This is a genomic window from Natronolimnohabitans sp. A-GB9 (genome assembly GCF_030848565.1).
Taxonomy (GTDB): Archaea; Halobacteriota; Halobacteria; order Halobacteriales; family Natrialbaceae; genus Natronolimnohabitans.
In genome coordinates this window covers 1-57,671 of sequence record NZ_JAVDDV010000013.1, presented here as the reverse complement: position 1 = coordinate 57,671, position 57,671 = coordinate 1, and the positions used below count along the sequence as shown (strand labels likewise).

The window sequence follows — 57,671 nt, the reverse complement described above, 5'->3', positions numbered from 1 at the left end:
GCCACGTGGCTGTGTGAGCAGGAACGCGAGACTGACGAGGATCGCGATCGCACCGAGGTCCGAGACCGCCGCGGTCGCCGCGCCGGTGATCGAGTAGGCTTCGGCGGCAGTGCCGGCACCCGCAGCCGCCTGAAGCGCCTCGAGGACGCCCCCGCCGGTGACTGCGTAGGACGTCGCCTGGGCGAGATACAGCACGCCGATCGTACCGAGCAGCGGCACGCGCGTGCGTTCGTTGTAGGCGGCGACGACGGCCAGCAAGGCGATCATGGCGACGATCGTGTACCAGCCGGCGCGGTTGATCGAGAACCGGGCGATCACGAGGAAGTACAGCAACAGACCGATCGGGAGCAGGTAGAACCAGCCGGATCGAAGCGCGGCGATCGGATCCGGAAGCTGGGATCGCGGAAGCCCGCCGATACCGCCGCGAACCGCCTCGAAGTGGACCATCACCCACATTCCGAAGAAGAACGCGAGTGCAGGCAGCGTGGCGGCGATGATGACGTCCGCGTACGCCGTCCCGGTAAACTCGACGATGAGGAACGCGGCAGCGCCCATCACCGGTGGGAGCATCTGTCCGCCCGACGAGGACGACGACTCGACGGCGCCGGAGAACTCGGGGGAGTAGCCCGCCCGCTTCATCAGCGGGATGGTGAACGCGCCCGTCGTCACCGTGTTGGCGATCGACGAGCCGCTGAGCATCCCCATAAAGCCACTCGAGGCGACGCCCGCTTTGGCCGGACCGCCGCGTTTCGTGCCGGTCAGCGAGTAGGCCAGGTCGATGAACCACTTGCCGGCGCCGCTCATCTCGAGGAACGCCCCGAAGAGGATGAAGATGAAAATAAAGCGAACGCTGACAGTGACGGGCGTGCTCATGATCCCGGCTTCGGTGATATACCAGAGGTTGTAGACGATGTTCCCCCAGCTTTCGGCTGGAATCGAGAGGGCGCCGATCGCGGAGTCACTGGGAACCAGATATCCCCAGCGCGCGTAGGCGATAAACAGCGACACCAGAGACATGAGCAACAGACCGAGCGTCCGTCGGGTCGCCTCGAGCACCAGCAGGATGCCGAGGATGCCAAGCAGGAAGCCGTAGGAGACGTCGTCGATCGGGATCCCGACGGCTGCGATGGCCATGACGATCGGCTCGAGGACCGGGTAGACCTCGTGGATCGGACGGACGCCCTGAATGCCAAACAGCGACATCTGCTGGACCTCGCTGTACTCGGTCAGCGTATAGTAGGCGGGAAGCAGCGAGAGGACGATCAACACGACGTCGAGTGGCGTCACGCGACGCAGGTCGGGATCGATCGCCGCCCAGCGGACGCCGTCGCCGACTCGTTCGACGAGCCGAGTCAGACCGCTATCGGGGCCGAACCGCTCGCGGACCGCGGGCTCGATCGCTCCGAGCCGCCTGGCGACGAACCCGTCGCCCCGGCTCGCGGGGAACAGCAGAAACGCAAGGACCAGCGCGAACGTGACGTGGATCGTGTTGACCTGGAGTTGCTGGAGCGAGCCGAGATCGAGTTCGCCGAGCATCGGGAGCGTCACGGCGAAGGTGTAGCTGCGGGCGGCGATCCACAACTGGAACGCCGAGAACGTGATCGCGATCAACGCGACGAGCGCGGCGATCGCGCCACGGTGGCTCCGGCTTCGCTCGACCTCCTGTAAGATCTCGTCCTGTTCCTCGTCCGAGAGTGTGTCAGTGTCGCGGTTGTCTACGCTCATAACTAGGAATCATTGAATGGGTTGTGAAGAACTGCTGTCGAGTTGCAACTGGACGGGGAGACGATCCGTCAGTCGCCGTTCGGTGACCGAGATGACGACCGATCCGTCGGCCATCGCGACCAGATCGTGGCGTTCGCCGTCGACGACGAGTTCGTGTCCGGCGATCGAACCCGGTGCGACGATTACCTCCTCGTAGGTGTCGTTTACCGGATAGACGAACCCCTCGTCGGTCCGCTCGATGCGGTCGTCGGTGGGTAACCCGGCACCGTGGGAGTGAAACACCATCCGTTCCATCCGAAGTGTCGTCCCGTCGACGACGTAGACGTCCTCGACCGGCGTCCGTTCGACGCTGTGTGTATACGAGAGGGTGACGTCCGTGCCGTCGTCGACCGGCTCCTCGAGTAGCCGCTCACCGGTGTCGGCGTCGGCGACGACGAGCGTCCGCTCTCCCTGCACGACGGGGATCGCGACTGCCGTCGCTACCAGTGCGACGAGAACGATAACGACGACGTACCGGTGAAGCGGTCGATGCACGATCGGAGTCAGTCGGCTGTCCCGAGCCGAAGGTTAGTCGAGATACGCCTCGGCACCGGGGTGGAGGTCGATCGGCATCCCGTCCTGTGCGGAGTCGACGTCGATGAACTCCTCTTTCTGGGAGACGTCGTCGAGGTTCTCGAAGATCGCCTCGGTCACTGCCTCGACGACGGCTTCGTCGACGCCCTCGTGGGTGGCGATCATTGCCTGAACCGACACCGTTTCCACGTCGCTCTCGACGCCGTCGTAGGTGTCGGCGGGAACCGTGTCCTCGGCGAACCACTCGGCGTCGTCCATGACGTCCTCACGCGTGTCGCCAGCGATCTCGACCAGCGAGATGTCGGTGTTCGTCGCGAGGTTCTCGACCGAGCCGGCTGGCCAACCAGCGACGACGAACGCGGCGTCGGCGTCGCCGTCCTGGATCTGGTCGGCTGCCGTATCGAAGTCCGCGTTCTGTTCGTCGAAGTCGTCTTCTTCGATACCCGCCGTCTCGAGGATCTGGAGGGCGTTGAGTTGCGTTCCGCTGCCGGGAGCACCGGTGACGACCGTCTGTCCCTCGAGGTCTTCGACGGTCTCGATCCCCGAACCGGCCTGGGTGATGACGTGGATCGTCTCCGGGTACAGCGACGCGACCCCACGGAGGTTCGTCATTTCTTCGTCTCCGAGTTCGTCGATCCCGACACCGGTGTACGCGAAGTGAGCGACGTCGTTTTGGATCAGCGCGAAGTCGGCTTCCTCCCGGAAGAGATTGCCGACGTTCTCGAGGCTCGCTCCAGTCGACTGCACCTGCAGCGTGTACTCCGTCTCCCCGTCGACGATCGTCTTGAAGTCACTGGACAGGGGGTAGTAGGTTCCGCCCTGGCCGCCGGCGTGCCACGAGAGGTTGCTTTCATCACCGTCTCCACCGAGGCAGCCGGCCAGGCCGGCGACCCCAGCGGCGCCGCTCAGTGCGATGAAATTCCGCCTATTGATATGTCCAACCATACCCGCCTTTTACCCACAGTATGTTAATAGCTGCTTCGATATCCGTTACGCTTGTCAACAAGTCACTGATTTCAAGTAATGTACTATTATTCGAATTAAAATCGATGGACGACGTGCCGGTCGAAGCAAAACCCTTTCGGGTGTTGACACGGCTCACATCACATGAACGAAATCAGCGCGGCCGATTACGACGAGCTCCGGTTCGTTTCGGAGCCGCGACTCTCGCCGGACGACGAGCGCGTCGCGTTCGTAGTGCGGACTGCTGACGACGAGGAATCGGACACGGCGTCGGTGTTCGTCGTTCCCGTCGGTGGCGACGAGCCCGTACAGTTCACCACAAGCGACGGCGTCGACGAACAGCCCCGGTGGAGCCCCGATGGCGACTGGCTCGCGTTCGTCAGCACCCGCGGGGAAGGCGAGCGCAAACAGCTCTGGCTCGTCCCCACCGACGGTGGCGAGGCGCGACGACTCACGTCGGTCGTCGGTGGTGTCGACGACCTCGAGTGGAGCCCCGACGGCTCGAAACTGTGTGTTACCCAGCAGGTACGTGCGGCCGACCGCGAGGAAAGCCGTGATTACGCAGTCGATCCCGACACGGAACGCGACGATCCGGATCCTCGCGTGATCGATCGCCTGCTCTACCGGAGCGATGGGGCGTACTTCGACGGCGATCGACGGCACGTCTACGTTCTTTCGGTCGCGGACGCACTCGAGGCCGACGTGACCGACCCCGACGACGTCGATCATCTGCGCCGACTGACCGATGGCGACGCGGACTACGTCGCACCCACGTGGGGCGACAGCGGGACGGTCTACTACGCCACGAAGACCGGCGACGTCCCCGACGACTCGCTGACGTACGAGCTGTACGAACACGACCTCGAGTCGGATACCGCTACGGTGGTTACGGAGACGGCGGGCTGGCTCGAGTCGGGATCGATCGATGCGACGACGGACGGCCGCATCGCCTTCGAGTACACGCCCGAGGACCGAGCGTCGATGCGTGGGACTCAGATTCGCGTCCACGACCGCGAGAGCGGCGACGAGTGGACGCCGACCGAGTCACTCGATCGCACGATCGGCCACCGCTGTGGGTTCGAGTGGGCACCCGACGACGAGACGATCTACTTCACGACACCCGACGAGGGCGCACGCGTCTGCTGGTCGGTGCCGGGCGACGGAAGCGCCGAGCCGACGATGGTCTACGGTGATGGCGTCGACATCACCGACTTCTCGGTCGGCGAGAACGCCGTCGCCTACGCCTACAGCGAGTGGGACCACCCTGGCGACGTCTTCGTCACGACCCGCGGCGGCAACGAGCCCCATCGACTGACGCGAGTCAACGACGCGTATCTGGCCGATCGACCGGTTCGCCAGCCCGAGGAAGTGTGGTTCGAAAGCGACGGTGAGTCGATCCAGGGCTGGCTCCTCACGCCACCCGCGTTCGACGCCGACGCCTCGCCGGGCGAAACGTATCCGCTCGTCGTCGAGATCCACGGTGGGCCACACGCCCACTGGACGACCGCGGGGACGATGTGGCACGAGTTCCAGACGCTCGCCGCGCGAGGGTACGTCGTCTTCTGGTGCAATCCGCGGGGGTCGACGGGCTACGGCGAGGACCACGCGATGGCCATCGAACGCGACTGGGGGCCGGCCACGTTGACCGACGTTCTCGCCGGCGTCGAAACCGCCTGCGAACGCGAGTTCGTCGATTCCGAGGAGGTCTTCGTCACCGGTGGCAGCTTCGGCGGCTACATGGCGGCGTGGGCGGTCACACAGACGGATCGGTTCGAGGCGGCCGTCGCACAACGGGGGCTCTACGACTTCACCGGCTTCTACGGCTCGACGGACGCGTTCAAACTTCTCGAGGGTGACTACGGGACGACACCCTGGGAGGAGCCCGACCGCCTCCAGGAGCACTCGCCTGTAGCTCACGTCGAGAACGTCGACACGCCGACGCTCGTACTGCACGCCGACCGGGATTACCGAACGCCTGCCAACACCGCCGAACTGTTCTACCGCGGCCTGCAGAAACACCGTGTCGACAGTCGCCTCGTCCGCTACCCGCGGGAAGGACACGAACTCTCCAGATCGGGTGAGCCGGCCCACGTCGTCGACCGTATCGAGCGCATCGTCCGCTGGTTCGACGGCTACTCCGACCACCACGAGGTGCCGCCAGCACTCGAGCGCGCTCCCGATGCGGGGCTCTCGAGTGGGGACGGCGACTCGGACGATCACGGCGGTCCTTCGGGCGACGGCCAGACGGAGTGATGCTGCCGGACAGTATGGGCAGGGAAACGCCTACGGAAACGACGCCCGTCCAACCACATATGGACAGAAACGTCGGCGGATTCGACCGGATACTGCGTGTCGTCCTCGGGATCGCCCTGCTGCTGTTTGGCTACCGCAACCGGGACCGAACTGTCGGCACGCTCGCGTTCGTCGCCGGCAGCGATATTTTCGCGACGGCGATCATCCAGCGCTGTCCACTCAATGCGGTGTTCGGAATCGACACCTGCAGTGAGTAGGACGATCCGCCTCGACTCCGGACAGATCCACTCCGAAAGCGGGACCATCGAGCGAGAACGGTCATCTCGAGGGAGCTATTCGATGGGATCGACGATTCGACAGTCCGTGCTACCGAGACGCATGGCCGAGCGCCAGAAAAGCGACGGCGACTCCTATCAGGTCGTCCGGAACGCCCGGTCGCCGGCGTCGCCGAGTCCCGGGACGATGAAGCCATCGTCGTCGAGGCGGTCGTCGATCGAGACCGTCAGCAGGTCGGCCTGTGGACAGGACTCGTCGACGCGGAGCAGCCCTTCGGGTGCAGAGACCGCCGAGAGAACGATCAGGTTCTCCGGCTCCGGTGAGTTCTCGACGACGTGATCGAGGACAGTACACATCGTACTCCCGGTCGCGAGCATCGGATCGGCGATGATTACGGTGTCTTCCTCGTGGATCTCGGGGAGTTTGACGTAGTCGACCGTGATCGGGAACGAACCGTCCTCCTCGCGGCCGGCCTCCTCGTCACGGCTCGCGCTGATGACGCCCTGTCGGGCCCGCGGGAAGGCCTTCAGCAGTCCCTCGACGAACGGCGTCGCCGCGCGCAGGACGTTGATGATGACGACGTCGTCGAGCCCGCGGACGCGTTCGCCCATCGTCTGCTCGAGGGGTGTCTCGATCTCGACGTACTCCGTCTCCATCCGACCGTCGATGATCTCGTAGCCACAGATGCGGCCGAGTTTCACGAGCCCTTTCCGGAAGCTGACCTGCTCGGTTTCGACGTCCCGCAGGCGGCTCAGCGTGTCTTTTGCCAGTGCGTGGGTGATGAGATAGGCATCGTCCCGGTCTTCGATCGGCATACTCGTAGTGGCCGTCGCCGGATAGTTCACAGTATCGATCAGCCGCCACCGTGGGTGACGTCGCCACCCCCGTTTCGCCTCGAGCCCGGAACCCGGGTACGGCGCTCGATTCGAGCGTCTTCCAGTCGACCGTTGCAATCGATAGCGGAGAGGTTTATACCGATCGGTCGCATACCACCCGGCCAACCGAATGGAAGAGAGTATCTCGGGATTCAAGGTTCGCGGTGACTGGGGCGACATCGTCGAACACGGCGAGCGCATCACCCGTGCGCTCCGGGACGCCGGCGTCCACGACCCCGACCAGGATTACGGGGCCCGCTTTGCCCGCGCGTTCGAGGAGTGGGAGGAGTGGCGGCCGAAGGCCCACGAGACCCTCGACACCGACGTCAGCGAGAAGACTGCCGACCAGGCAAGCGTCGAGGAGGGCAAAGGCGAGAAGGCGGGCAAAGAGCCCGACGAGGACATCAAGACCGCCGGCGAGAAGCTCTCGGAGTCGTACGAGCGCCTCGAGGAGGACGACCCCGAGGCCGCGGTCGGCAACTGGCGCGAATCGATCGATTACGTCGCTCGAGCCGCCGACTCCGCCGGACGGAAGGCGCTGCGCCGGGTCGAGGACACGGTCTACCAGAACGTGATGACCCAGCTCGCGCCGTACTACTTCGACAACGAGCTCGTCAGCGCCAACATCCAGCAGTCGACCCGCGGCAACGGCGAGGAGTTCGTCTTCGAAGTCAACGTCAACGACGACGTCTTGAAAGAGGACGTCTCCGACCTGCTCGCGGAGTACGAAGACGAGATCGACCGCTGGCACGTCGAGGTCGAGAAAGACACCGACGCGGCCGAAGCGATCGAGGGCGTCGAGCCGCCGCCGGAGCCCGAGGACAACTCGAGGTCGACGACGAACTGACGAGCGCCTATTCGATCGGCCATCGGCCGCTGTTAGCGCTCGAGCCGCGTCGCAGGTCGGCACACACTTGTAGGGGTAGCCGGTAAGGCGGACTAGACAGGAATGGTCGAGATCGCGACGATTGGGACGTTTCTGGTCGCTGCAGTCGCCAGCCTCTTTATGGCCTGGGCGATCGGCGCCGGCTCGAGCGGATCGACACCGTTCGCTCCGGCAGTTGGCGCGAACGCGATTTCGGTGATGCGAGCCGGGTTTCTCGTCGGTATTCTCGGGTTCACTGGAGCCGTCTTGCAGGGGGCAAACGTCTCCGAGGCGGTCGGTGCCGACCTGATCGACGGCGTGACGCTGTCGCCGATGGCGGCGACGATCGCGCTGGTCATCGCGGCCGGCCTGGTCGCGACCGGCGTCTTCGCCGGCTATCCGATCGCGACGGCGTTTACCGTCACCGGCGCGGTCATCGGCGTCGGATTCGCGATGGGCGGCGATCCAGCCTGGGCGAAGTACACCGAGATCGCTACGCTGTGGCTCCTGACACCGTTTGTCGGCGGCGGGCTCGCCTACGGGATCGCCCGGTTACTCCGGGCCGAACCGATCGCCGAGAAGTATCTAATCATCATTCTGGCGGCGTTCGTCGGCGTTCTCGTGGCGAACATCGAGTTTGCGGTTCTGGGTTCTGGCGACGCTGGTGGCGCGTCGATCGCCGAGGCCTCGAGTGGCTGGCTCCCTGGCCCCGAGATCGTCGGTGTCGTCGTGATGACCGCGCTCATCGGCGCACTCTGGGCGGCGGCGATCGCACTCGACTTGCGACACGGCATCGAGCGCGGCGAGCGACACTTCCTGCTCGTACTCGGTGGCTTAGTCGCGTTCTCCGCGGGTGGCAGCCAGGTCGGGCTGGCGGTCGGACCGTTGATCCCGCTGTCGGGTGACGTCGGCCTCCCACTGATCGCCCTGCTCGTCGGTGGTGGGTTCGGGCTTTTGCTCGGGTCGTGGACTGGCGCGCCACGGATGATCAAGGCGATCTCGCAGGATTACTCGTCGCTTGGACCACGCCGATCGATCGCCGCGCTCATCCCCTCCTTTATCATCGCACAGACGGCCGTCCTCTATGGCATTCCCGTCTCGTTCAACGAGATCATCGTCAGTGCGATCATCGGTAGCGGTTATGCCGCGGCCGGCTCCGGCGGCGGCGTCAGCGCCCGCAAGATGGGGTATACCGTCCTCGCGTGGGTGCTGTCGCTTGCGGGCTCGATCGTCGTCTCCTACGTCGGCTTCGTCGCGTTCGATACGCTTCTGTTCTGATACGGACTGCTGCCCGACAGTATCAGCAGACATCGAACAGGCTTTACACGACGGGTGGCCAGTTCCTGTATGGACGAGGACGCGCCCGTGGATCCGACCGACTCCGAGACGATCCAGTGGCGACGCGACGCGTCGACGTCACGCACCGTTCGCCTCCTGTGGTCGCTCGGCGTGGGGACGTTCTTCGCGGCGATCACGATCATCGTCTTCTGGCGACTGTACGACATGGCCACCCAGGCCGACGCCGGCGGCGTCGTTATCGCGGCCTTTGCCGCAATCGCCGTGACACTGTTTGCGCTTGCCGTCTCCGGAAACACCGAACGGCAGCTCGAGGCCGTCACCCGTCGACTGCCGATCGACACCCCGTCGGGTCGGGCCCTCGAGCGGGCGATGGACGCTGTGTTGGGAACGCTCGCGATGATCGCGGTGATGGGTGGACTGATGGTCGCTGGCCGGATCGTCTCCCAGCGGGAACTGCTCGCAGTCGGTGCCGGACCGTTTACGGGGCTGGCGGCGCTGTTGATCCCGCTTGCACTCGTCGCGCTCGCTCTCTCGTCGTTCCTGCGATCCATCGGGGCCTTCGATCGAGACGAACGGACCATCTATCTCTACGATCCCGATCAGGCGATCGATCTCGAGGACATTCGGGACGTTTCAGCGCGTCAGCTCGGCGACGCGACGATCCTGAAACTCGAGTACGCCCAGCCCGACGGCCAGTACGTCGCTGGCCCGCGACGGATCGTCGTCCCGCCGGAGGTCGCAAGCGAGTTGCAGTCGCTCGTCGAGCGACAGCCGGCACAGTAGTCGTCGGTCGCGCAAGCGCCAATGACCGTCTATTGGTCCTCGAGAACCAGTACGTACCGCGTCAGCGACCGATGAACCCGGCGCTCGAAGGCGGCCTCGAGGCTCCAGCCTGCGTCCCGTGCTTTGCCGGCCCACGACCGGTCGGCGACCACGACGGCCCGCGGGGCGACTCGTCGGGCTTCCGCGAGCGCACCCGAGACCAGGTCCTCGAGGCGGTGGGTCTCGATTTTCGACTGGCGGCCGTAGGGTGCGTCGAAGACAACGCCGTCGACGGCGTCGTCTTCGAGTGCCAGGCGAGTTGCGTCGCCGCGGACGAGGTGATACTCACCACGAGCGACGCCGGTCGGCGACGGTTCGTCGCGCTCGAGAAAGCCGTCGAGATTTTTCCGGGCCCCGCGAACCATCTTTTCTTGCGCGTCGGCACCGATCACGTCGGCGCCGACGAGGCCGGCCTCGACGAGCACGCCGCCGGTGCCACACATCGGATCGAGGATCGTCGCGCCGGGCCGAGCGCCCGCGACGTTTGCGACCGCGCGGGCCAACAATGGGTCCATGCTGCCGGGCTGGAAGAAGGGTTTGTCCGTCGGCGCCCGGTCGCCGAAATCTCGGACGCTCTCGGCTGTGAGCCAGCCAAGCGCACAGACTGAGACGCGTTCCGCGAGCCCCGCCTCGCCGTCGGCGGCCGTCACGAGATCACCCGTCTCCGCGTCGGCCTCGAGTTCGCCGCCGGTCTCGAGTCGCCCTTCCGAGAACACCGCCCGGAGGACGTGGTCGGGCTCCTCGAGGTCGACCGAGAAGCCACGATCGACTAACACCGAGCCGAGTTCGCGTTCCGCACGCTCGGTGCTGACGCCCGTCGAGCCGTGGACGTCGGTCGCGCGCACGGCGACGGACCCCTCGCGGTCGATCGCGGCGGCCTCGAGCAACGCCGTCGCGCTCGTGACGTCGGCGTCGGTGCGTCCGAGAAGCGTACTCGCGCGGTGGGTGTACGCGAGTCCGTGGACGCGTTCAGGGGCGATGGCGTCTGCGACGGCGACTCCGGGCGCGATCCGGCGGACGCCGGTCGCGGCGCTCGTCGCCTCGCGGGCCGCGAACGCGTCGTCCTCGCCGCCGAGTTCGAGCAGGTACACACCTCCAGGTTCACCGCGGGGCGGCCATGAGCCTACCGCTTTTCGTCACGTCCCGCCGATCGCCGACCCCGTGTGGCGATTGGCGATACAGTACTCCGGAAGGACAGCAGACCGGACGAACGCCCTGATATCACCCCTTTACCGACGACACGGTGGGGTCGTATATACCGGATATATCAGGTGGCGGCACTAACCTTTATAAACCTTAAATACGTCTTTTTAAGCGACTTATGACGGATCCCAAGGACACCATCAACATCGAAAACGTGGTGGCGTCGACCGGCATCGGGCAGGAACTCGATCTCCAAAGCGTCGCGATGGACCTCGAGGGGGCCGACTACGACCCCGAGCAGTTCCCCGGCCTCGTCTACCGCACCCAGAACCCCAAGTCCGCGGCCCTGATCTTCCGATCTGGCAAGATCGTCTGTACCGGCGCCAAATCGACCGACGACGTCCACGAAAGCCTCCGCATCGTCTTCGACAAACTTCGCGAACTCCAGATTCAGGTCAACGAGGACCCCGAGATCGTCGTCCAGAACATCGTCACCTCCGCCGACCTCGGCCGGAACCTCAACCTGAACGCGATCGCGATCGGTCTCGGTCTGGAGAACATCGAGTACGAACCCGAGCAGTTCCCCGGTCTCGTCTACCGCCTCGACGAGCCCGAGGTCGTCGCCTTGCTCTTTGGTTCCGGGAAACTCGTCATCACTGGCGGGAAAAAGCCCAAGGACGCCGAACACGCCGTCGACAAGATCGTCTCCCGTCTCGAGGATCTCGGCCTGCTCGAGTAACGCCACCCGTTTTCGCCGTTCGCGACGCTCGGACAGCCGACGGCACTCCCGGCGACCGCGCCACCGACTCGCGTTCGCTCGATTCGAATCAGTTATCCGGAGTTTCAGGTCTTCGAGCCAGTAGTATCCGGTTTCGACCGCCGTTCCGTTCGTTTTCGACGCCGATGTGTCCGTGTCGCTCGAGTCCCTCAGCACTTCGCTTCCGGTCGATTACACCGAATTTCGACCGTTCAGACCCGAATGAACGGTCTTGAATCGGCTGAATCCCACTCGAGGATCGGAACGACTGACCCCGTTTATCCCACTGCTGACCTGAGAGTCAGGTATCCATGACGATCCATACCGATCGGCTGCCGCCCGGGCTGGAGGATGACGTCCCCGGCAGCATCGAGTCGCTTTCGGAGACCGTTTCCATCGATGGCTCCATCCCGCGTGTCGTCGTGCGTCGCGTACTGGACAACGACCGTCGTCGTGCGATCGTGCGCTGTCTCCTCGGCCTCGAGGACGCGGAGCCGATTCCGGTCCGTCAACTGGTCGCGCGGATCGCCGACGTCGAACACGACGCGACGGCCGTCACCTCGCTGCACGACCGCCGCCAGCGGATCCACGTCTCGTTGTGTCAGACACACCTGCCGCTGCTCGAGAACTATCGACTCCTTTCCTACGACCGGGACGACGGACTGGTCGCGCCCGGGGCGCGGCTCTCGGCGTTCGAATCGGTTCTCGGCGACACACGCGAGTGATCGGCCCTGGATCGGTGTGGTCGGCTACTCGACCAGCCGTTCGATCTCGGTCACCAGAATGTCGCTCGCGCCGGCGTTTTTGACGTCGGTGATCGTCTCGAAGACGTCTCGCTCGTCGACGACGGCGTGGACGGCGACCTTGCCGTCGTCGTCGCCAGCGATGTCCATCACCGTCGGGCCGCCCATCCCGGGGATAACGTCGCGGACGGCCTCGAGTCGCTCCTCGGGGACGTTCATCATCAGATAGCGCTTGCCCTCGGCCTGTTTGACCGAGGCGAGCGCGGTCCGGACCTCGTCGACTTTGGGCTCGTCGAGGACGTCCTCCCGGCCGAACAGGCGGACCGAACTCGAGAGCACTTCTTCGACGACGGCCAAGCGGTTCATCTTCAGCGTCGTGCCGGTGCTCGTGATGTCGACGATGGCGTCGGCCATCTCGACGTGGGGTGTCAGCTCCGTCGCGCCCGAGACCTCGACGATGTCGGGGTCGACGTCCGTTTCGGCGAAGAAATTACGCGTGATGTTCGGGAACTCCGTGGCGACGGTGCCGCCGGCCAGGTCGTCGACGCCGTCGATGTCGCCGTCCTCGGGCGCCGCGAGGACGAGACGACAGCGCCCGAACTCGAGGTCCAGCAGGTCGGTAACGTCGTCGACGCCGGCTTCACACACCTGGTCGTAGCCGGTGATTCCCAGGTCGGCCGCGCCGTCGGCGACGTACTCCGGGATGTCCGCCGCACGGGCGAAAAGCACGGAGACGTCCGGATCGACGGTGTCGGCGTAGAGCTTCCGGTCGGCACCGTTCTCGAGATGGAGTCCCGCCCGCTCTAGGAGGTCGATCGTCGGCTCGTGCAGGCGGCCCTTGTTAGGAACGGCGATTCGCATTACCGGCCGATTGGTGATCAGTGGGGAACTGTCTTTTCATCGCGGCAGACTTCCATGCGTTAGTATGTGAAGTGGTCACTATAGGCACAATACTCACGTAGGCCGACATCGTAGGCTTCGATCTATGGCCGAAGATAGGTCGGAACGCGTCTCCTGGAGCGAGAAGCGAGAAACACGCTCTCCGCCGTCGACGTTCGATCGAGACACGACGCGTACGGGTGTGGATCCCCGCGAGCGCTTCGACCGGGAGTGGCCCGACTGCTGGGCCGATGCCGCCGCGTTGCTGGAGTGGACCGAGCCGTACGACGAACTCCTCGACGACGACGACGCCCCTTTCTACCGGTGGTTCGTCGGTGGTCGACTGAACGCGGCCGAAAACTGCATCGATCGTCACCTCGAGGCCGGACGGAAGACCCAGGTCGCGCTTCGCTGGGAGGGAAAACGCGACGAACAGCGAACGTACACCTATCACGACCTCCACCGAGAGGTGACGGCCGTAGCCGCCGGCCTGCGGGAGCTAGGTGTCGAGGAGAACGACGTCGTTACGCTCTACCTACCGACGCTCCCGGAGTTGCCGATCACGATGCTGGCCTGTGCTCGGATCGGCGCGTTGCACAACGTCGTCTTCGCGGGCTTTGCTCCCGACGCGCTCCTCGAGCGGATGTCCGGAACCGACTCGAGTGCACTCGTCACCTGCGACGGTGCCTTTCGGGACGGCGTCGCGATCGATCAAAAGCGCAAGGCCGATGCGGCGATGGCCGAACTCGAGTCGACGATTCCAACGATCGTGGTCGACCGGCTCGGACCGGCAAACGAGACGCAACTCGGTCCGGACCAGTACGCCTACGACGAACTCGTCGACCGATTCGATGGAGCCGACGTCCCGCCGGTCCCGCGGAACGCGACCGATCCGCTCTTTCACATCCACACGTCGGGGACGACCGGCGAGCCCCAGCGGATGACCCACGCGACCGGTGGCTATCTCGCCGGCACCGCGTGGACGTCTCGGACGGTCTTCGATCTCTCGCCGGGAGACACCTACTGGTGTACGGCCGACCTGGGCTGGGTTACCGGCCACTCGTATGTCGTCTACGGGCCGTTGGCGCGTGGCGCGACGGTCGTCCTCGCAGAGGGAAGCCTGCGCTATCCCGACCGCCACCGCCCCTGGGAGATCATCGAGCGCAACGGCGTCGAGGTCTTCTACACCACGCCCGGCGTAATTCGGACGTTCATGAAGTGGGGCGAATCGTTCCCGGCGGCCCACGATCGGTCGTCGCTGCGGCTGCTTGGCACCGTCGGCGAACCGATCGGCCCCGACACCTGGGAGTGGTACTACACCCACGTCGGCGACGAACGCTGCCCGATCGTCGACACCTGGTGGCAGACCGAGACCGGGGCCGTCATGCTGTCGACGCTGCCCGGCGTCGACGAGATGAAGCCCGGCGCCGTCGGACCGCCCCTCCCCGGGATCGACGCTCGCGTCGTCGACGAGGACGGCCGGGAACTGCCGCCGGGCGAACCGGGCTATCTGACGATCACGAAGCCGTGGCCGTCGATGCTCTCGCCGCTCGAGAGCGACCGGTACTGGGTGCTTGCCGAGTACTGGCAGCAGTTCTCCGACCGGCGGGCCGACACCTGGCGCTATTTCACCGGCGATCGGGCCGTCGTCGACGAGGACGGCTACGTCACGATCATCGGCCGCGCAGACGACGTCGTCACGGTCGGGAACCGTCGGCTCGGTACGGCCGAACTCGAGGCCGCGATCACCGCCGTCGACGGCGTCACCGAAGCCGCCGCAGTCGCCGGCAGCACCGGCGGTGACACCGATCTCTACGTCTTCGCGACGATCGAACAGGATCGGACGGACCGTGATGGGCTCCGCGGGGCGATCACGGACGCGATCGTTTCGCGGATCGGTCGCTTCGCCGAGCCAGCGGCGGTCGTCTTCACGCCGGAACTGCCCGAAACTCACTCCGGGAAGACGATGTACCGTGTCCTCGAGACGATCGTCGACGACGAGCGACTCGAGGACAGCGAGCCGCTTCGCAACCCCGAGATCGTCGGCGAACTCGAGTCGCTGTGGACGACGGAGTGAGACGGATCGCTTTGTCAGCGCCGACACAGCCACGAGCCGGCCGTTCGTGGTCCTACGGTCAGATCGATAGCGCCGCGCGTCGGAGCAACTGTGCGTTGACCGCGACGATCACCGTACTCGCGGACATCAACACGGCACCGACGGCCGGCGAGAGCAGGATTCCGATCGGTGCGAGGATGCCTGCGGCCAGCGGCAGGGCGAACACGTTGTACCCCGCAGCCCAGACGATGTTCTCCTGCATCTTCCGGTAACTCTTCTTGCTGAGTTTGACGAGGCTGGCGACGTCACGAGGATCGTTCTCGACGAGGACCACGTCGGCCGACTCGACGGCGACGTCGGTGCCCGAGCCGATGGCAACCCCGACGTCCGACCGCGTCAGTGCGGGCGCGTCGTTGACGCCGTCGCCGACCATCGCGACGAGGTTGCCCCGGTCCTGTAGCTCCACGATCTTCTCGTCTTTGTCCTCGGGGAGCACCTCCGCGAAGACGGTATCGATGCCGAGTTCGTCGGCGACGCTGTGGGCGACGTCCGCGTCGTCGCCGGTCAGCATCGCCACCTCGACGCCCATCTCGTGGAGTGCGTCGATCGCCTCGAAACTCTCCTCGCGGATCACGTCCGCGAGCGCAATCGCGCCGACGATCTCCTCGTCGTGGAGCACGTAGACGACGCCCTCACCGCGCTCACCGGCCGCCTCGGCGAAGGCCTCGAAGTCGGCTCCGGGATCGATCTCGAGGTGGCGAAGCAGGTTCGGGCCACCGACGGAGACGCTGTGGTCGTCACGGTCGGCCGCGTGACTCGAGTCGACGGCGTCGTCTTCGACCCCGACCACGGCCGGCACGGCGTCGCGTTCGATCGTCGCGCGGACGCCCCGTCCCTCGAGAGCCTCGAAGCCGCGGACCTCGGGCACCGAAAGGTCGCGGTCGGCGGCTGTCTCGCGGATGGCCTGTGCGATCATGTGCTCGGAGTCGCCTTCGGCGGCGGCTGCAAGCGCCAGGACGTCGTCTTCGTCCCAGTCGCCGACGGCACTGACCTCGACGACGCCTTGTTCGCCTTCGGTGAGCGTCCCCGTCTTGTCGAAGACGACCGTATCGAGTTCGCGGGCCTGCTCCATGGCGATCCGGTCGCGTACGAGCATTCCGTTCCGGGCGGCCATCGAGGTGTTGATCGCGACGACCAGGGGGACGGCGAGTCCGAGGGCGTGCGGACAGGCGATGACGAGGACGGTAACGACGCGCTCGACCACTGGCAGGCCAAAGCCGACGGCGACGGTCCAGGCGACGGCAGTCACTGCCGCGACAGAAATCGCCGCGTAGAACAGCCAGCCCGCGGCTCGATCGGCAAGCACCTGCGTCCGCGAGCGACTCTCCTGGGCCGCTTCGACCAGTCGCATGATTCCCGACAGCGTCGTCTCCTCGCCGGTCGCCGAAATCCGAACCCGAAGGCTGCCGTCGCGGTTCGTCGTCCCGCCGATGACCTCGTCTCCCGGCTCCTTTGTGACCGGTTTCGACTCGCCGGTGACCATCGACTCGTTGACGTTCGATTCGCCGTCCTCGACGACGCCGTCGGCTGGGATGTTCGAACCCGGCCGAACCAACACGAGGTCACCGTCCTCGAGGTCGTCGACGGGAACCTCCTCGGTCTCACCGTCGGCGTGGTGCTCCGACGCGGATCCTGACCCATCGTCCTCGATCACGCGCTCGGCGGTGTCGGGCATCAGTTCGGCGAGTTCGTCGAGCGCACCCGAAGCGCGGCGAACCGATCGCATTTCGATCCAGTGGCCAAGCAGGAAGATGACGATCAGCGTCACGAGCTCCCAGAAGAACGGCTCGCCGATACCCAAACCCACCGCCGCCAGACTGTAGACGAACGCGACGGTGATCGCCAGCGAGATCAGCAACATCATTCCCGGTTCGCGGTTGCGCGCCTCGACGACGCCCATCCGGAGGAAGGGGACCCCACCGTAGGCGAAGACGACGACGCCGAGGACGGGACCGACGAACTCGCTTCCTGGGAACGTCACGGCGGTGTAGCCGAACCACTCCTGGAGCATCGGACTGTAGTACAACACCGGAACGGAGAGGAACAGACAGACGAAAAACCGCTTCCGGAACAGCTTCTCGTGGCCCGAGTGGTCGACGTGTGCACCGTCGCCCTCCCCGTCGTGGGCGGCGCCCGCCTCGTGTGGCTCGTCGGGTTTCTCGCCGGGGCCGGGCTCGTCCCGGTAACAGTCACAGACGCGACAACACGAACAGTAGCTGTCGGTCGGCTTCTCGCCGCGGTCGGAGTCCCTGTGGGCGTCGTGGTCGTGTGTCGATTCGCTCATCAGCCACCTCCTCCCTCGAGTAGCGCTGCTCCCACGATCGATAGCGTCGTGTCCTCCAGCGTGTCGTCCGGTGCCATAGACGATTACTCCCTGCCGAAGCGACATAGTACTCACAGTCCGTGACCTTCCAGCAGACACGTTCGGCGTCAAAGAGACGGCCTCGATCGTTTCGCCGCGTACGCCCTGGCCGTAGAGCCGTCGCTCGAGCGCCGCGGTCCGACGGTGAGGGCCGGATCGTCATTCCGACAGCCGCCAGAGGCCACCGGAGAGAACGGCGACGGCACCGAGAACCAGACCGACCGTGGCGATCCAGTAGTACATCCACGGGAACGCCGCGTCCGGGAGTCCGATCTCGACGTAGTCGCCGCCGGTGATCGGCATGCCGAAAGCCACCACGAGTGCCGGAAGGAGTATCGAGACGCTTCCGAGTACGAGGCCGACGAGCAGCGTCGCACTCCAGGGAGAGGTGTGCTCGGCCATCACGATAGCTAACATGGACCGAGGGTAAGTAACCCATGCCGGCAGCCACGAGTCCGTAGTCGATCCCCCGTTTGACGCTGGAAAACACATGCTATTCACTACCACAGTTTATTTTCCAAACTGTGCGCTACAGATATTCTACGTTTCGAAGGCACAATCCGCTTCAATGGGTATCCCCTAGACACCCATATGAGCACGAGACGAGCGCACCTCGAGATCACGGGCATGTCGTGTTCGACGTGCTCGGGGTCCGTCGAGGATGCGGCCGCTTCACTCGAGGGTGTCGAGTCGGCGAGTGCAAACTACGCGACCGACGAGGGGACAGTCGAGTACGATCCCGAAACGGTCTCGCTGGCCGACATCTACGACGCCATCGACGACGCCGGCTACGAGGCAGTCTCGGAGACGGAGACGATCACGGTACTGGGAATGTCGTGTTCGACGTGTTCCGAGGCCGTCGCCGACGCCGTCTGTGACCTGCCGGGCGTCGTGCGGGCGGACGTCAACTTCGCGTCCGACGAAGCACGCGTCGAGTACAACCCCAGTGACGTCTCGCTGGCCGAGGTCCACGCGGCAATCGAGGACGCCGGCTACGACCCCGTCCGCGAAGAGGTCGAGCAAACCCAGGGCGCGAGCCAGCGCGAGCGCGCCGTCGAGAAAGAACTGCGGCGCCAGCGCCGGCTGGTGATCGGCGGCGGCCTCCTGACGCTGCCGTTCGTGCCGATGATGTTCGAGATGCTGTTCGGCCTCGCCGGCGTCGCGTCGCCGATTCCGGCGGCGATCGCACACCCGCCGGGCTGGCTCGAGTTCGTCCTCGCGACGGTGTTGATGGCCACGCTGGGCAAGGAGTTTATCGTCGGTGCCTATCGGGCGTTCTCACACAACCGCACCGCGAACATGGACACGCTCGTGGCCGTCGGGACCGCCGCGGGCTACGTCTACAGTACGGCCGTCCTCGTCGACGTCATCACCGGCGGCTTCTACTTCGAGGCCGTCGCCTTCATCCTCTGGTTTATCACGCTGGGCAACTGGCTCGAGGTGCGGTCGAAGGCCCGAGCGGGCGACGCCCTGCGGGAACTCCTGCAGATGGAAGCCGACGAGGCCACGATCGTCGTCGACGGCGAGGAAAAACAGGTCCCCCTCGAGGCGGTCGAACCCGGCGACGTGATGAAGGTTCGACCGGGTGAGAAGATCCCGACCGACGGCGTGGTCCGCGACGGGCAGAGTGCGGTCGACGAATCGATGCTGACCGGCGAATCGGTCCCCGTCGAGAAAGGCGAGGGCGACGAGGTCGTCGGCTCGACGATCAACGAGAACGGGGTGTTGCTGGTGGAGGCGACGAAGGTCGGCTCCGAGACGGCCATTCAACAGATCGTCGACCGGGTCAAAGAGGCCCAGTCACGCCAGCCCGAGATCCAGCGGCTGGTCGACAAAGTCAGCGCGTACTTCGTCCCCGCGGTGATCGTAAACGCCGTCTTCTGGTCGATCCTCTGGTTCCTGTTCCCCGATCAACTCTACGCCGTCTCGTCGACGGTCGGCTCCTGGATCCCAGTACTCGAGCCCGTCGGTGGCGGTCCGGTCGTCGGTGGTGTTCCCATCCTCGAGTTCGCCGTCGTCGTGTTGGCCTCGGCGCTGCTGATCGCCTGTCCCTGTGCGCTGGGACTGGCGACGCCCGCGGCGACGATGGTCGGCTCGACGCTGTCGGCGACCAACGGCGTTCTCTTCAAGGGCGGCGACGTCTTAGAGCAGGTCCGCGGAATCGATACGATCGTCTTCGACAAGACGGGGACGCTGACCCACGGCGAGATGGTCCTGACGGACGTCGAACTCGTCGGCGAGCGGACGATGCCGGACGGTGGATTGGTCGTCGACCGGAGCGAAGACCTCGAGTCGTTCGTCCTCGGTGCGGCCGCGACCGCCGAATCGGGTTCGGAACACCCGATCGCACAGGCGATCGTCGACGGCGCCGACGAACGCGGCGTCGACCTCGGCGAGGTCAGCGAGTTCGAGAACGTCCCCGGTCACGGCATCCGCGCCGAGACCGACCGTGGAACCGTCCTGATCGGACGTCGGAAACTGCTCGAGGACGAGGGAATCGACACCCAGCCGGCCGAGGAGACGCTGACCCGCCTCGAGCGCGAGGGGAAAACGGCGATGCCGGTCGCCGTCGACGGCGATCTCTGCGGCGTACTCGCGGTAGCCGACGAGGTCCGCGAGAGCGCGAAAGAGACCGTCGCTGCGCTCCGCGAACGCGGGACGGAGGTCGTGATGCTCACCGGCGACAACGAGCGTACGGCGACGGCCGTCGCCGAGGCCGTCGGGATCGATCCCGACAACGTCCGCGCGGAAGTCCTCCCGGAGGACAAGGCAGACCACGTCCAGGCCCTACAGACGGACGGATCGAAGGTGATGATGGTCGGTGACGGCGTCAACGACGCGCCCGCTCTCACCACGGCACAGGTCGGCGTCGCTATCGGCTCGGGTACCGACGTCGCAATCGAGAGCGCCGACGTGACGCTAATGCGTGACGATCCTGCCGACGTCCTGAAAGCGGTTCGGATCTCGGAGGCGACCATCTCGAAGGTGCGCCAGAACCTCTTCTGGGCCTTCGTCTACAACACGACGCTGATCCCGATCGCATCGCTTGGCCTGCTCAACCCCGCGCTCGCGGGGCTGGCGATGGCCGCCTCGAGCGTGAGCGTGATGGCAAACAGCCTCTCGTTCGCGAAGTACGACCCCCACGAGGACTACCGGCTGGCCGTGACGAAACCCCTCGAGTGGCTCCGGGGCTAATGCTGTCGGACCGGCGTCGTATTCCGGACAGCAGTCAGTAAGACGTCGGTCGACGTCCCGACTCTCGTTTTCGCGCGAATTCGATCGTCGGCGCGTTCATCGCAGGGAGCGGTTCGAAGGGGTGCACTCGAGTTCACACGGCAAAGAGCGTCTCGGCGATGAGGAAGGTGACGTAGGCTTCGACGAACGCGGCCAGTACGAGGAGCAGCCAGCCGAAGACGACGAACGCCGTCGTTCGCAGGAGATATGCCGTGGTGAACAACGCGTTTCGCGTCCCAGCGAGGCGTTGACCAACCCGGTGGAGGAACCGGAACCCGACCCCGGCGGCGATAAACAGCGCGGGCAGTTCGAAGATCCCGTGTGGGGCAAGCAGCGCGATGACGACGCCGTAGCCGGCCTCCGCGCCGGTAACCGCCGCGACGTTCCCCACGATCACACCGTTGAACAGCATAATGACGACCGTCACGAGCCCCAGTGTCAACGCCCCGGCGATCGCGGCCAGAAACGGCGGTGTGTTGTTGAGAATGAAAAACGATGCCGTGACCTCGAACTGCGCCTCGTCGGCGAGCTCGCCGCCGTTACCGGGCAGTTCGTCCTCACCGAACTCCTCCTGGATGAGCTCGAGGAACAGTTCGCTCAGGTCGATACCGGCGGCATAGAGCAGTGCGCCGAACGCGATCCCGACGCCGAACAATCCGGCCGAGAACCAGACGTAGAGTCGGTGCTCGGCCCACGCGTCGTCGAGATAACCGAACACGGCCGGCGCTCCCGTCCGTCCGGCGATGGCGATCGCACCGAAGCCAAACGCGAGCACGACCGCACCGGCACTCGCCATCGGGACGTCGTGGGCGACGACGATCGTGCCGGCCGATCCGAGCGAGATTACTGCGAGCGCGGCCATAAGCGCGGTCCAGATACGGGTCGTTCCCTGATCCGGCGTCGGCGACCCCGTCGGATCGCCGTCGCCACCGGGCCCTGGATCCCGATGTGGATCCGTCGCCGTCCTCCCGCGATCGTCCTGCAGATCGACCGTCGGACGATCGGCGGACTGCGAGTCGTCGTCGCGGTCGCGGGCGACGCCGTACCCTTCGGAACGGTCGGCGTCGGACCCATCGTCGCGTTCGGTGTCCGCGTCGGACGGCCAGTCGCGATCGCCGCTGTCGCCGGTCATGCCTGACTATTCGGTCAGCTCCCGGATAAACCCGCCGTCTATCGTCGACCACCGCCCATCCGTACATCCGTTTCGCGCGTGATTACTCGAGGACGCGACACAGCTGCCGGCGGAGCTGTCGGCGCCCGCGTGCCCGACGGACGATCTGCAGGTAGTTCGCCGTCGACTGGCCAGCCCACAGCAGCTTGTACACCGGCGCTCGCCGGTCGTACCCGGACCCGAGGGACGTGTAACTCGCGTAGGCACGTCGAAACGTGTGTCGAAGCCGCCGGCACTCAGCTCGCGGAAGCCGGCCCGCGTAGACGTCGACGAACCGAACTTCGGCTCGAGCGAGCGCGTATTCGGCGTGGGTGACGTGAGCGTTGCCCCAATCGAGGACGGCGGTAATTGCGCCGCTTTCGTCCACCAGTAGGTTACCGGGTTGGTAGTCGCCGTGAGTCAGTACCGGCCGACAGCCGTCGTCGCCGGCCAGTGGGACCGAGAGTCGCTCGAGGACGGGGCCAGGATCGACGGCGTGCCAGCCGTCCGGGTCACAGAGGACGAGCCCAGAGCCATCGGTCCGACGAGCTAGGCCGCCGACGCGGTCGAACGCGAGTTTCGCGGTGTCGTGCAACCGCCCGAGCAGCGTGCCGGCGTCAGCGACCAGCCGTCGCCGAACCGGAGACTCGAGGTCGACGTATCGACGCCGGGGATTCGTTCCCGGTCGGTGCTCGTAGACGGCCCACCGCTCGAGTTCGGCCCCGTCCTCGAGCGTGCCCGTCGCGAGCACGCGCGGGACGGGCACGTCGGTCGTCCGGCCGACCAGGTCACAGACGAGCGGCTCGACGACGTCGCCGGTCCAGACGCTCGCACCGCCGCGTTTGCAGACGACGCGGTCGCCGACCGCTGCGTTCCCATCGCCGTTCCCGTCGGTCGCTGTGAGCCGACAGACGACCGTCTCGGCGACCGACCCCGATCGCGGTCGGTGACACGACCGGACCCCGACCTCGAGTGCGCGCTCGACGATTCGCTCGGCCGTCTCGGTTGGCATCCGTCGCCCGAGTATTCCGGCCGCGACCGTAGCCTTTGGGCCGGACGTTGGATTCTGGCCCGCGTAGGGACCGCATATACAACCCGGGCGCGACCATCAGTACCGACGGTTCGAATGGCCGACGGATCGCTCGCGACGCAACTGGTCCGTGTCGCGCGCAGCGTCGGCTACCGAACGTACTACCGACTGGCGAACGCGAACTACGAGCGTGAACTCCTCGCGCGTCGAAACCGAACGCCCGCGGGGACGATCCGCTGTTACGAACCGCTCAACCGCCACGGACGCGACGCCATGCTCGCGGCGCTCGAGGAACAGTGTGGTCCCGACGACGTGATCTACGACGTCGGCGCGAACGTTGGACTCTACGCGCTCGCGCTCGCAAGCGGCGCGCCCGAGCGGCGGATCGTCGCCGTCGAGCCGTCGCCGGCGGCCCGTAAGCGCCTCCGGACGAACGTCCGGCTGAACGACCTCGAGGATCGAATCGCGATCGAACCGTGTGGTCTCGGCACCGAGACCGACGAACGCCCCTTCTACGTCTCGACGTACCCCGAGTGCTCGGCGTTCGACCGCGAGAGTGCGACCCGCTGGGAGGCGACGGTCGCCGCCGTCCGATCGGTACCGGTTCGGCGACTCGACGATCTCGTCGAGGACGGGGCCCCGGTACCGGACGTCGTCAAACTCGACGTCGAGGGAGCCGCGCCCGCCGTCCTCCGGGGCGCCCGCGAGACGCTCGAACGCCACCGGCCGACGGTCTTCCTCGAGGTTCACGACGAGGGACTTCCGGGCGACGTTCCTGGCGAAACGAGGGCCGTCCTCGAGGCAGTCAGCTACGGGATTCGCAAGCGAGAAGGGTACTGGTGGTGTCGACCGGTGTGAACGGCCACCGCAGGCCGACGGTACACCGCCCAGGCATCGACACGCTAAGGCCCTCCCGCGAGAAACGACGACCCATGACGACACTGGCGATCACCGGCGGGCAGGTGCTGTTGCCCGACATCACGGTGACGCGTGCGGACGTACTGATCGATCAAGACGATGGCGAGATCGTAGCGATCGGCGCTGACCTCGCGGGCGCGGCCGACGAGACCATCGACGCCGAGGACTCGCTTGTGACTCCCGGGTTCGTCAACGGCCACTGTCACGTCGCGATGACCTTACTGCGGGGGTACGCCGACGACAAACCACTCGACGCCTGGCTCCAGGAAGACATCTGGCCCGTCGAGGCCGAACTGACCGCCGACTCCGTCCGCGCCGGGACCGAACTCGGCGTCCTCGAGATGATAAAGTCGGGAACGACGGCGTTTGCGGACATGTACTTCTTCGTTCCGACGATCGCCGACGCGGTCGCCGACGCGGGACTGCGTGCCCGACTCGGCCACGGCGTGATCTCCGTCGCCAAGGACGACGAGGCGGCGCGCGAGGACGCCCGCGAGGGACTGGCGGTCGCCGAGGAGATCGACGGGATGGCCGACGGCCGGATCCGGTCGGCGTTTATGCCCCACTCGCTGACGACCGTCGACGGCCAATATCTCGAGGAGTTCGTCCCACAGGCCCGCGAACTCGGCGTGCCGATCCACTACCACGCAAACGAGACCAAAGACGAGGTGACACCGATCGTCGAGGAAGAGGGCGTGCGCCCGCTCGCCTACGCCGCCGAGAAGGGCATGCTCGAGGACGGTGACTTCGTCGCCCACGGCGTCCACGTCGACGAGAGCGAGATCGGTCTGCTCGCGGAAGCCGGCACGAGCGTGATCCACTGTCCGGCGTCGAACATGAAACTGGCAAGCGGGATGGCACCCGTCCAGCGCATGCTCGACGCCGGCGTCACCGTCGGCATCGGAACCGACGGTGCAGCCTCGAACAACGACCTCTCGATGTTAGACGAGGCCCGCGACGCGGCCATGCTCGGGAAACTCGCCGCCAACGACGCCAGTGCCGTCGCCGCCGAGTCGGTCGTCGAGATGCTGACTCAGGGAAGCGCCGACGCGATCGGCCTCGAGTCGGGCCGCCTCGAGGAAGGCGCGCCCGCCGATATCGCGGTGCTCGACCTCGAGAGCGCCCACTTGACGCCGCGTCACGACCTCGTGAGCCACCTCGCGTACGCGGCCGCGGCCGCGGACGTCCGTCACACGATCTGTGACGGACAGGTGCTCATGCGCGACAGGGAGGTGTTGACCCTCGAGGAGGATGCGGTCCGTGCGCGAGCAAGCGAAGAGGCCGAGGCGCTGATCGCCCGCGCCGAGGAGTAGGCTGCCGGCGACGGTTTCGGAACTGATACTGAACGCTCAGAGCGGTTTGTAAACATTATAAACTATTCTAACACCGTTTCGTCGGAACGAAAACGACGAGAACTGCTGGGTGGGTTTATTCATACTTCCATGAATGTCTCGAGTAGGATGAAGAGGAAACGACTGCTTGCGACGACGCTGGCTGCACTGATGGTTCTGTCCGTGTTGGCCCCGCTGGGGGCAGCAACGGAGGAGACGAACGGTGAGGATGACGACCTCTCGGTCGAGGTCGACGAGGAAGCGTACGAAGTCGAAGTCACGCTGAACGATAGTCCGGTCGAGAACGCGACCGTCGACGTGACGCCGGTCGACGAGAACGCGTCGTACGCGGGCGACAACGAGAGTTTCACGACTGAGGCCGATGGCACGGTCGACCTTCCTGAACCCGAGGAGACGGTCACCGTGAACGTTACCACGTCGTACGAGAACACGTCGGGTGAGAAACTCACCGACGCCACAGAGGCAACACTCGAGCCAGCACCGGCGGAACTCGAGATCGACGTCACACAGAACGGTGACGTCGTCGTGACGGTGACGGACAACGAGACTGCCGTCTCGAATGCGACCGTCGACGTCTCGACTGTCGACGAGGACGCCTCGTACACCGACGAGGGAACGTACACGACGGACGAGAACGGCACGGTGAGCCTGGACGCACCGTTCGGTAACGAGAGCGTCGAGGTCGCCTTCAACGCGACGGTCGACGACGAGTCCGTCGAGACGACGGCAACGCTCGAGGCCGCCGAGTACGACACCTTCGGATCGCTCGTCTCCGCGTTCGTCGAGAACGCACAGGACGACACCGACAGGCCGCTCGGACTGGCGGTTTCGAACTTCGTCCTCGGGCACAACCCGGGTAACGCGCCCGACCACGCTGGTCCACCGGCACACGCGGGCCCGTCTGACGACGGCGAGTCAGACCAGGGACCACCGGCTCATGCTGGACCGCCGGGTGACGACGACGCCGACGATGCCGACGCGACTGACGATGACGACGAGGAAGGCGAAGCGGACGAGATGGAAACCGACGATGACGACAACGCCGGCAGCCCGCCGGAACACGCCGGCTCGCCTCACTAATACTGTCAGACAGCAGTCAGTGACCCGTCGGTCGCGAATCCGCGACCCTCACTGTCGGCAACGGCCGCAGTCGTGTGACCGACGGTGAATCGCACTGTCCGACAGTATAACGAAACGCTAGAGGGCGAACCGAACGCCACGATGGCGATCGATCGCGCGCTGAACCCGTCGAAGGCGATCACTTTTCTACGCCTTCGTACACCTCGAGCCCGTCGTCCGACACCGGAGCCACGATCAGCCGCCGCATGGACGTCACTGGTTCGGTAGCGTTTTGGCGTGCCTTCCCGTCTGTCGATTCATGACCGACGCTGCGTATCCGCCGATCAGCGAGCAGTTGGACGACCCCGAGTCCGCACGGGAGGAGGGGCGTCGCAAGATGGACTGGGCTGCCCAGCATATGCCGATCCTCGAGGCCGTCCGCGAGGAGTTCGTCGCCGACCAGCCCTTCGAGGGCGAACGGATCGCGATGGCGATGCACGTCGAGGCGAAGACGGCGATGCTCGTCGAGACGCTCGCGGAAGGCGGCGCCGAGGTCGCCGTCACGGGCTGTAACCCGCTGTCGACCCACGACGACGTCTCCGCAGCACTCGACGCCCACGAATCGATTACCAGCTACGCGAAACGCGGCGTCGACGACGAGGAGTACTACGACGCCATCGAGGCCGTCATCGCCCACGAACCAACCGTCACGGTCGACGACGGGATGGACCTGGTCGCCGCGATCCACGAGGAGTATCCCGAACTGATCGACGGCATCGTCGGCGGCGCGGAGGAAACGACGACGGGTGTCCACCGCCTGCGCGCGATGGACGACGACGGCGCCTTAGAGTACCCGGTCTTCGCGGTCAACGACACCCCGATGAAGCGCCTGTTCGACAACGTCCACGGCACCGGCGAATCCTCGCTGGCCTCGATCGCGATGACTACCAACCTCTCGTGGGCGGGCAAGAACGTCGTCGTCTCCGGCTTCGGCTACTGTGGCAAGGGCGTCGCGAAGAAGGCCGCCGGCCAGAACGCGAACGTCATCGTCACCGAAGTCGAACCCCGACGCGCGCTCGAGGCCCACATGGAGGGGTACGACGTCATGCCGATGGACGAAGCCGCCGAGGTCGGCGACGTCTTCCTGACGACGACCGGCAACCGCGACGTCATCGTCGAGGAGCACTTCGAGAAGATGGACGACGGCGTCCTACTCGCGAACGCCGGCCACTTCGACATCGAGATCGACCTCGACGCGCTCGACGACCTCGCCGTAGATCGGTACGAAGCCAGAGAGGGTGTCGAAGCCTACGAACTCGAGGACGGCCGCCGACTCAACGTCGTCGCCGAGGGACGGCTCGTCAACCTCGCTGCACCTGTCTCGCTTGGCCATCCCGTCGAGGTGATGGACCAGAGCTTCGGCATTCAGGCCGTCTGTGTCCGCGAGATGATCGAGAACGGCGACGAGTACGACGCGGGCGTCCACGACGTTCCCGACGAACTCGACCGCGAGGTCGCCGAGATCAAACTCGAGGCCGAAGGCATCGAGTACGATGCGCTGACCGAGACCCAGCGCGAGTACATGGACTCCTGGGACCACGGAACATAACTGCACAGTAAGCCGTACGAGTCGACGCCGGACGTGACGCTCAGTTCGTCGCGCCGTCTCCGTCGTTCGTGGCCGTGTCGACGACGAACACCAGACTGCCGTCGTCCGGTCCGCCGAGACGAACGTTGACGGTGATCGTCGCTCCCGTTTTTCGGCGGCCAGTACAGGTACCGGTCCACCGCCAGCCGTCGGCGACGGTCGGAATCGCCGCCGTCTCGAGACGCTCGACGCTGTCGTCCGTAAACAGCGTCTGCCACGGCTGTCCGATGATGGCGTCGCGGTCGTAGCCAAACTGCATCGCAAACGATCGGTTTGCAAACTCGACGTCGCCGTCGGGGTCGACGATCGCGATCGCGTCTCGAGCGAGTTCGATGCTGGCAAACGAGCGTTCGGAGAGCGTTTCTAGCTGCCGTCGTTCGACGAGCGTACAAATCCGCTGGCCGAGACGTTCGACGGCGGCAGTCGAGTCCCCCTTGACGAGGCAGTCGACCCATCGATAGGACGCGACGGCGTCGACGACGGTTGCCGATTCGTCGACTCGATCGAGCAAGAACAGGACCGGCAGTTCGGACGGCTGGTCGGCGACGCATTCGAGAAATTCGTCGATCGTTTCGCTTCGTGTCGCTGCGGGATCGCTGACGAGACAGTCGATGTCGTCGAGCGACGCCACCGTCTCCGGTATCGACGCCGCCGTCTGAATCGTCAGATCGTCGTCCTCGAGGACGGATGCGACCTGCTCGCGGTAAGCCCGATCGTCGTCGATGACGAGGACCGTAATCGAGTCAGTAGCTGACGGTCGTACTCGAGCGGTCGGCTGTGGTGACGGAATAGTCATCGAGTGCCCTCCGTGCGCGGTCGTTTCGATATCGATACGTTGCGCCCGACTTCGGTCGTCGATCCCTCGAGTCGGTTACTGTCGCTCATGGACCGTTTCGTCGACGACGACGGTACCGTCGCCCTGCACCGCGACCGTGTGGTCGCCGTAGACGAACTCGACGCGTACGTCCCCGTGTGTCCCCTCCTGGAAGAGTTGATCGAGCGCCTCGGGGTCGACGAAGTGGTACAGCGGCTCGAGTTCGACGGGATCGGTCTCGAGTTCGTCGGCGAGGGCTTCGATGACGGAGAGGCTGGGCGAATCGTTGTGGTAGTCGAGCGTCGTTCCGGACATGACGTTCGTATCAACGACAGGACGGGGCATTTCGCTGTTTATTATACACGTAATCTCGCCGCAGCCTCGACACTACACGTATAGAAGGTCCCCGAAACCGAAGGAGGGAACGGGGTGTCTCCGGCCACGGCGCTGGGGGATCTCGAGTGCTGGTACTATCCATATTTGTACCGCCGACTATATTTCACCCGATAATAGAGTGGATAAACCACATCCGTCATTTGGGCTCGTTGTGTAGTCAGCCTATGGCTGTGCTTTCATCCCGGGGTGGCTCGACACGGTGGACCACCGTCCGGTGCTCGCCGCTGGCCGTCGTCGCCGTTATTTTCGTCGTCGGCTGGGTGTTCGGCTCTTCGGCGGCAGTATCCGGATGGCTGGAATCGATACCGTTCCCGGGAGTGCCCGTTTTGTTGTTCGGCCTCGCTGCACGCGGCGATCCCGACCGTGAGGGGACGATCGAGGGGCTGTGTACGGAACTCGAGTCGTTCGTGTCGACGCTCCGTGACGGCGAGGACGACGAGTCGGTTCGCGAGCAGGCCAATCGCGTTCGGGACGTGGCTGCAGCCGTCGAACACGACGGCGAGGCCGACGACGAACTCGATCGGCTCACGACGGTCATCGACGAACTGACGACGGCGACCGCCGAGCGGGAACGGGAGTTTGCGCAACGCAAACGGGATCTCCGGTCGACGAACGAACGGCTCAGCGCAACGATCGAAGCCACTCCGTCGGCGCTCATCGCAGTCGATCTCGAGGGGACCGTCGAGCTATGGAACCCGGCAGCCGAACGCATCTTCGGCTGGAGCGAGGACGAAATTCTCGGTGAACCGCTGCCGATCATCCCGGAACACCGGCGGGACGAGGTCGATCGGTTCCGCGAGCAACTCGAGGCCGACGAGCCGATCACGGGCGTCGAGACACAGCGGCGGACCAAAGACGGCTCGTTGATCGACGTTCGCCTCTCGAAGGCACCGATTCACGAAGACGGCGAGATCGTCGGGGCCATGGCCGCACTCGAGGACATCACCGACCGAAAGGAGAGTGACAGACGGCTGGAGTCGACACGTGCACATCTCGAGGCGCTGTTCGAACACTCGCCGGATATGATCGACGTTCTCGACCCCGACGGGACGCTCGTCGACGTGAATCGACAGTTCTGTGAACAGTTGGGATATACGGAGTCGGAGCTGCTCGGGACGAAGATCTGGGAGTACGACCGGTCGTTCACCGCGGCGGAGGTCCGGTCACTGCTGGCCGACATTTCGACCGGCGATCGACGGAAGTTCGAGGGCCAGTATCAGCGTCGCGACGGCTCGACGTTCCCCGTCGAGATCCACCTGATCCGCATCGACCTCGCGGACAAGGACCGCTTTATCGTGATCAGTCGCGATATCACCGACCGCAAGGAACGAGAACGGACCCTCCGTGAGCGCGACCGTCGGCTCAGGACGCTGATGAGCAACGTTCCAGGGCTCGTCTATCGCTGTCGCAACGAGCCCGGCTGGCCCTTCGAGTTCGTCAGCGACGGCTGTGTCGAACTCACCGGGTACGAACCCGAACAGCTCGTCGACGGTGACGTCAACTGGATCGAACTTCTCGACGGTGAGATCAACTGGACCGAAGACGTCGACGATGAGATCGACTGGACAGACGACGTCAGCGCCGACCAGCAAGACGAGATCTGGGAGACGATCCAGCAGATCATCGACGAGCAGGGATCGCTCCAGATGACGTACCCGATCGAGACCGCCGACGGCGAGCGACGGTGGGTCAGCGAGCGTGGCCGCGGCGTCTTCGACGACGGGGGATCCCTCGAGGCAATGGAAGGCGTCATCACCGACGTCACTGATCGAGTCGAAAGCGAGCAGGAACTCGAGCGCATCACACGGATGCTCGAGCAGTCACAGCGGCTGGCGAACATCGGGGCCTGGGAACTCGACGTCCGCGAGGAGCCCTACGATCTTCAGTGGACCGACGAAATCGCCCGGATCCACGGCTATTCAGAGCCACCCGACATCGAACTGCCGGAGGCGATCGAACTATATCATCCCGACGACCAGGACGAACTCCGGTCGGCGGTCGAGCAAACGATCGAGACAGGAGAGATGTACGACCTCGAGCTCCGACTGCAGCCGTTCGACGACGGCCAGCGCTGGGTCAGAGCCATCGGAGAAGCGATCGAGGAGGACGGTGAGGTGGTCAAACTCCAGGGCTCGTTACAGGATATCACCGACCGAAAGCAGCGCGAGCGAAGCCTCCAGGAGACGAAACGACGCCTCGAGCTCGCACTCGAGGGGACGAACACGGGGATCTGGGAGTTGAACGTCGAAACGAACGAACTCGACTGGAACGACACGTTACAGCGGATCGTCGGACTCGAGCCGGGCGAGTTCGAGGGGACGTACGAGGACTTTATCGAACGCGTTCATCCGGAAGACGTTCCGCGGATCGAGGCCGCACTCGAGCGAGCGATCGAAAACGACGAACTGTATCGGGACGGCTTCCGGCTCCGACACGAAAACGGCGACTGGATCTGGGTCGGCGGCCGCGGCCGGCTGGTCGTCGACGAGGACGGCACGCGGCGGATGGTCGGCATCAACAACGACATCACCGAACGAAAGCGCCTCGAGAACGAACTCGAGCGGACGCTCGATCGGGTCAGCGACGCGTTCCACGCCGTCGATACGGAGTGGAACTTCACGTACGTCAACACACAGGCCAGGGAGTTACTCGACGCCGAGGATCGTGATCTGATCGGGAACTCGATCTGGGAAGAGTTCCCCAGCGCGGTCGACTCCCGGTTCGAGGAGGAGTATCGCCGAGCGATGGAGACCCAAGAGGCGGTTACGTTCGAGGAGTACTCGCCGGTCGTCGATGCCTGGGTCGAGGTGAACCTCTACCCCTCTGAGAGCGGGTTGTCGGTGTACTTCCGCGACATCACCGACCGCAAGGAACGCGAACGCGAACTCGAGCGCTACGAGACGATCATCCAGTCGATCGGCGATCCGGTCTACACACTGGACGCATCGGGTGACGTCCGCTTTATCAACGACGCGATCGAGTCCCTCGCAGGGTACGACCCCGAGTCGTTGATCGGAAACGACATTTCGGAGATCTTACCGCCCGAAGAGCTCGAGCGAGCACAGGACGCGGTGCGGGAACTCCTCCGCGGGGAGAAGACGTACAACGCCCTGGAGACGGAGTTCGTGACCGCCGACGGCGAGAGGATCGAGACGGAGACTCACATCGCGCTGTTGCCGACCGACGACGGCGAGTTCACCGGGACGGCTGGCGTCATCCGCGATATCACCAAGCGCAAGGAACGCGAACGCGAACTCGAGCGAACACGGGACTTGCTCGAACGCGTCCAGCGGATGGCGAAAGTCGGTGGCTGGGAGTTAGCCGTCGACACGGAGCCGCGGACGGCGATCTGGACCGACGAGATGTACCGACTGCACGCCCTTCCACGAGACGTAACGCCGGATCTCGAGCGGACAATCGAGTGTTACCATCCCGACGATCGTCAGTTCGTCCGCGATCGACTGGAGACTGCGGTCGCTACCGAGACGAGATACGAGCTCGAAGGGCGACTGCAGTCCGACGACGGGGACGTCAGGTGGGTCCATGCGATGGGCGAGCCCATCTACGACGACGACGGCTCCCTCATCAAGTATCGCGGGACGGTCAAAGACATCTCCGACCGAAAGCGACGGGAACTCGCACTCGAGTCGCTTCACGAGACCGCACGCGAACTGCTCAGCGCCGAGACGGAGTCGACGGTCGCCGACCTCGTCGTCGACACCGCCGCGGACTTACTCGAGTTCGGCGACGCGAGCGCAGGTGTCTACCTGCTCGACGACGACACCAACCGATTCGAGCCGGTCGCGTCCACGGCTGCCTTCGCCGAGCGAACCGGTGGCGCGCCATCGGTCGCGGTCGGCGACGGTGACTCCCTCCTCTGGTCGACGTACGTGACGGGGACACAGACCGTCGTCGACGACGCCGTGATGGGCAACGGCTCGCCGCTGTTCGGCGGCGATGCGGCCGGTGGGTTGCTGGTCCCGATCGGCGACCACGGCGTCTTCGTCCTGGTCGCTTCGCCCGCGACGATCGGCGACGAGACGCGGCGACTGTTCGAGACGCTGGTTGCGACGACCGAGGCCGCGTTCGACCGCCTCGAGAGCGAGGCGACCCTGCGGGAGCGTGACGCGGAACTGGAGTCTCAGAACCGGCGACTGCGCCGACAGATCGAGATCACCGAGATCATCAGGGGGATCGACCAGTCGCTTATCGGTGCCGACAGCCGAACTGAGATCGAACGAACCGTCCCGGAACGACTCGTCGAGGCGGACACCGTCGACTTCGCCTGGATGGGCGATCTCGACGCCAGCGGCACCGAACTCGAGGCACGCTCGTGGGCCGGGGCCGATCCGGAGTATCTCGACGTTCTGTCGCTCGACATCGAGAGCGAGTCGGCCGAACCGTCGGTCCGAACCGCACGGTCCAACGAGCCGACAGTCGTCGAGAACGTCGTCGAGGACCTCCAGCGCGAGCCCTGGCGACGCGACGCCATCGACGCCGGCTTCCAGTCGGTGCTCTCCGTCCCGATCACCTTCGAGGAGTACAGCTACGGTGTGCTGACGGTCTACGCCAAGGAGGCTGACGCCTTCACCGACCTCGAGCGGACGGTGTTTACGGAACTCGGCGCGGGGATTGCAAACGCGATTACCGCGGCGAAGACCCAGGAGGCGTTACACTCCGAGACGCTGGTCGAACTGACACTCGAGCTTACGGACGACGACGACGTACTCTCACGGATCGCATCGACGACCGGCGCGACCGTCACCTACGAGGGACTGGGCAGCCACTCGAGTTCGGAGACGGTCCTGTTCTTCGAGACGAGCGACGTCGATCCCGACGCCGTTCGCGAGGCGCTTGCGGATCTCGTCTCCGTGACGGAGCATCGCCTGGTGACCGAATCCGACGACGGCTGTCTCTTCGAGGCGACAGTGACCGGCGACGTCGTCGCCTCGCGACTGGTTCGCCACGGCGGCAGCCCACGATCGATCGTCGCCGACGGCGAGCGGACCGCGATCACCGTCGACGTCCCCACACAGACCGACGTCCGTGAGTTCGTCGCGATGCTCCAGGATCACTATCCGGCCGTCGAACTCCGCTCCCGACAGCACGTCCAGCGTGCGATGCACACCAGACAGGAGCTGGTGACGTCGCTGTTCGAACCACTGACCGACCGCCAGCGGGAGGTGTTGCGAACGGCGTATCTCGCCGGTTTCTTCGAGTGGCCCCGCGAGAGCACCGGCGAGGAGATCGCCGAGATGCTCGAGGTCACCCAGCCGACGGTCAACCGTCATCTCCGGATCGGTCAGCAACGGCTCTTAAAGCAACTGTTCGGTGCTGAGACGCTCTCACTCGCCGACTAATCTCGTCCAGCGATCGGCTCGGCGGTCTCGAACCGGCTCGCTCGTCGATTCTCGAGAAAGGAACACCCAAGGGACGCCCGCCCATAACCCGCCGTATGGAAACGCCCCCGCGTTCCACCGACGCTGACGTCGACCGTGACGGTGCGCCGCTTCGATCGACGCTCGTTGCGATCGGATTGACGGTTTTCGGCTTGATCGCCGCCGAAATCGCGACGTTGCCTGCCTTCCTCGTCGATCCCGTGTTACTCGAGGCCACGATGGACGGACAGTTGGGAGAGGCCTCGATCGAAGGCCGGACGCTGCTGTTGATCCTGAACTTCGTCGGGATGGCGCTTGCCGGCGTCATCTATCTTCTCGTAACTGACCGTGGGCTGTCGTGGGTCGATCTCTACGTCCCGACGAAAGCCGACTGGAAGTACCTGATCGCCGGGAGTATCGGCAGTATCGTGTTCCTGTACCTCGTCAGCATCCTCTTTACCCTACTCGATGTCCCGGCTGCGGAGAGTCAGGTCATCGATATCGTCGGCCAGGATCAGACGATGATCCTGATCATGATCGGTATCGTCTTCTTTTTCAACGCACCGGCCGAGGAGTTCCTCTTCCGGAACGTCATCCAGAAGCGCCTCTACGAGGCCTTTACCCGGATGCAAGCGATCCTCGTTACGAGCGTCATCTTCGCGCTCGTCCACCTCCCGATGTACCTGGTCGCGGAGACGTTCGTCGCGACGCTCGCCTCGCTTTCGATCATGTTCGGCGGCTCGGTCATCTTCGGCTACGTCTACGCGAAGACCGACAACCTCCTCGTGCCGACTGTTGCCCACGCCGTGCTCAACGCCTTCCAGTTTGCCCTACTCTACATCGCCATCGAGTTCGGGATCGATGAGGCCCAGCCGGCGCCATCGGCGGTCGTCGACGTCCTCACCGCCCTCGCGCTGTAGGCGACCGAACAGTTTCGCACTGCTCTCCGTTCCTTTATTGCCGTCCGCCCGAGAGCAGTCCGTATGTCTCATGCGAAGGGTGATCGCCGCGAGCGCGAACTCGTCAACGAACTCGACGACGCCGGCTTCGCGGTGATGCGTGCTCCCGCAAGCGGGTCGGCGACCGAGCGCGAACTTCCCGACGTCCTCGCCGGTGACGGCGAGCAGTTCTACGCGATCGAGGCGAAATCGAGCGCCGGCGATCCCATCTATCTCACCGGCGAGGAGGTCGAGGCGCTGATCTACTTCGCACAGAACTTCGGCGCGAAACCCCGTATCGGCGTCCGCTTCGACCGGGAAGACTGGTACTTCTTCCACCCCGGCGAGCTCCACGTCACCGACGGCGGCAACTACCGCGTCAAAAAGGAGACGGCACTGGCCGAGGGGACCGACTTCCCCGAGTTCGTCGGCGAAAGCGAGAAAGTCACCCTCGAGGAAGTCGGAGACGACACGGACGGCGGTCCCGACGAGGAGATTCTACGGATCCTAAACGCCGTCGAGCAGGGCGTGATGGACGTCGAGGAAGCCGCGGAACTGCTCGAGTGATGCGGTCTCCTGTCGTCACTGACTGCTGTTCGTGAGTGACTCCGGCTCGACCGACGCGTATCGAACGATCGGCTCGAACGCCTCGAGTGCGAACCGATCGCCGCTCGTGATCCCCCGTGCCTCCCGGTCCTCGAGTTCGTTCGTGACGAAACGCATCGCGACCAGCGCCAGCCGCCCCTCCTCTGCCTCGAGGTTTGCCTGTGCCTCCTCGAGCAACAGCGCCGCCGTGAACACGTCGAAGACGTAGTGTGCCAGTCGGTTGGCCGATAGCTGTGCGTACTCGGCGTCCGCGCCGGTGAGCGTCGCCAGCGCCAGTTCGAGGTCGCGGAACTCCGACTCGACTGTCTCAGCTGTCTCGGCGAGCGCCGGGTGAGTGACCGACTCGAGTCGCTCTTCGATCGCCTCGCGCAGTGGTTCGTGGGCGTCCTCACGCTCTACTGCCCGGAGGACGTCCAGCGAGAGGACGTTTTCGGTTCCCTCCCAGATGGGCAAGACCTGTGCGTCCCGAAGGGTTCGGTTGGTGACGAAGTCGTTGACGTAGCCGTTGCCGCCGTGGATCTCCATCCCGTAGGAGGCGGTGTCGACGGCCATCCGAGCCGTCCGCAGCTTCGCGATGGGGATCAACAGCCGCAGCAGCCGGTACTCGTGGGCGGCACGTTCGCCGGCGCTCGCGGTTTCACCGCGTTTCGTCTCCACGGAGCGTCGCTTCGCACGCGCTGTCTGCTCGCGCTCGGAAAGCAGCCGCGCGGCCTCGAACGTAAACGCCGTCGCGGCCTCGTGGGCAACGGCCATATCGACCAGGTCGGCTCGCATCAGCGGATACTGGTCGATGGTGTCGCCGAAGGCCTCCCGGTTGGCCGCGTGGATCTTGCTCTCGAGCAGCACTCGTCCCATGACTCCGCAGGCCGCCGCGGCGTTCGAGAGGCGCTCGAGGTTGAGCATCTCGGTCATCTGCTCGAAGCCGTTTTCTGTTTCACCGACGAGAAACGCCGTCGCGCCGGTGAACTCGACCTCGCCGGTCGGTACGGCGATGGTCCCGAGTTTGTCTTTCAGCCGCCGGTAGAGCTGGTCGTTGACCTCATCGGGACCGAGCGGACCGTCCTCGAGGCGGTCGCCTTTGGTGACGGGACCGATCGCTGGATCGGCGTGGGGGACGAGAAACATCGAGAGTCCGTCCGTGCCATCGGGTGCACCGTCGGTCCGGGCGAGTGCGAGCGTTCCCTCGGCGTCGACGTTCGAGCAGAACCACTTCTCGCCGTAGAGGCGCCAACACGCCGCTTCCTCGTCGTACTCGGCGCGGGTCTCGTTCGCGCCGACGTCGCTGCCGCCCTGCTTCTCGGTGAGAAACATTGCGCCCTCGAGGACGTCCTCGTAGTCGCGGGCGGTCAACCCCTCGTAGTACGCCTCGAGCGAGCCGTCGTCGAACTTCGAGAGGACCAGCGCCGCGCCCGCAGTCATCGCGACCGGACAGTCGAAGCCGACGTCGGCGTAGGACAGCAGGTACTGCATCGCGAGGGTGTGTGAGAGCGGCATCGGTTCGTCGCGTCCCGGCGGCGCCTCGAAGGCGTCGGCGACGATCCCCATCTCGTAGGCCAGCCGCTCGTTCTCGAGCTGTTCGGCCGGATACCGGACCAGGTTCTGTACGTCGCCGTATTCGTCGTAGGGCTCGAGTTCGGGGCCGTGATCGTCGACGTAGTCGGCATTGTCCGCGATCGTATGGCCGACGGTCTCGCCGAACGCGGCAAGTCGTGGCTCGGCCCACTCGAAGGCCGGCTCGGGGTAGACCCGCCGTAGTTCGCGTCTGATCGTTCGATCGAGGTTCCAGTAGTTGACCGCCCGTCCCTCGTCGAACCGGCCGTAGTCGACGCTCGAGGTCATAGCCTGGGTATTGTTGGCGAGCCCCAATAAACCGACTGCGGATCGGGAGCGATAGTCGCCGCTTTACGTCACCACACGCCTGCTCGAGGGCGCGCGATACGGGGTGGCTGCCGTGTGGAGACTCGAAAACGGTGAGATCGGTGGAGAAATCGGGGTTCGACCGGTCGTCCGGCAGGTTCTGACTCGAGTATCGTGGCTCTCTCGATGTCCGCTTCTGTGTGCTGGTCGTGTTGCTCATACTGTTGGACAGCACGATTCGACGATCGGTCGCGCGACTGCGGCCGTTCTGCGGGTGACGGCCGCGCGTTCGCGACCGACGTCTCATACGGACTGCTGTCCGAAGTATTACTACCAGCGTGCGCCGCTTGCGGGCATGTTCGTCGTTCGTTGTGGGAGCCGGCGTCGACTGTGTGATCGGCAGGTACGTGCTATCCGACCGAGTCGGTCGAGCGAAAAAACCGCGTTCGGTCCGGCCTCGAGGCTGTCCGAACGACCTACGTCGCTTTCTCGAGGCGGGTCCGTGGGAAGACGTAGACTTTCAGCGACTCGGGGATGACGCCGTTCGTGGCGATGGTTGCGTGTGGATAGATGGCCCCGACGACGGGAACGTCCGGGTCGTAGTCCTCGTTGGTCGCGTAGTCGGCGACGGTGGTATCGCTGTCGCGGATCTGGACAGCGTCGGCGCGTAACTCCGAGACCTCGACGACGGTGAGGCGATCGCCGGTCTCGCGGTCGGCGACGGTATCGCCGGGATAGATTCGGTGGTCCGCACAGTAACATGGCTCGGTCTCGTCTTCGTCGACGAACGTCGGCTCGCCACAGTCGTGACAGGCGACGGTGATCTTTCCCGGTGGGGGCGTGCGACCGTGGGTGATCTCGATGGCGACCCGGCGGATGTGTTTACACCGAGCCGACCGGAAGACGTGGTCCGGGCAGGTACACCGGCCCGACTCGAGATCGACGAGATAGGTGTTGTCACTGGCTGATTCGACCTCGTAGAGACCATCACCAAGTGGGAGCACGGACATCGGTTCGATCCGGGCGCGGCGTGACCGCTCCGCTAAATGGTCGCCGGACGGTACTGGCAGTGGGGTTTTCGGTGACGCTGTTGTGTTCATAGGTGCGTCGAATGATCGGACACCGACGCCGCCGAACCGGGGTCGAGGTCGAAACGACCACGGCGACGACGGGCCGGTACAGTAGTCAACTGGCTGTTCGACCGTCGTAGGTGCTCGAGTGATATAACGAATCTGCCGGCAGCTGCAGGGGCTTCCTTTATATACTGCCGGACAGCGAGCGGCGGCAAGAGAGCAGTGTCGCCGTTCCCAGACCGGACTGTCGTCTCGAGACGGACCGCCGGAGCAGTCCTTCGAAGCGCTTTTGCCCGGGCCGCCGAAATCGATCCGATAATGCTCGAGCGTGAGCGTATCATCGAAATCGTCGTCGCCGTCGCCGCCGTCCTCTTGATGCTCGGGACCATGGCCTTCATTGGGTCCGAGTACGGCGGAGACAACGGCGTCCTCTCCCCCGAAGGGGGCGAACTGCTCGTCGGCGCCATCATCGGCTTTATCTTCCTGCTGCTCGGCGTCGGCATCGCCCTCGCGTTCGTCCTGAACGACCCCGAGGACGGCCTCGACGACACCGACGCTGAAACCGGAAGCGCGGTCTGACAGACGAACTGTTTTCGGACTGCTGTAATACGGACTGTGTCCCACCGCTCGCCAGCGCGGGGGCGGCGATCGACGGGCAGTGACGGCAGCAGACGTGTATACTGCCGGACAGAACGATCGTGAGCAGTCGCCGTTCCCGTCCGACGAACCCGCTACAGTGACTACTGTTCGGCAGTATAAAGAACTCCGATTTTAGCCGTTATACGGACTGCTGTAAGTCATTTCCGGTGCAACCGCCATCCGTTCTGCGGTTGCACCGGTAAATCGTTACAGCGGCCCGTATCAGTCGCCGCTTGCCGACTGGTCTTCGCTGTTGGCTTCGCGCCAGTCCTCGAGTTCGTCGTCGTCGGCGTCGTCGATACGCTCCTCGTAGTACGCCATCGGGTGGGGAATACGCTCACAGAGGTCGTCTTTGTTCACGCAGTCGCCGTACGATTGCATCGTCGCACAGGACGGCGGGGAGTACTCCGTTGGTGATGTGTCGCCGCGGATGTGGTCGGTCTGGTAGCGGGTCATCTCCTCGCCGAACGCGGAGTTGATGCGATAGAGGTCGACGATCTCGTCGGTCGACATCCCGATACTCGCCAGGAAGGCGGTGATCGCAAACCGGGAGTGGTGGGGCAGATGTTCGCCCTTCTGGATGTCGTCGAGTAGTGCCTTCATACACGGCGGGAACAGGTCGGGAACGACGGTATCGATCTCGCGAGTGAGATCGAGATCCGAAAGCACGTCCCGAATCGCTGTGGTCTCGTCCTCGAGTGCGGTCGCGATGACCGCAGGGACGTCGAAAGGGAGGCCGTCTTCGATGCGGTTCCGGACGGCTTCCCGCAGGAGCGAGAGCAGTTCGGCTTCGGTGACAGGCACCTCGCCGTCGGTTACCGCGCGATTGACCAGTCGCCACTCGTCGCCGTACTGGTCTTCGGCCAGCTGGAGGTAGGTTCCGACGTCGACCCGGTAGCCGTCGGTGGTCTGCTGGATCGCGTCGGTGAGTTCGAACTCGGCGAGTAGCGTCTCGAGTTCGATGCCGGTCGACTCGACGCTTTTCAGCTCGGTCGTGTCCTCGAAGTCGGTCGTAAAGCGTTCGTAGGCGGTCGCGGCCTCGGCGCGGGCGTACTCGCGGACGAGAACACGCTCGTCAACCATCGAGACGAGAACGCGCGCGACGGGATAGGAGAGCAACTCGATGCGGGGATCCCGGTGCGGATCGCCCGTCTTGCCGTCCTCGATCGCCGACACCACGCGTTCGCGGGCGCGATCGACGACCGCCCGATCCTGTTCGATGACGGTAGCCAGATCGACGGCCTCCGTCGCCACGGCGTCACGGGCGGCCTCGAGAAACGGGTACCGGGCGTGCAGTCGCTGCATCGGTAATTGAATATTACCCGGCGTGGTTAAAGCTTGATTATCGGCGTCGGTGTGCGGTGGTACGACTACCCGACAACAGTCATACTGCCGGACAGAACGAGTATGCGTAGTCGCCGCTCCCGTCCGGCAAACCCGCATCAGTGACTGCTGTCGGGCAGTATAACAGACGATTACTCGTACCGTCGGAGGGCCGACCGAAAGCGAGTGACGGCCGACGGTATCAGTTCGGCGGTAATTCCGTCGCCGACGATCGATTTCAAGGGCGTTCGATACGTCACCTCGAGTATGCCACGGGCCAGCCGAGATGGCGTGTCGATCTACTACGAGTACGACGAGAGCGACGACGGGACGACGCCGGTCGTCTTCGTGCAGGGACTTGGCTACGGGCGCTGGATGTGGCGCTGGCAACGCGAGGCGGTTCGGGGCCGCTACGACGTGATCGCGCCGGACAACCGCGGAACCGGCCGCTCCGAGGCCGGCTTACCACCGCTCGTTCCCCGACTCCCCCAAAAGATCCGTGCGCCGATCATCTTCAAACTGGCCGGCTACTCGATCGGCGGGCTGGCGGCCGACCTCGAGGCCGTCCTCGAGGACGCAGGGATCCGGGAGGCTCACCTCGTCGGCGCCAGCATGGGCGGAATGATCGCCCAGCGGTACGCGCTCGAGTACACCCGTGCGAAGACGCTGACGCTGTGTTGTACGTCACACGGCGGCCCAGACGCCGTTCCGGTCCCCGAGGAGACACAGGAGTTCATCTTCGACGTTCCCGACGGCGCCAGCGAACGCGAGACACTGCGCCACCGGATGCGGCCCGCGTTCAACGAACGGTTCACGAACCGAAACCCGCATCTGATGGACCGGATCATCGAGTGGCGACTCGAGCAGGACGCCGACGATCCGGCCCGCGAGGCACAGGCTGCCGCCGTCCTCGGATTCGACGTTAGCGACCGGCTCGGGGGACTCCGGGTTCCAACGCTCGTCCTTCACGGGACTGACGACCGCGTGGTCCCCTTCGAGAACGCTCTCCTTCTCGAGGAGGCGATCCCGAACGCTCGGCTCGAGCGATTCGAGGGCGGCTCGCACTGTTTTTTCATCGAAGACGCCGAGCAGGTAGCCGAGACGCTGCGCTCGTTTCTCGAGGAGCACGAGCGATAGTAATACTGTCGGACAGCACGGTTCGACGATCGGTCACGCGACTGCGGCCGTCCCGACGGTGACGGCCGCGCGTTCGCGACCGACGGCTCACTGACTGCTGTCCGACAGTATAAAGCAGTCACGGAGACTCGAGCAGCGTCGGCTCGATACAGCAGTTCGTCTCGAGCTATGCGCTCGCCGGCGTCGATGGCTCGCGAACTCGTACCTGTCCGTCAGTTCGGACGTCGACGTCGTACCCTTCGTAGGAGAACTGCAGTTCGTGTGTGTCAGCACCGTCGGCACGGCGGGCGTGGGCGACGAGCGAGTCGAGTGCGTCCGGGTCGACGACGTCGTAAAGCGGCTCGAGCTCGATCGGCGAGATGCCGGTCAGGTCCGCGACCGCCGTGATGACGGCCTCGCTGGCTCGCTCGCCAGCGTCGGGATCGAACGTCGCAAGATACGTCGTCTGACCCGTCTCTGCGGGGTCCGTAGGGTTATCTGGGGAGGGCATACACGTCACGGTACCGGAGAGAGGGTGGTAGCTCGTCTCCTTTCTATGTTAGATCTTTAAGTGATGAACGTCATCCGATCTGATCGACGCGGTGTCAACGCTCGAGCAGCGATCGGCGATCGGCTCGAGCGCCGTCGAAAAACAGACGATACCTGCCGCATACGAACCGTTGTAACTCAGTTTCGGCGCGACCGCGATCCGTTGCGATCGTGCCGGGAAACCTTACAGCCCTCCGTCTCAGTCGCTTTGGATACGCGGGGCGAGCATATAGGTGACCTGTCCCTGCCCTTCTGCGAAGCCGAAGTAGATCTTGACCGGGAACTCCTCGCCGAGATGGAGCGTGACCTCCGTATCGGAGGGGATGGCCTTGTTCATATCCTTGAGATAGTCCAGCGAGAACAGCGAGTGGGCGGGACCGAGTTGCAGGTCGATCAGGTCCTCGCGGGTGAGTTCGAGGTGGACGTCGTCGGTGTCGCCCTCCGCGTCAACGTAGAAGAACTCCTCGCCCTCGTCGACACCCAGGGCGATGTGGTCCGAAACCATATCGGCTGCCGTCACCGAGCGGTTGACGTCCTTGCCCTCGAGGACGACCTCCGCTGGCAGATCCAGGTCCGGAATGTCCGGCTCCTGGCGGATGCTGTCGGGATCGATGAGCGCGAGCGTGTACTCGAGCCCGTCGATCTGGATCTGGAGTTTACGCGTCTCTTCGTCGAGTTCGAGCTGGATGAGCTGGCCGGATTCGGCCATGCCCGCGATGTCCTCGAGCCGCGAGAGGTCGACGCCGATCAGCCCGCCGTCGGCTTCGTAGGATTCGAACGCCGCCGCATCGAGCGAGAGGTCGACCATGCCGACGTTGGCGGGGTCGACGGCCCGGATCTCGAGGCCGTCTTCCTCGAGGTGGATTTTACACTCGTCGACCAGCACGCTTACCGAGTCGAGCGCGCTGGTGAGCGTTTCCGCGCTCACGATGGCCTTGAACATATGCGTCGTCGTACGAACGGTCGGCATAAAAAGCCACCCTTTACGCGTGGACGTGGCTCCCGCCGATGTCAGTGTCAGCTCGATGGATGCGTACGCAAGGGAACGACCGGTTGCCGACGCGACGGTACGGCCACCGATGAGCGACCGCGAGTCCGCCGACTGGGAGTTCGAGACCGCGTTCGCCGACGCCCTCGAGGTCGAGACCGGCCGTGTCGACCCCGCCGTCCTCGTTCCCCTCTGGACAGCCGCAGTCGCGCGACCGATCGCCGAATCGTGCTGTCCAACAGTATCAATCGTCGGCCGTCGACTCGAGTTCGGCTTCGGTTCCAGCGCCGGAGTCCGCGACGTGTTCCGCTACGAGCTCGGCGATCCGGCGGCTCGCTTCCCCGTCACCGTAGGGATTCGGCGTGTCGTCGGGCCACTCGTCTTTCGCGAGCGCGTCGCGAATCGCGTCGGTATCGGTGCCGACGAGTTCGTTCCAGCCGCAGTCGACGGTCTCGGTCCACTCCGTCTCTTCGCGAAGTGTCACACAGGGCGTCTCGAGGAAGAAGGCTTCCTTCTGGACGCCGCCGGAGTCGGTGACGATGCGCTCGGCAGCGTCCATGAGGCGGACGAAGTCGAGGTAGCCGAGTGGCTCGACGAGGTCGACGACCGCCTCGGCCCGATCCCGAAGTCCGTACTCCTCGAGACGATCGACGGTCCGCGGGTGGGCGGGGAAGACGACCGGCTGTGAGGCAGCCTCGAGACCGTCGAGGATCGACTCGAGGTTCGCCCGGTCGTCGGTGTTGCGCTGGCGGTGGACGGTCGCGAGAATACATTCGTCCTCGCGAACGCCGAGCTCCTCGAGGACCGTCGAACTGTCGGTGACTCGGTCACGGACCGCCAACACGCTGTCGTACATCACGTCGCCGGTCAGGTAGACGCCGTCGGTGATCCCTTCCTCGGCGAGCGTCTCGACGGCGTTCTCGCTTGGGGCGAAACAGAGGTCGGAGGCGTGGTCGGTCAGTACCCGGTTGATCTCCTCGGGCATCTCGCGGTTGTAGCTTCGCAGGCCGGCCTCGACGTGGGCGACGACCACGTCACACTTCGAGCCGACGATCGCACCCGCAAGCGTCGAGTTAGTGTCGCCATAGAGCAACACGACGTCCGGATCGGTCTCCTCGACGACGGGCTCGATCTCGGCGATCATCTTCGCGGTCTGGCGGCCGTGGGGGCCGGACTTGACGCCGAGGTTGTAATCGGGTTCGGGAATGCCCAGTTCGTCGAAGAAGACGTCGGACATCTCCTCGTCGTAGTGCTGGCCGGTGTGGACCAACACCTCTTCGCCGACCTCGCGGAGTTCCGTAGAGACGACGGCGGCCTTGATGAACTGCGGTCGTGCGCCGACGATCGAACAGACCCGCATCAGCTCACCTCCGTGGCGCTGGCCGCAGCACGTTTCCGCCCGCTGGTCCCGTAGGCGACGGCGATATCGTACAGCAGTTCCGTCACGTTGTCGACATCGTCGATGTAGGCGTCACGGCGCTTTTCCCAGCGTTCGCCGGCGTCGTCGTCGGTAAGCAGCGCTTGCGACTGTTCGAGGACGTCCTCGAACGACTCGAGGTTCTTGACGAGACCGTGGTCCTCGAGTTCGATGAAGTTGCCCATGTCCTCCTCGCCGACGAAGGAGTTCGACCGGATCGCGGGCGTACCAAGCAGTGCGGCCTCGGTGACCATCGTCTGTGTGTCCGCGACCAGGAGGTCGGCTTCGGCGAGCGCGTCGTGCATCTTCGCCGGGTGGAGGTCGTAGGGTCGCGCCTCGAGGTCGTCGAACTCGAGGTCGCCGCTCTCGTCGGAGACGAAGACGGTCGCGTGGTCGGACAGTTCCGAGAGGAGGTGGCGGCGTTGCTCGAGCGAGAACCCCTTCTTTCCGACGTCGTGGTGTCCGTTGAACGCGTTGAACCTGACGAGCGCGTACGGTTCGTCCCGGCCGACGCCCAGCTCGTCGCGGATCGAGGGGTCAGACTCGAAGACGTCCGGATGGAGGTAGGCGGTCTCGGTGACGCCTGCGAACTGGTAGTGTTTGCTCCCGAGGTCCTTCCTGAAGGCAGTCGGCGTCAGGATCGCCCGGACGAACGGTCGGGCGACGACGTGGTCGAGTGAGGTCTCCGAGTCGAGCACCGCGATCGTCGGCGTTTGCGTTACGGTGCCGGTGACGGCGGCGTAGGGCCCCTTCCCGAAGACGACGTCGGGATCGAACGCTCGAGCACGACGGACGATCGTCGAGAGATGTGAGGGGAGTTCCCAGGCCAGGGAGTGCAGCGACTCGCTGCGTGTTCCGTACAGTTCGTAGGGGAGATCGGCCGCAGAGAGAAGCGCTTCCGTGACCTCGTCGTCTCTGGCGAGAACGAGCACGTCGTGGCCTGCCTCCTCGAGGCGGTGGACGACGTGTTTATACATATGAACGTGGGCTGGTGTGTTATTGAAGATCAAACACTTCATGAGGGTCACCGTCTGGGACAGTTATACCCCACTCGAAATGACACATCGTTATTCGTTCGATACGAAGCCCGTTGCTCGGGTATGGGCACGATAATCGACTGTTGGTGAGCCGTCGACGACGGCCCGTTCGTCTGTGGTCACGCCCGTAATTCGGCCCTTCGTCGGCGCCGAGCAGTTGCAGGCACGAACGGCTTCCGCCGATCGCTCTCAGGGCCGGCGAGACGAGCGGACTGGGCCGCGTCTCGCCACACCTATCCGTACTGGTCTACTAGCGATGTCAAGACCAAGCGACCATGTCCCGAAAAGACGACTACTACAACAGAGCAAAGCAGGAGGGCTACCGTTCGCGGGCGGCCTACAAGCTCAAACAGATCGACAACCTCGAGAACGTCATCTCCGGCGGCGATACGGTCGTCGACCTGGGAGCGGCCCCCGGCGGCTGGCTACAGGTCGCCGCCGAGAAGGTCGGTCCCCAGGGGACCGTCATTGGCGTCGACCTCCAGCGAATCAAACCCCTCGAAGGGTCGATCGACGAGCGCGTCGAGACGATTCGCGGCGACATGACCGAAGACCGCACCCGCGATCGGGTTACCGACGCCGCCGACGGCACGGTCGACGCGGTGATCTCGGACATGGCACCGAACATGTCCGGCGAGTACTCGCTCGACCAGGCCCGCTCGCTGCATCTCGCCCGGCAGGCGTTCGAGACGGCCCTCGAACTGCTCGACACCGGCGGTAACTTCGTCGTGAAGGTCTTCGAAGGCCCCGACGTCGACGACTTCCGCGCCGACATCGAAGACGAGTTCCAGTACGTCCGCGCGACGTCGCCGAAGGCCAGCCGTGAGGAGTCCTCCGAGATCTATCTCATCGGCAAGGGACGACTCACCGCACCCGTCCGGCCCGGAGACGAACTCGAGGTCGAGATCGTCGACGTCGGCAGCGAGGGCGACGGCATCGCCTCCGTCGACGGCTACCGGCTGTTCGTTCCCTCGACGACCGAAGGCGACGTCGTCACGGTCCGTATCGACGACGTCAAACCGAACTTCGGGTTCGCACAGCCGATCGATCAAGACTGATACGGACAGCTGTCCGCCAGTACCGGCAAAACAACCGGTGGTCGTGGCGGACCGATCGGTCGAGTTCGACGACCGACCGCGACGAGTCGGCGATTACTCCTCGTCTTCGACGTCGCTACCGTCTTCGTCCGCCGCTTCCTCCGTCTCGTCGGCAGCATCCTCCTCGGTAGCCGTCTCATCGTCGACGTCCTCGGCTGGCCCGGCGTCCTCGAGCGTTCCACGAAGCGCCGGAATCGTCGAGGTGAGTTCTCCGACCTGTTCGCCGGCCTCGGAGATGTCTGCGATGGCGTCCTCGAGGTCGGCGATCTCGCTTTCGAGGTCCTCGGCGTCCTCGAAGGCGTCGGCCCGCTGGCCCATGGTGTACCACTTTTTCGCATCGCGGAGGTGCTCTTCGGCGTCGCCGGCGTTCAACGCGGCGTTGAGACCGTTTAACACGCCGAGGACGTTATCGGCGTCGGTCTCCCAGATATCGTCGGCGTCAGGAAGCGCCGCCCAGCCGTCCTCGAGCGAGGACTCGACGTCTGCACGCATTTCGGAGGCCGCTTCGCCGAACAGTTCCTCGTCGTCGCCGAACGTAGCTTGGCTCATGTCACTGCCTTCACGGGGACTGGGGTTAAAAGATCGCCCGAAAGTGAAAGTGAAAACGGACGGGAGCGAGCCGATATCGGCCGAACAGTACGCGGATTTCGAAAGGGAGGTCACTCGGTTTCTGGCGGTCGTGTTACAGGACGACTCGAGGCGCCACTACGGTCGGTTCCCGGGTGGTGACTCGCCGGTATCGCTGTCGCTCTCACCACCACCGACGTACGAAATCTCGACCCGACGGGAGAGGCGGACGAGACCGACGAGGCCGACGATCGGTGCGACATACGACAGCGCGGTCGCGATGAACCGTTCAGCCGTCGAGGGATCGCGCTCGCCCCGTTCCTGGTAGACCCGGTAGTACGTGCCGTCCTCGAGTTCGATCGGTGCTTCGGGGACGTCGACGGGCCCCCGGCTCGTACCCGACCCGTCGCGTGCGGTGTCGGCGACGACCGACGGGAGGTCGGCGTCGTCGACGTCGATCGACACCCAGCGGAGCACCGCGTCCGGATCGGCGGGCTCGAGGGTCATATCGACCCGGTACATGCCGTCGTCACGCTGTGCCGAGGCGTTGGCCTCGTACGCCACCTCGTAAAGTCGGTCGTCGACCTGGGCGTACTCGTAGTAGTCCGCCGTAAGCGACCACGGAACCGACGTGGAGTTCGGGTTCGTCGAATAGAGACCGGTCGGGAGCGACTCCTCCTCGAGGAGGTGGTCCTCGAAGCTACACGCCCGAAGATCGCCGCTCCAGCCGGCACACTCGATCGAGTCGCTGATCGGCGTCTCCGGCGGGACGGTGTCGGGATCGGCGTAGGTGACACCGCTGCCGTCGGTCGTGACTTCCGCGCGGTCGTACTCGGTGATCGGCTCACCCAGAGACAGCGCGGTCACCCACAGCGGCGCGGTGAGCAATCCCACTGCGAGCACGGCGAGCGCGAGATCACGGTGAAACGGAGCGAGCGAATCGAGGGGACCCATCACGTACGTCCTCCAGGTCAAAGATAAAGAACGATCGGTTCGCTAACGGGCAGTGCTCGACGGGAGACTACTATCGACCGGTATGAGCAGTGGATTCGCTACCCGGAATCGGTACTTCCCCGTCCTCATACGGTTTACTGTACGTCATTGCTGGCGCAACCGCGACCCGGGCGACGGTTACGCCGGGAAATAGGTACAGGGATCCGTATCAGTCGCGACCGCGAACCGATTCGACCCGCATCAGCGGGTACCCCTCTTCCATCGCCATCCGGGTGACGACCTCGCAGTCCTCGTAGTCGACGACGATCTCGACCTCGAGAAACCGACCCGTCAGTTCGGTGTAGTCAGCCGCCGAGTCGGCGAGTTCGGCCTCGAGTTCGTCCGTACGCACGTCGACGGTGACGTCGGCACAATGGGGCTGGTTTTCGATCGATTCCTCCATCGCGGTGGAGATGCTCTCGGCGCTGTCGGGCGAAACCGGCGTTCCAGCGAACTGGTGGTAGAGCGTACCGAACTTGATTCCGGCCTCGAAACAGGCTTCCTCAGCGACGGTCGGATCGGTGTCGGTCGGCATACGACGAGTGCTCGAGCGCGGTCCGGAAGGCGGTTGCGATGCGAGCGCAGCGTTCCCGGCCGTCGCGAGACAGCGTTCCCGCTGGCGGGCAGGTACGGGACGACGGACCGTGCCGACGCGGAACCGCATGGTACTTATCGGCGCTATCCCTTCTACCGAACGAATGGCACAGTCGGTCCTGCTTACGGGGGCTGCGGGCCGCGTCGGGGACGCCATCCTCGGTGGCCTCGCAGACGAGTACGAGTGGCGACTACTGGATCGCGATCCGCCGACGGACGACTATCCGGGGGAGTTCGTCGTCGCGGACATCACCGACGACGACGCCGTCCGCGAAGCGATGGAGGGTATCGACGTCGTGCTCCACCTCGCGGGCGATCCGCGAAAGACGGCGCCATGGGACAGCGTCCTGACGAACAACATCGACGGGACCCAGACGGTCTACGAGGCCGCCGTCGACGCTGGCGTCGAGAAGGTCGCCTTCGCCTCCTCGAATCACGCCGTCGGTCACTACGAGACCGAAGAGCGGACACCAGAGATGTACCGTGCCGACGACGACTACTTGCTCGACGGAACGGAACTGCCTCGACCAGGAAACCTCTATGGCGTCTCGAAGGTCACCGGCGAGGCGCTCGGACGCTACTACCACGACGAGCACGGGCTCTCCGTCGTCAACGTCCGCATCGGAAACCTGACGAAAGACCACCCGCCGATCGACTACGAGCGCGGGCAGGCGATGTGGCTCTCCTATCGGGACTGTGCACACCTCTTCGATCGCTGTATCCAGGCCGACTACGACTACGAGATCGTCTACGGCATCTCCGACAACGACCGCAAGTACTACTCGATCGAACGCGCTCGAGAGACACTGGGCTACGACCCACAAGACAACTCGGCGCGACACGACGCTTGATACGGGCCGCCGTCGGACGGTGTCGGTGAACTACAGGTCCAGTTCGGTGGGACAAGAAGACAGCAGACCGTATGGCAACCTTCCGTTCTTCGCAATCGATTTTGCTCTTTCGACTGTCGAAACTGTGTATGCTGACGGGTCGTCCGTCGCCGATACCACGATGCTCGACGCGATGGAAGCGACCTACGACAGCAACCGTGGACAGACGTTAGAACAGTCCTTCGACGTCCGACTCGCGTGTTTCCCGCCGTCCGACGTGGTCGGTCAATCGCTGATAGATTATACCACGGTGATCGTTCTCGCGAACGAAATCGAATAAGAGGGTGATAAACCGACTGTCGTCGTCGCCAGCCGCGAGATCCCGACGGGCGTACGTCCGGGCCTGCTCGAGCGGTTCGTCGTCGAACCCCAGTTCGGGGGCGAGAACGGGCGCCGCGATCGCCGTCGGTTCGAAGCCGAGCGTCTCGAGTGTCGGCGTGTCGCCCTCGTGGACGAGCGAAACCGGTCGCCGCCGTTCGACGAGTTCCGGATCGGCAGCGAGCTCCGCGAGAAACGATCGTATCGGCCCGAGCCGAACGTCTCGGTGGTCTCCGAGCCCGTCGAGATACGCCAGACTGCTCTCGGCCAGTCCGACGGCGCCCTCCCAGTTTCGCTCGCGAGCGTGGAAGACCGCGGCGGTAAACTGGATCAGGCCGTGTAGCAGTCGTTCGTCGTCGGATCCGTCCTCGAGCTCGAGCCAGGACGCCTCCCAGGCGTCGTGAGCGACGTGGTAGTAGCCGTCGTTGTAGATCGCGACACCGGCCCGGAGCTGATCGCGCATAGTCGAGCTAGCGCCTCGAGACTCGAGAGACTATCGGAGACGGCCGTCGGAAAAACCGCACGTGCCGGATACCATCCGCCTCCGGCAGGGCGGGCAGACAACTGTGGACAGGGGACACACCGATCGTCGTCAGTGGCGCGATCGGTATCTGGGACGCGCAGTGAGTCCCCGACCGGTTACTGTCCGCCACCGGTCATGGCGGTACTCCATCAAAAGCCCACACGCCGTATTATTATGCAGTTGCTTCGTCGTTTATCCCACATTCTGTTCTTTCATAACGTGTGTTAGGTGGCGTATACGGACCGTTTCAGGGACGTCCGAACGCGTCACTCCCACCGGAACTGACCGTCCCGCTGGACGACCTCGCCATCGATCTCGAGTCGCGAGTCCTCGCTGACGTCAGTGATGAGGTCGACGTGGACGGCGGAGTCGTTGCCCGACTCGCCCTCGGGGAGGTTCGCGTCGTAGGCCCGGCCCAGCGCGAGATGAACGGTCTCGCCCATCTTCTCGTCGAAGAGGATGTTGTCCGTGTAGCGATCGATCCCGCGATTCATACCGATGCCGAGTTCCCCGAGTCGGCGCGCGCCGTCGTCGGTCTCGAGGATCTCGTCGATCACGTCTTCACCTTGTTCGGCGTCGAAGTCGACGACCTCGCCGTCCTCGAACTCGAGACGGACGTTCCGAACGGGTTCGCCCCGGAGCGTCATCGGCACGTCGAACGTGACTGACCCTTCGGTGGCGTACGGAGCGGTAAACACCTCGCCGCTGGGGAGATTATGCGAGTCGTACGCGACTGAAGCGGCGCTGTTGACCGCCGTTCGGCCCTCGATGTTCATCGTGAGATCGGTCTCCTGCGAGACGAGTCTGACCTCGGAACCATCGTCGAGGAGCGTTTTCAGTCGCGCCATCTCGTCGGCCAGCGATTCCCAGTCCCGAAGGATCGCGTCGTAGGCGAACTCCCGGTACTCCTCGTAGGCCATGTTCGCCTGTTGGGCGAGCGATCGAGTCGGGTGGACCGTCGAGACCCAGCGGGTTCCGAGACGCGTCTCTCGGATCTCGGTTCTGGCGTTGTTGTAGGCCCGTCGGGTCTCGCTCGAAACGTCGGCCGTCGCACTCGTATTCCGGCCGCCGCCAAGCGAGAGATAGACGTCCGCGTGCTCGAAGAGTGCGTGTTCGTGATCGGGGTTTTCGTCGAAATCGCCGTCGTGGGCCCGAAGATAGGCACGGGTGATCTCACCGGAGCTGTAGGTCGCAAGCAGATTCGCCCCACGCTCGCCGAGTGCTTCGGCGACCGCGACTGCGAGCTCGTGGGCGTCGGGACCCACGGAGAGAACGACGTCGTCGCCAGCCTCGACGCGGGCGCTCCAGTCGACCAGTACCTCGGCGTGTTCGCGGACGCGTTCGTCCATACCGGATCCTCACGGGCGGGTCACTAAACACTCACCACTTACCCGTTCGAGCCGTAACGGCGGACTGCTCGAGTCGGTCACGGGCTGGTGTACTCGTTTTCGTCAGCACCGCTGCCCTCGCGCGAGCGAACGACCGAGACGATGGCGTAGACGACCGGGGTATCGAGGACGGCGATGGCGAGTTTCAACAGGTACTGGCCGACAATCAGTGCGAGGAGTTCACCGACACCGAGAACGGGACCAACCCCGATGACGGCGGGAGCGAGGGCGAAAGCGATCGTAACGAAGATGACGGTGTCGATAGCCTGGCTGCTCGCCGTCGACGCGACGTTGCGCAGCCAGAGTTTCTCCCGACCGGTGTAGTCGCGGATCCGGTGGAAGACGATCACGTCCCAGTTCTGGCTGACGAGATACGCAAGCAGACTTCCGAGGACGATGTTCGTCGATGCGCCGAGGACGGCCTCGAACTGGTCGGCAATACCTGGATCGGCGGCAGGCGCCGCGATCGTCGACCAGACCAGCGCGAGAACGACGAAGTTCATCGCAAAGGCGACGTTAACGACTACCTGTGCCGCGCGACGACCGTACAGCTCCGTATAGCAATCGCTGGCGACGAACGTCAGCGCGTACGCGAGGGCCGCACCGGGCATCACGAGTTCGGCACCGGTAATCGGCAGGGAGATCGGAAACGAGAACGCAAGCACCTTCGAAGCCGTCACCTGGGCCGTCGCCAGCGCCGTCACGAAGAGAGCGATCAGCGCTACCTGCGCGACCGTCGGTCCGGCAGGGCGACGGGCCGCCGACTGTGACTGAGACATGCAACACGCGTAGCCATCGCGCCCACCTAAACGATTCGAGACGATCGAGACCACCCACTGCTCGAGTGAGGTCTACGACACACGAGTCGGACCGTTCGTGTTCGATACGTGATACCACGACCGCCGGATACAGGATCGAACGACCACTTCTCAGGGATCTGAGTGAGTAATAGACATATTCCATATATTTCTGAGATCCGGAATATGAGGCTCGAAAATCGTATTTTCGACCAGTTCAATCGAGAGTGTGTCTGTCTCTCGAGAGGACGAGTATAACACAACCGTTATACGTGTCCCGCTATTCTCTCTGGTTGCAATGGCGAAAGGAAACGTTGATTTCTTCAACGACACAGGCGGCTACGGTTTCATTGAGACGGACGACGCAGACGACGACGTATTCTTCCACATGGAAGACGTTGGCGGTCCGGACCTCGAAGAAGGACAGGAGATCGAATTCGACATCGAACAGGCCCCCAAAGGCCCCCGCGCCACCAACGTCACCCGCCTGTAACACGGCCTCTTACGTTCGGTAACGGGTTTTTCACAGTCGAATATACATTCTTCGTCGATCCAGAATTCAACAGCGACGGCGTCGAAGCGGGATCGTCCAGTTCGCTGGATCCGACGACACGGTTCGTCCCGACGATATCGAACGAGCGATCCGAGCGAGAGCTGTAGCCACTACTTACTGGTCGAATGGTGATTGATTCGAATCATTAGCTCAGTTAGCCCGCTAAAACACCCCAGAAACAGTTGATACGAAAACGATAACAAATAGTCTAACAGTCGGTGTGCCGGTGTGGTTGCAAAATGGACGATCTGACCGGATTTCAACGCGATCTTCTGTACGTGATCGCCGGAGCCGACCAGCCGTCTGGACAAGAAGTCAAAGACGAGGTCGAGAAGTACTACAACAGCGAGATCAATCACGGCCGGTTGTACCCCAATCTCGACACACTCGTCAACAAAGAGCTCGTCGAGAAAGGGCAACTCGATCGCCGAACGAACTACTACGCCATCAGCGACCGTGGCCTCGAGGCGATCGAAGAACGCCGTGAGTGGGAACGGCAGTACATCGACTGAACGCGGTGTAGTTCCAGACGCTTCCAGTACGCGGACGCCACAGGAGTATCGTGTAACGGGTTCGTCGAGCGTCGCGGATCGCAGTCCACGACACGCCTCGAGTGAGAGTCGATCTTGACTCGGATACCGGTGCGTTCGGACCGCTGTATCGAACGGCGATAGCGGGAACGGGATCCGGTACCGACACCGAGTTGCCTCTCTCGTCGCTTGTCCCGACGGCGAGGTCGTCGTCTCGAGTGCGATCGCACGAATCGACGGTGGAGTCCGGTTCGAGAGTGACTGGTCGGTGTCTTCGATCTCCACAGCGAACGCGACCGATCTCCACTCGAGTTCGTCACAGCTCTCGGTGCGGATCGTCACCCGACGTCTCGTCGGAAGTAATGAACAGCCGCCAATAGTTCGACGAATAGATAACACTAATTCGAAGTATACCGTAGCTCAGGTTCAGAAATGTCGGATCGGGACGACGTCAATCGAGAGTTAGCCAGGTGTGTGGAGTGTGGGTCAGTGTACGCGGCTCGACAGTGGCCGACAGGGAAGATTCAACCGATCGGAAGCGACAGCTGTGACTGTGGCTGTACGGAGTTTACGGTTGTAACAGATCACGACGGGGACGCTTCGGGCGGTCGAATGGGCGCCGAATGATCTGGCTCGCTCTTCGGACGGCTCGTGCTTGCTGCTCGAGCGAACGACGAACCGCCCCGTCACTTGCGTGATGAGCCGGATGGGCGATGGCGTTCGACTCGAGACGTCGTCCAGGTCGTTCGCACGAACGAACGCAGACGGACCGCTGTACAGCTGTCCCGCCGATCGTCAGGGTGGGGGCGGCGATCGGCGGGCAGTGGCGACACGTCGACTGGCCAGTCGTCGACGGCCACAGGGACACCGCCACGTCGACCACCCCGTTTCGGACACCAATATCGCAAGCAGGCGTCGACCCGGAACCAGCGACCGGTTCAGTTCTGGTCTGAGACTCGAGAGTTCCGAAACGAAGACAGGTACTTCAGACGTTCAATCCTGTCCTATCGATCGAATCGACGTCGGTCATAGAACGATTTTTGCGTCTGGGTCTGACGGGGAACGTCCAAAATCTTTCGGGCTCTCAGCCAGCTGTTAGTACGCGAGAGAAGCGTCCAGAGTGGCGTTTAGAACTCGCTGTCTTCGACCTTCAGTGAGAGACCATGACAGACAACCTCGAACCACTCGCACCAGGAGAGGCCATGCAGATGTCCTCGACGAACGGAGTCACGAACTCGCGGACGCGACGATTCAGTCTCACCGGTACCGGCTCAAGCAGTTCGTCCAGTGGTGTGAACAGGACGGTATCGACAATCTCAACGGCTTTAGCGGGCGAGACATCCATCGCTTTCGCGTCAAACGCAGAAACGAAGACGAGCTCGCAACTGCCAGCATGAAGGGCCAGCTGGCAACCCTGAGAATGTTCCTCCGCTTCTGTGCCACGATCGATGCAGTAGAGCCAGGGCTCGACGAGAAGATCATCCTTCCAACGACGACTGAAGACGATGCTCGATCCGAATTACTGAACCCTGAACGAGCTCAGAAGGTACTCCAATTCCTCGGCCAATACCGCTACGCACGCTTGGAGCATGCACTGATGGAAGTCCTCTGGCACACTGGGCTTCGTATCGGAGCAGCCACGGGACTGGATATTGACGACTACAACACTAACGAGCAGTACCTCACGCTTGTTCACCGACCAGAGGAAGGAACCTCACTCAAGAATGGGCGAAAGAGCGAACGACTCGTCGCACTGAACGATTCAGTTTGTGAGGTCTTGGATGACTGGCTCTCGGTTAACCACCCCGGAATCCGTGATCAGTACGAACGCGAGCCGCTGTTTGCGACGAAAATCGATCGCTTGAGTCGGACCCGTGGTCGGACGATCGTCTACCAGTACACGCGCCCGTGCGTCTACACCGATAGCTGTCCTCACGATCGAGATCTCAACAGTTGTGATGCCCTACCTACTGAGCATTCACATGCGTGTCCTTCCTCGTTGAGCCCACACCCAGTCCGACGGGGTGCTATCACCCATTTTCTCAAGTCAGACGTTCCTGAGAATATTGTTAGCGACCGAATGGATTGCAGCGAGGCGGTTCTTGACCGCCACTATGACCAGCGATCAGAACGTGAGAAACTTCGGCAGCGACGACGCTACCTTCCCGGCAATTGAATCCCTGAACTGAATCGGTTCAATGACTGCTCTACGATTTCACCAATTTCCGGTCCTGCTGATCGGTGTGGGGGGCTATTTGCAGTTGGCGTACTTGGCCTTACGAGCAACTTCTCAATACAGACGGTATTGATGCTACTGATCCTCACTTTCTGTAGAGGCTATCCAAGAGGTGAATTAGCCCACCACCGAGACGCTGTCCCGACTCGGCCGGATGATGAGTCGGGACCATTTCTTCCAGGGAGTCATCGAGACGGGTGCGCAACTGCTGTCGGCGAAGGGTGGTTCGGCGACGTTGGAGTTAGAACTCCGGTTCTCCAACCACGAGGCGCTGTTGGTGTTCCAAGATAACTGCGCGAACAACCACATCAACCTAGAGGTAGGAACAATCTACAATCCGACCCGACCGGAGACCGGCCTCTGGTTCGGGCTTTCCCCCAGCAGCGGGCAACGCTGGTACACGCAGCGGGTACTACTCGACCCCACGGACGACCTTGACGCAGGATCTCGCGGTTGAGTTCAACAGCTCCGATTAGGCGGTCACCGAGCGGCTCTCCCGATTGGTGATCACGCTCGACGAGAACACGCTCATCGCGGTGATAGAAGAAGCGGAGTTCGAGCCAGCGCAGGAGGGCGGTAAGAACACTCCGCTGGCGACGGTAGGTGCGTGAATCGGTGATGGTGACCAGAGACGCGAAGATATTGTGTGCCATGGAAAAGATGGACACGTTCTCGCAACCATTAGTAGGTATGAGCCACGAGGCGCAGTTCGATCAGGCGTTAGATGCACTGGGACATCAGTATCGGCGGCGGCTGGCGGTCCGGTTACTGGAACACAATCCACAGGATACGAAGACCGTATCGAAGGCAACGGCAGATGCCGCTGCCGACACCGACGCGATTGAACGGGTACACGTCCACCTACCGAAGCTCGAAACGGCAGGGTACATCACGTGGGACCGAGAGAGCGGGATCGTTGAAAAGGGGCCACGCTGGGAGGAGGTCGCCTCAGTAGTGAAAGTGCTACAGGCACACGAAGATGAACTCCCTGGCCATTTGATCTAACCACCCA

49 protein-coding genes and 1 pseudogene (1 of these 50 running past the window's edge) are annotated in these 57,671 nt (G+C 64.1%); 25 read left to right on the top strand and 25 right to left on the bottom strand.

Features of this window, described 5'->3' with window-relative positions:
- The 3 genes in view from RBH26_RS15335 to RBH26_RS15325 are tightly spaced (at most 33 nt apart) and all read right to left on the bottom strand, a layout consistent with a single transcriptional unit that may run on beyond the window.
- Positions 1-1,725 carry the 5' portion of a TRAP transporter fused permease subunit gene (locus RBH26_RS15335; RefSeq protein ID WP_306759253.1) on the bottom strand. 1,005 nt of this gene lie to the left of the window's left edge, so the window shows 1,725 of its 2,730 coding nt (coding positions 1-1,725); it begins with the start codon at positions 1,723-1,725; its stop codon lies beyond the left edge, outside the window.
- A 9-nt stretch (positions 1,726-1,734) separates the two neighbouring features.
- Positions 1,735-2,259, bottom strand: coding sequence for a DUF1850 domain-containing protein (locus tag RBH26_RS15330; protein WP_306759252.1), 525 nt, complete (start codon positions 2,257-2,259; stop codon positions 1,735-1,737).
- Positions 2,260-2,292: 33 nt separating this feature from the next.
- Positions 2,293-3,243, bottom strand: coding sequence for a TAXI family TRAP transporter solute-binding subunit (locus RBH26_RS15325; protein WP_306759251.1), 951 nt, complete (start codon positions 3,241-3,243; stop codon positions 2,293-2,295).
- A 162-nt stretch (positions 3,244-3,405) separates the two neighbouring features.
- Here RBH26_RS15325 and RBH26_RS15320 point away from each other — a divergent pair, with 162 nt between their 5' ends.
- Positions 3,406-5,514 (top strand): S9 family peptidase, encoded by a 2,109-nt coding sequence (locus RBH26_RS15320; RefSeq protein WP_306759250.1) that lies wholly within the window; start codon positions 3,406-3,408, stop codon positions 5,512-5,514.
- Positions 5,515-5,573: 59 nt separating this feature from the next.
- On the top strand, positions 5,574-5,771 hold the full coding sequence (locus tag RBH26_RS15315; RefSeq protein ID WP_306759249.1) for a DUF2892 domain-containing protein: 198 nt from the start codon (positions 5,574-5,576) through the stop codon (positions 5,769-5,771).
- A gap of 156 nt (positions 5,772-5,927) precedes the next feature.
- On the opposite strand, the gene upp is transcribed toward RBH26_RS15315, so the two are convergent.
- On the bottom strand, positions 5,928-6,605 hold the full coding sequence (upp, locus tag RBH26_RS15310) for a uracil phosphoribosyltransferase (protein ID WP_306759248.1): 678 nt from the start codon (positions 6,603-6,605) through the stop codon (positions 5,928-5,930).
- Positions 6,606-6,795: 190 nt separating this feature from the next.
- On the opposite strand from upp, the gene RBH26_RS15305 reads away from it, so the two are divergent.
- The 3 genes from RBH26_RS15305 to RBH26_RS15295 all read left to right on the top strand — a co-directional run bounded on the left by RBH26_RS15305 (position 6,796) and on the right by RBH26_RS15295 (position 9,612).
- Positions 6,796-7,512: a DUF5828 family protein gene (locus RBH26_RS15305; protein ID WP_306759247.1), complete on the top strand. Its 717-nt coding sequence runs from the start codon at positions 6,796-6,798 to the stop codon at positions 7,510-7,512.
- 102 nt (positions 7,513-7,614) lie between these two features.
- A complete protein-coding gene (locus RBH26_RS15300) occupies positions 7,615-8,808 on the top strand; it encodes an inorganic phosphate transporter (RefSeq protein ID WP_306759246.1) in 1,194 nt (397 codons plus the stop codon).
- A 69-nt stretch (positions 8,809-8,877) separates the two neighbouring features.
- Positions 8,878-9,612 (top strand): hypothetical protein, encoded by a 735-nt coding sequence (locus RBH26_RS15295; RefSeq protein WP_306759245.1) that lies wholly within the window; start codon positions 8,878-8,880, stop codon positions 9,610-9,612.
- Between the two features lie 29 nt (positions 9,613-9,641).
- Here the strand turns inward: RBH26_RS15295 and RBH26_RS15290 are convergent, their stop codons facing one another.
- Positions 9,642-10,742, bottom strand: coding sequence for a methyltransferase domain-containing protein (locus tag RBH26_RS15290; protein WP_306759244.1), 1,101 nt, complete (start codon positions 10,740-10,742; stop codon positions 9,642-9,644).
- A 230-nt stretch (positions 10,743-10,972) separates the two neighbouring features.
- On the opposite strand from RBH26_RS15290, the gene RBH26_RS15285 reads away from it, so the two are divergent.
- Positions 10,973-11,533, top strand: coding sequence for a TATA-box-binding protein (locus RBH26_RS15285; RefSeq protein ID WP_005554970.1), 561 nt, complete (start codon positions 10,973-10,975; stop codon positions 11,531-11,533).
- A gap of 329 nt (positions 11,534-11,862) precedes the next feature.
- Positions 11,863-12,276: a hypothetical protein gene (locus tag RBH26_RS15280; RefSeq protein ID WP_306759243.1), complete on the top strand. Its 414-nt coding sequence runs from the start codon at positions 11,863-11,865 to the stop codon at positions 12,274-12,276.
- Between the two features lie 24 nt (positions 12,277-12,300).
- Here the strand turns inward: RBH26_RS15280 and hisG are convergent, their stop codons facing one another.
- The gene (gene hisG, locus RBH26_RS15275; RefSeq protein ID WP_306759242.1) at positions 12,301-13,155 is read right to left on the bottom strand and encodes an ATP phosphoribosyltransferase; all 855 of its coding nucleotides are present in this window, start codon (positions 13,153-13,155) and stop codon (positions 12,301-12,303) included.
- Positions 13,156-13,279: 124 nt separating this feature from the next.
- Here hisG and RBH26_RS15270 point away from each other — a divergent pair, with 124 nt between their 5' ends.
- Entirely contained in the window at positions 13,280-15,250 is a 1,971-nt protein-coding gene (locus tag RBH26_RS15270; RefSeq protein WP_306759241.1) for an acetate--CoA ligase, read from the top strand.
- A gap of 58 nt (positions 15,251-15,308) precedes the next feature.
- Here RBH26_RS15270 and RBH26_RS15265 read toward each other — a convergent pair whose 3' ends face one another.
- A complete protein-coding gene (locus RBH26_RS15265) occupies positions 15,309-17,573 on the bottom strand; it encodes a heavy metal translocating P-type ATPase (protein ID WP_306759240.1) in 2,265 nt (754 codons plus the stop codon).
- A gap of 237 nt (positions 17,574-17,810) precedes the next feature.
- On the bottom strand, positions 17,811-18,053 hold the full coding sequence (locus RBH26_RS15260; RefSeq protein ID WP_306759239.1) for a hypothetical protein: 243 nt from the start codon (positions 18,051-18,053) through the stop codon (positions 17,811-17,813).
- A 189-nt stretch (positions 18,054-18,242) separates the two neighbouring features.
- Between RBH26_RS15260 and RBH26_RS15255 the strand changes: the two genes are divergently transcribed.
- Positions 18,243-20,846, top strand: a complete 2,604-nt coding sequence (locus RBH26_RS15255) for a heavy metal translocating P-type ATPase (protein ID WP_306759238.1) — start codon at positions 18,243-18,245, stop codon at positions 20,844-20,846.
- 133 nt (positions 20,847-20,979) lie between these two features.
- On the opposite strand, the gene RBH26_RS15250 is transcribed toward RBH26_RS15255, so the two are convergent.
- Entirely contained in the window at positions 20,980-22,017 is a 1,038-nt protein-coding gene (locus RBH26_RS15250; RefSeq protein ID WP_306759237.1) for a stage II sporulation protein M, read from the bottom strand.
- Positions 22,018-22,099: 82 nt separating this feature from the next.
- Positions 22,100-23,047 carry an aminoglycoside phosphotransferase family protein gene (locus RBH26_RS15245; RefSeq protein ID WP_306759236.1) on the bottom strand — a complete coding sequence of 316 codons (948 nt, stop codon included), beginning with the start codon at positions 23,045-23,047 and terminating at the stop codon, positions 22,100-22,102.
- A 114-nt stretch (positions 23,048-23,161) separates the two neighbouring features.
- On the opposite strand from RBH26_RS15245, the gene RBH26_RS15240 reads away from it, so the two are divergent.
- From RBH26_RS15240 to RBH26_RS15225, 4 genes are all read left to right on the top strand, one after another.
- A complete protein-coding gene (locus RBH26_RS15240; RefSeq protein ID WP_306759235.1) occupies positions 23,162-23,923 on the top strand; it encodes an FkbM family methyltransferase in 762 nt (253 codons plus the stop codon).
- Between the two features lie 74 nt (positions 23,924-23,997).
- Entirely contained in the window at positions 23,998-25,296 is a 1,299-nt protein-coding gene (locus RBH26_RS15235) for an amidohydrolase (protein WP_306759234.1), read from the top strand.
- A gap of 147 nt (positions 25,297-25,443) precedes the next feature.
- On the top strand, positions 25,444-26,415 hold the full coding sequence (locus RBH26_RS15230) for a hypothetical protein (RefSeq protein WP_306759233.1): 972 nt from the start codon (positions 25,444-25,446) through the stop codon (positions 26,413-26,415).
- A gap of 298 nt (positions 26,416-26,713) precedes the next feature.
- Entirely contained in the window at positions 26,714-28,003 is a 1,290-nt protein-coding gene (locus RBH26_RS15225; RefSeq protein ID WP_306759232.1) for an adenosylhomocysteinase, read from the top strand.
- 40 nt (positions 28,004-28,043) lie between these two features.
- On the opposite strand, the gene RBH26_RS15220 is transcribed toward RBH26_RS15225, so the two are convergent.
- Complete coding sequence (locus RBH26_RS15220; protein WP_306759231.1) at positions 28,044-28,838, bottom strand: PAS domain-containing protein; 795 nt, start codon at positions 28,836-28,838, stop codon at positions 28,044-28,046.
- Between the two features lie 75 nt (positions 28,839-28,913).
- A complete protein-coding gene (locus RBH26_RS15215) occupies positions 28,914-29,171 on the bottom strand; it encodes a HalOD1 output domain-containing protein (RefSeq protein ID WP_306759230.1) in 258 nt (85 codons plus the stop codon).
- A gap of 245 nt (positions 29,172-29,416) precedes the next feature.
- On the opposite strand from RBH26_RS15215, the gene RBH26_RS15210 reads away from it, so the two are divergent.
- The 3 genes from RBH26_RS15210 (at position 29,417) to hjc (ending at position 36,135) form a co-directional block, all read left to right on the top strand.
- Entirely contained in the window at positions 29,417-34,612 is a 5,196-nt protein-coding gene (locus RBH26_RS15210; protein ID WP_306759229.1) for a PAS domain S-box protein, read from the top strand.
- 95 nt (positions 34,613-34,707) lie between these two features.
- On the top strand, positions 34,708-35,550 hold the full coding sequence (locus RBH26_RS15205; protein WP_306759228.1) for a CPBP family intramembrane glutamic endopeptidase: 843 nt from the start codon (positions 34,708-34,710) through the stop codon (positions 35,548-35,550).
- A 63-nt stretch (positions 35,551-35,613) separates the two neighbouring features.
- Entirely contained in the window at positions 35,614-36,135 is a 522-nt protein-coding gene (hjc, locus tag RBH26_RS15200) for a Holliday junction resolvase Hjc (protein ID WP_306759227.1), read from the top strand.
- Positions 36,136-36,150: 15 nt separating this feature from the next.
- Here the strand turns inward: hjc and RBH26_RS15195 are convergent, their stop codons facing one another.
- On the bottom strand, positions 36,151-38,013 hold the full coding sequence (locus RBH26_RS15195; RefSeq protein ID WP_306759226.1) for an acyl-CoA dehydrogenase family protein: 1,863 nt from the start codon (positions 38,011-38,013) through the stop codon (positions 36,151-36,153).
- Between the two features lie 494 nt (positions 38,014-38,507).
- On the bottom strand, positions 38,508-39,131 hold the full coding sequence (locus RBH26_RS15190; protein WP_306759225.1) for an SWIM zinc finger family protein: 624 nt from the start codon (positions 39,129-39,131) through the stop codon (positions 38,508-38,510).
- Between the two features lie 291 nt (positions 39,132-39,422).
- Here RBH26_RS15190 and RBH26_RS15185 point away from each other — a divergent pair, with 291 nt between their 5' ends.
- Complete coding sequence (locus RBH26_RS15185) at positions 39,423-39,683, top strand: hypothetical protein (RefSeq protein ID WP_306759224.1); 261 nt, start codon at positions 39,423-39,425, stop codon at positions 39,681-39,683.
- 282 nt (positions 39,684-39,965) lie between these two features.
- Here RBH26_RS15185 and priL read toward each other — a convergent pair whose 3' ends face one another.
- The gene (gene priL / locus RBH26_RS15180; protein WP_306759223.1) at positions 39,966-41,048 is read right to left on the bottom strand and encodes a DNA primase regulatory subunit PriL; all 1,083 of its coding nucleotides are present in this window, start codon (positions 41,046-41,048) and stop codon (positions 39,966-39,968) included.
- A 285-nt stretch (positions 41,049-41,333) separates the two neighbouring features.
- Between priL and RBH26_RS15175 the strand changes: the two genes are divergently transcribed.
- Positions 41,334-42,203 (top strand): alpha/beta hydrolase, encoded by an 870-nt coding sequence (locus tag RBH26_RS15175; RefSeq protein ID WP_306759278.1) that lies wholly within the window; start codon positions 41,334-41,336, stop codon positions 42,201-42,203.
- A gap of 166 nt (positions 42,204-42,369) precedes the next feature.
- On the opposite strand, the gene RBH26_RS15170 is transcribed toward RBH26_RS15175, so the two are convergent.
- From RBH26_RS15170 to RBH26_RS15155, 4 genes are all read right to left on the bottom strand, one after another.
- Complete coding sequence (locus RBH26_RS15170) at positions 42,370-42,693, bottom strand: HalOD1 output domain-containing protein (protein ID WP_306759222.1); 324 nt, start codon at positions 42,691-42,693, stop codon at positions 42,370-42,372.
- Between the two features lie 237 nt (positions 42,694-42,930).
- Positions 42,931-43,674: a DNA polymerase sliding clamp gene (locus RBH26_RS15165; RefSeq protein WP_306759221.1), complete on the bottom strand. Its 744-nt coding sequence runs from the start codon at positions 43,672-43,674 to the stop codon at positions 42,931-42,933.
- 289 nt (positions 43,675-43,963) lie between these two features.
- A complete protein-coding gene (gene wecB / locus RBH26_RS15160) occupies positions 43,964-45,079 on the bottom strand; it encodes a UDP-N-acetylglucosamine 2-epimerase (non-hydrolyzing) (RefSeq protein WP_306759220.1) in 1,116 nt (371 codons plus the stop codon).
- Positions 45,079-46,155, bottom strand: coding sequence for a DUF354 domain-containing protein (locus RBH26_RS15155; RefSeq protein ID WP_306759219.1), 1,077 nt, complete (start codon positions 46,153-46,155; stop codon positions 45,079-45,081). Before RBH26_RS15155 ends, wecB begins: the two co-directional genes overlap by 1 nt.
- 293 nt (positions 46,156-46,448) lie before the next feature.
- Between RBH26_RS15155 and RBH26_RS15150 the strand changes: the two genes are divergently transcribed.
- Positions 46,449-47,231 (top strand): 23S rRNA (uridine(2552)-2'-O)-methyltransferase, encoded by a 783-nt coding sequence (locus tag RBH26_RS15150; protein WP_306759218.1) that lies wholly within the window; start codon positions 46,449-46,451, stop codon positions 47,229-47,231.
- Positions 47,232-47,324: 93 nt separating this feature from the next.
- Here the strand turns inward: RBH26_RS15150 and RBH26_RS15145 are convergent, their stop codons facing one another.
- From RBH26_RS15145 to RBH26_RS15135, 3 genes are all read right to left on the bottom strand, one after another.
- The gene (locus RBH26_RS15145; RefSeq protein ID WP_306759217.1) at positions 47,325-47,819 is read right to left on the bottom strand and encodes a DUF5790 family protein; all 495 of its coding nucleotides are present in this window, start codon (positions 47,817-47,819) and stop codon (positions 47,325-47,327) included.
- Positions 47,820-47,975: 156 nt separating this feature from the next.
- Positions 47,976-48,791: a hypothetical protein gene (locus tag RBH26_RS15140; RefSeq protein WP_306759216.1), complete on the bottom strand. Its 816-nt coding sequence runs from the start codon at positions 48,789-48,791 to the stop codon at positions 47,976-47,978.
- A 208-nt stretch (positions 48,792-48,999) separates the two neighbouring features.
- The gene (locus RBH26_RS15135) at positions 49,000-49,365 is read right to left on the bottom strand and encodes a dihydroneopterin aldolase family protein (protein WP_306759215.1); all 366 of its coding nucleotides are present in this window, start codon (positions 49,363-49,365) and stop codon (positions 49,000-49,002) included.
- 163 nt (positions 49,366-49,528) lie between these two features.
- Between RBH26_RS15135 and azf the strand changes: the two genes are divergently transcribed.
- Positions 49,529-50,275 (top strand): NAD-dependent glucose-6-phosphate dehydrogenase Azf, encoded by a 747-nt coding sequence (gene azf, locus RBH26_RS15130; protein ID WP_306759214.1) that lies wholly within the window; start codon positions 49,529-49,531, stop codon positions 50,273-50,275.
- 208 nt (positions 50,276-50,483) lie between these two features.
- On the opposite strand, the gene RBH26_RS15125 is transcribed toward azf, so the two are convergent.
- From RBH26_RS15125 to RBH26_RS15115, 3 genes are all read right to left on the bottom strand, one after another.
- Positions 50,484-51,095: a DUF309 domain-containing protein gene (locus tag RBH26_RS15125; protein WP_306759213.1), complete on the bottom strand. Its 612-nt coding sequence runs from the start codon at positions 51,093-51,095 to the stop codon at positions 50,484-50,486.
- Positions 51,096-51,421: 326 nt separating this feature from the next.
- Positions 51,422-52,504: an aminopeptidase gene (locus RBH26_RS15120; protein ID WP_306759212.1), complete on the bottom strand. Its 1,083-nt coding sequence runs from the start codon at positions 52,502-52,504 to the stop codon at positions 51,422-51,424.
- 77 nt (positions 52,505-52,581) lie between these two features.
- On the bottom strand, positions 52,582-53,322 hold the full coding sequence (locus tag RBH26_RS15115; RefSeq protein ID WP_306759211.1) for a queuosine precursor transporter: 741 nt from the start codon (positions 53,320-53,322) through the stop codon (positions 52,582-52,584).
- A gap of 316 nt (positions 53,323-53,638) precedes the next feature.
- Here RBH26_RS15115 and RBH26_RS15110 point away from each other — a divergent pair, with 316 nt between their 5' ends.
- The 5 genes and pseudogenes from RBH26_RS15110 to RBH26_RS15090 all read left to right on the top strand — a co-directional run bounded on the left by RBH26_RS15110 (position 53,639) and on the right by RBH26_RS15090 (position 57,664).
- Complete coding sequence (locus tag RBH26_RS15110) at positions 53,639-53,833, top strand: cold-shock protein (RefSeq protein ID WP_007259190.1); 195 nt, start codon at positions 53,639-53,641, stop codon at positions 53,831-53,833.
- A gap of 299 nt (positions 53,834-54,132) precedes the next feature.
- A complete protein-coding gene (locus RBH26_RS15105) occupies positions 54,133-54,405 on the top strand; it encodes a PadR family transcriptional regulator (protein ID WP_306759210.1) in 273 nt (90 codons plus the stop codon).
- A gap of 1,181 nt (positions 54,406-55,586) precedes the next feature.
- A pseudogene (locus RBH26_RS15100) lies at positions 55,587-56,599 on the top strand (tyrosine-type recombinase/integrase).
- Positions 56,600-56,816: 217 nt separating this feature from the next.
- Positions 56,817-57,116, top strand: coding sequence for a hypothetical protein (locus RBH26_RS15095; RefSeq protein WP_306759208.1), 300 nt, complete (start codon positions 56,817-56,819; stop codon positions 57,114-57,116).
- Between the two features lie 233 nt (positions 57,117-57,349).
- Complete coding sequence (locus RBH26_RS15090; RefSeq protein ID WP_306759207.1) at positions 57,350-57,664, top strand: ArsR family transcriptional regulator; 315 nt, start codon at positions 57,350-57,352, stop codon at positions 57,662-57,664.
- The last annotated feature ends 7 nt before the right edge of the window (positions 57,665-57,671 follow it).

Bases quoted from the DNA above. Each gene is read 5' to 3' on its own strand.
- RBH26_RS15325 (WP_306759251.1), bottom strand. From the start codon at position 3,243: ATGGTTGGACATATCAATAGGCGGAATTTCATCGCACTGAGCGGCGCC.
- RBH26_RS15320 (WP_306759250.1), top strand. From the start codon at position 3,406: ATGAACGAAATCAGCGCGGCCGATTACGACGAGCTCCGGTTCGTTTCG.
- RBH26_RS15315 (WP_306759249.1), top strand. From the start codon at position 5,574: ATGGACAGAAACGTCGGCGGATTCGACCGGATACTGCGTGTCGTCCTC.
- upp (WP_306759248.1), bottom strand. From the start codon at position 6,605: ATGCCGATCGAAGACCGGGACGATGCCTATCTCATCACCCACGCACTG.
- RBH26_RS15305 (WP_306759247.1), top strand. From the start codon at position 6,796: ATGGAAGAGAGTATCTCGGGATTCAAGGTTCGCGGTGACTGGGGCGAC.
- RBH26_RS15300 (WP_306759246.1), top strand. From the start codon at position 7,615: ATGGTCGAGATCGCGACGATTGGGACGTTTCTGGTCGCTGCAGTCGCC.
- RBH26_RS15295 (WP_306759245.1), top strand. From the start codon at position 8,878: ATGGACGAGGACGCGCCCGTGGATCCGACCGACTCCGAGACGATCCAG.
- RBH26_RS15285 (WP_005554970.1), top strand. From the start codon at position 10,973: ATGACGGATCCCAAGGACACCATCAACATCGAAAACGTGGTGGCGTCG.
- RBH26_RS15280 (WP_306759243.1), top strand. From the start codon at position 11,863: ATGACGATCCATACCGATCGGCTGCCGCCCGGGCTGGAGGATGACGTC.
- hisG (WP_306759242.1), bottom strand. From the start codon at position 13,155: ATGCGAATCGCCGTTCCTAACAAGGGCCGCCTGCACGAGCCGACGATC.
- RBH26_RS15270 (WP_306759241.1), top strand. From the start codon at position 13,280: ATGGCCGAAGATAGGTCGGAACGCGTCTCCTGGAGCGAGAAGCGAGAA.
- RBH26_RS15265 (WP_306759240.1), bottom strand. From the start codon at position 17,573: ATGAGCGAATCGACACACGACCACGACGCCCACAGGGACTCCGACCGC.
- RBH26_RS15260 (WP_306759239.1), bottom strand. From the start codon at position 18,053: ATGGCCGAGCACACCTCTCCCTGGAGTGCGACGCTGCTCGTCGGCCTC.
- RBH26_RS15255 (WP_306759238.1), top strand. From the start codon at position 18,243: ATGAGCACGAGACGAGCGCACCTCGAGATCACGGGCATGTCGTGTTCG.
- RBH26_RS15250 (WP_306759237.1), bottom strand. From the start codon at position 22,017: ATGACCGGCGACAGCGGCGATCGCGACTGGCCGTCCGACGCGGACACC.
- RBH26_RS15245 (WP_306759236.1), bottom strand. From the start codon at position 23,047: ATGCCAACCGAGACGGCCGAGCGAATCGTCGAGCGCGCACTCGAGGTC.
- RBH26_RS15240 (WP_306759235.1), top strand. From the start codon at position 23,162: ATGGCCGACGGATCGCTCGCGACGCAACTGGTCCGTGTCGCGCGCAGC.
- RBH26_RS15235 (WP_306759234.1), top strand. From the start codon at position 23,998: ATGACGACACTGGCGATCACCGGCGGGCAGGTGCTGTTGCCCGACATC.
- RBH26_RS15230 (WP_306759233.1), top strand. From the start codon at position 25,444: ATGAAGAGGAAACGACTGCTTGCGACGACGCTGGCTGCACTGATGGTT.
- RBH26_RS15225 (WP_306759232.1), top strand. From the start codon at position 26,714: ATGACCGACGCTGCGTATCCGCCGATCAGCGAGCAGTTGGACGACCCC.
- RBH26_RS15220 (WP_306759231.1), bottom strand. From the start codon at position 28,838: ATGACTATTCCGTCACCACAGCCGACCGCTCGAGTACGACCGTCAGCT.
- RBH26_RS15215 (WP_306759230.1), bottom strand. From the start codon at position 29,171: ATGTCCGGAACGACGCTCGACTACCACAACGATTCGCCCAGCCTCTCC.
- RBH26_RS15210 (WP_306759229.1), top strand. From the start codon at position 29,417: ATGGCTGTGCTTTCATCCCGGGGTGGCTCGACACGGTGGACCACCGTC.
- RBH26_RS15205 (WP_306759228.1), top strand. From the start codon at position 34,708: ATGGAAACGCCCCCGCGTTCCACCGACGCTGACGTCGACCGTGACGGT.
- hjc (WP_306759227.1), top strand. From the start codon at position 35,614: ATGTCTCATGCGAAGGGTGATCGCCGCGAGCGCGAACTCGTCAACGAA.
- RBH26_RS15195 (WP_306759226.1), bottom strand. From the start codon at position 38,013: ATGACCTCGAGCGTCGACTACGGCCGGTTCGACGAGGGACGGGCGGTC.
- RBH26_RS15190 (WP_306759225.1), bottom strand. From the start codon at position 39,131: ATGAACACAACAGCGTCACCGAAAACCCCACTGCCAGTACCGTCCGGC.
- RBH26_RS15185 (WP_306759224.1), top strand. From the start codon at position 39,423: ATGCTCGAGCGTGAGCGTATCATCGAAATCGTCGTCGCCGTCGCCGCC.
- priL (WP_306759223.1), bottom strand. From the start codon at position 41,048: ATGCAGCGACTGCACGCCCGGTACCCGTTTCTCGAGGCCGCCCGTGAC.
- RBH26_RS15175 (WP_306759278.1), top strand. From the start codon at position 41,334: ATGCCACGGGCCAGCCGAGATGGCGTGTCGATCTACTACGAGTACGAC.
- RBH26_RS15170 (WP_306759222.1), bottom strand. From the start codon at position 42,693: ATGCCCTCCCCAGATAACCCTACGGACCCCGCAGAGACGGGTCAGACG.
- RBH26_RS15165 (WP_306759221.1), bottom strand. From the start codon at position 43,674: ATGTTCAAGGCCATCGTGAGCGCGGAAACGCTCACCAGCGCGCTCGAC.
- wecB (WP_306759220.1), bottom strand. From the start codon at position 45,079: ATGCGGGTCTGTTCGATCGTCGGCGCACGACCGCAGTTCATCAAGGCC.
- RBH26_RS15155 (WP_306759219.1), bottom strand. From the start codon at position 46,155: ATGAAGTGTTTGATCTTCAATAACACACCAGCCCACGTTCATATGTAT.
- RBH26_RS15150 (WP_306759218.1), top strand. From the start codon at position 46,449: ATGTCCCGAAAAGACGACTACTACAACAGAGCAAAGCAGGAGGGCTAC.
- RBH26_RS15145 (WP_306759217.1), bottom strand. From the start codon at position 47,819: ATGAGCCAAGCTACGTTCGGCGACGACGAGGAACTGTTCGGCGAAGCG.
- RBH26_RS15140 (WP_306759216.1), bottom strand. From the start codon at position 48,791: ATGGGTCCCCTCGATTCGCTCGCTCCGTTTCACCGTGATCTCGCGCTC.
- RBH26_RS15135 (WP_306759215.1), bottom strand. From the start codon at position 49,365: ATGCCGACCGACACCGATCCGACCGTCGCTGAGGAAGCCTGTTTCGAG.
- azf (WP_306759214.1), top strand. From the start codon at position 49,529: ATGGCACAGTCGGTCCTGCTTACGGGGGCTGCGGGCCGCGTCGGGGAC.
- RBH26_RS15125 (WP_306759213.1), bottom strand. From the start codon at position 51,095: ATGCGCGATCAGCTCCGGGCCGGTGTCGCGATCTACAACGACGGCTAC.
- RBH26_RS15120 (WP_306759212.1), bottom strand. From the start codon at position 52,504: ATGGACGAACGCGTCCGCGAACACGCCGAGGTACTGGTCGACTGGAGC.
- RBH26_RS15115 (WP_306759211.1), bottom strand. From the start codon at position 53,322: ATGTCTCAGTCACAGTCGGCGGCCCGTCGCCCTGCCGGACCGACGGTC.
- RBH26_RS15110 (WP_007259190.1), top strand. From the start codon at position 53,639: ATGGCGAAAGGAAACGTTGATTTCTTCAACGACACAGGCGGCTACGGT.
- RBH26_RS15105 (WP_306759210.1), top strand. From the start codon at position 54,133: ATGGACGATCTGACCGGATTTCAACGCGATCTTCTGTACGTGATCGCC.
- RBH26_RS15095 (WP_306759208.1), top strand. From the start codon at position 56,817: ATGAGTCGGGACCATTTCTTCCAGGGAGTCATCGAGACGGGTGCGCAA.
- RBH26_RS15090 (WP_306759207.1), top strand. From the start codon at position 57,350: ATGAGCCACGAGGCGCAGTTCGATCAGGCGTTAGATGCACTGGGACAT.